Origin of the sequence: Pseudomonas sp. PvP009 (genome assembly GCF_017832995.1) — a bacterium.
GTDB classification, from domain to species: domain Bacteria; phylum Pseudomonadota; class Gammaproteobacteria; order Pseudomonadales; family Pseudomonadaceae; genus Aquipseudomonas; species Aquipseudomonas syringae.
Genome location: NZ_JAFIBG010000001.1, coordinates 2,049,878 through 2,107,423, shown reverse-complemented (window position 1 = coordinate 2,107,423; position 57,546 = coordinate 2,049,878). Strand labels below are relative to the sequence as shown.

The following is a 57,546-nucleotide window of genomic DNA, read 5'->3' as shown; positions in this document are numbered from 1 at the left end:
GGCCAAGTACTCGCCACCGACCGGTTTCGGCAGCGCCAACGTCATGGCCAGCCATTACGTCAGCGAATTGAGCGGCCTGCAACAAATCGCGCCTAACGCCAAGGTCGACTTCATCGAAGGCCTGTCGCTGGACCCAAGCACCAGTGCCTGGACCACCACCGACGCAACTGGTAATGAAGTCCAGGGCATGAAGGCCGAGTACTTCAGCAACACCAACTGGTCTGGCGATGCCGCTGTCACCCGCACCGAGAAGCACGTTGACCTGGACTGGGCCAACGACAAGAACCTGCCGTTCGAAAGCAACACGTCGACGTCCGATCCGTACACCACCAAAGGCTCGACCGCTGGCCAGTTGAATGGCGATACATCGTCCACTTCGATTCGCTACACCGGCAAGGTCACCCCGACCCAGAGCGGCGAGCAAGTGTTCAAGGTGCGTGCCGACGGCGCCGTGCGTCTGTGGGTCAACGGCAAGAAAATCATCGACAACGGTGACGGCAAGCCGCTTCCGGGCAACAGCATTCCGCCTACCATTCCAGAGTTCGCCAAGATCAACCTGGAAGCGGGCCAGTCTTACGACGTGAAGCTCGAGTACTCGCGTCGTGCCGGCTACCTGTCGACCATGGGCGGCCTGGTAGGTGTGCAGTTGAGCTCCGCCTCGCTGAACGCTCCTCAGGACCTGTCCGGCTATGACGCCGTCGTGGTTGCCGTAGGTAACAGCAACGAATACGAAGGTGAAGGTTTCGACCACAGCTTCGATCTGCCTGAGTTCCAGAACGAGCTGATCCAGAACATCGCCAAGGTCAACCCCAATACCGTGGTGACCATGTATGGCGGTACGGGTCTGAAGATGAGCGACTGGATCGAACAGGTTCCAGCAGCGCTGCACGCCTTCTACCCAGGTCAGAACGGTGGTCAGGCCCTGGCCGAGATCCTGTTCGGCAAGGTCAACCCGTCGGGCAAACTGCCGATCAGTATCGAACGCAACATCGAAGACAACCCGGCTTACGCTTCCTTCCCGAAATTCGACAATCAGAACACTCTGACCGACATGGATTACAAGGATGACCTGCTGCTGGGTTATCGCGGATACGAGAAGAAAGGCATCAAGCCGCTCTACCCGTTCGGTTACGGTATGTCGTACACCACGTTCGGCTACAGCAACATCAAGGTGACGCCAGGCGTCGCGGTCGGCAACACGCCGATCAAGGTGTCCTTCGACCTGAGCAACACCGGCAAGGTCGGTGGTTCGGAAGTCGCCCAGCTGTACGTGGGCCAGCAGAACCCGAAAGTCGAGCGTCCGATCAAGGAACTCAAAGGCTACAAGAAGGTGTTCCTCAAGCCGGGTGAAAGCAAGCGTGTGACCATCGAGCTGAATGATCGCTCGCTGGCCTACTTCGATGAGAAGAGCAAGCAGTGGGTGGTCGATGCCGACACCTTCAACATCTCGCTCGGTTCGTCGTCGCAGGACATCCGCCTGAACGCCAAGCTGGTCAACTCGTTCCGTCAGGAACTGTCGACCACCACCAGCAACCCGCTGCCACGCTCCGCTCTGAACTCGGTTCTGGTCGAGAAACCACCGGTCAAGACCGGCGGTGTATTCAAGCAGACCGTTGAGTAAGCATTAGCTGACTGAAGGGTAAACGGACAAATAAAGGCTCAGGGACGAGCCCTTACCGCTGCATCGACCTGCGCAATGTAGGTATCGAAACACTCGACCAGATCCACCTGATCGGGAAAGCGTAACCACTGAATCTGCAAGCCATCCATCATCGCCAGAAGCTGCCGGATAATCTTGTCCAGATCCACATCCGCACGTACCTCCCCGCGCTCCACCAAGGCCGAAAACTGTCCCAGCAAATGCGCGTGAATACGCTCGTAGCGCGTCTGGAACCATTCATAGGCAGGCTGGTTTTCCAGCAGACTTTCCGCATTGAGGATCGAAAACGCTCGTACCACGCCGGGTGCCGTGGCGTTGGAGCGGTTGATCGCGCGCAAGCCGCCGAGCAGACCGGTCAAGGTGTTATCGGTGCGGACTTCGGCAGCAATTCGGCCGTTGACCTCGTCGCGTCGCTCCAGCACGCCCATCAGCAGCGAGATCTTGCTCGGAAAATGGTGCAGCAATCCGGCAACGGAAATACCGACGATGGCTGCTACCTTGGCCACTGAAGCGCCGGTATAGCCTTCAAGGGAAAACACTTGCAGTGCCGCATCGAGCAGTTCTTCGCGGCGCTTTTCGCCCTTTGGCGCGCGTCGCTGTCGGGTGACTGCCGTGCCCGTTTCCGTGGGGTCATGCCGAGTCATATCAGGCTCCTTCTTGAACAGCCGCGTACCCTAACGATTCAGGCAAGCGCTGGCAACGCTATTGAGCCGGATTGTTCGACAATTTCATCTTGTACAGCAGAACCATGGCAGGGTCAGGTGCGCTCCACCGGAACACTGCCCCAACCTTCGCCCAGCATGCGCTGCATCAGCACCGTGTCTACCCAACGGCCATGCTTGAAACCGACCGATTCGAACACCCCGACCCGACGAAAGCCAAGACGCTCATGCAGGCGCAACGACGCGATATTCTGGCTGTTGCCGATAACCGCAATCATCTGCCGCCAGCCGCCCGCTTCACAGTGCTGCACCAGGGCACTCAACAGCGCCTGGCCGATCCCCTGACCGCCGAGTCCATCGCGCACGTACACAGAATCCTCGACGGTAAAGCGGTAGCCTGGACGTGGCCGATACGGCGTAACGTAGCCATAGCCGAGAATTTCTCCGCCGCGCTCAGCTACCAGATACGGCAAGCCTTTCGCAAGGACCATACGACGACGCTGCAGCAATTCGGCCAGGTCAGGCGGCTCCAGCTCGAAGCTGGAAATCCCGTGCAGCACGTGGTCAGCGTAGATCGCCTGTACAGCAGGCATGTCATCGTCGCGGGCGTCACGCAGGTCAAAGGTTGAAGTCATGTCCAGGCTCTGTACGAATGTCTGTGAATGGCCGCAATGATGACGCTCACCACAACATTAAAAAAGCTATGATTTGTCATCCACAGCATAAGAAATACTTTGTCATGCGTCGGCTGAACCTCAATCACCTGCACACATTTTCGCTGGTCATTGCCCATGGCAGTTTTTCTGCGGCGGCGGAGCGTTTGCACCTGACCCAACCCGCGGTCAGCCTGCAGGTGCGACAGCTGGAAGATCAACTGAAGCTGCAACTGATCGAACGGGTCGGCAAACGCCTCAAACCTACCTCCGCAGGCAATGTACTGCTGGAGCATATCGCGCGCATCGATGCGGTGGTCGAAGACGCCCTGCAGGCGCTGTCCAGCCATGCCAGCGGCATTGCCGGAAAAATCGCCATCGGCACTGGCGCAACAGCGTGTATTCATCTGCTGCCGCCCATGCTGCAGGCGCTGCGTCGGCGTTTCCCCGAACTGGATGTGCGCGTCAGCACCGGCAACACCGAAGGCATCCTCAAGGCGGTCGAAGAAAACCTCGTGGATCTGGCGCTGGTCACCCTGCCCGCCTCTGGTCGCAGTCTGCACATCACGCCGCTGCTTGAAGATGAGTTCGTCGCGATTTTCGCCAGCAGCCAGCGACCGATGCCGGCACACATGACCCCGGAGCGCCTCAGCGCACAGCCGTTGGTCGTATTCGAAGCCGGCAGCAGCACGCGTAAGTTGATCGATGAATGGTTCCTGCATGCCGGCATCCGCGTAAAACCGGTCATGGAACTGGGCAGCATTGAAGCGATCAAGGAAATGGTCGCTGCAGGCCTGGGCTACAGCATCGTGCCGCGGATGGCCGTTGCTGCGCTGCACCATCGCCGCGGCCTGCAAGTGCTGCCCTTGGCAACAGCGCTGACTCGCACACTGGGAATTGCCTTACGCCAGGACAAACCGGTCAGCAAAGCCCTGCGTCAGGTGCTGGATGCGCTGCAAGACCTCAAAAGGTCATAAAGGCGCGCCACGATAGAGGCTTGATTGCGCCCTTGCACTATAAAGAGCAAAGGCACTCGGCCTGGCAAATAAGGTCGACAGTTGCACAGGCGGCGAATCAGGTTGTACGATGACTGCCCACTGGTAACTGAAAAAATGATGGCTGGCCTGCTTTTAGACGCCCCATCACTGACAATCTGTAAAGCAACTCGGCAACCCATAAGGAGCGCCGGTCCGGATACCTTCCCTGCCGACCTCCAACCTCAAAACAACAGGAGATACCGATGCCTAACATTCTCGGCCAGAACTTCATCGCTGGCGGCCGCAGCGCTTTGGGCCAGAGCCTGCAAAAAAGCCTGGATGCCACCACGGGTGAAGAGCTGCCTTACAGCTTTCATCAGGCCACCGACGGCGAAATCGACGCCGCGGCACTGGCTGCCAAGGCTGCATTCCCGGAATTTCGTCAGCTGAGCCCGGCCCGTCGCGCGGATTTCCTCGACGCCATTGCTGATGAACTCGACGGGCTTGGCGATGACTTCGTCGCTATCGTCTGCCAGGAAACCGCTCTGCCCCAGGCGCGTATTCAGGGTGAGCGCGGGCGCACCAGCGGCCAGATGCGTCTGTTTTCCAAGGTCCTGCGCCGCGGTGATTTCGTCGGTGCACGTATCGACCTGGCGTTGCCGGATCGCAAGCCGTTGCCACGCGTCGACCTGCGCCAGTACCGCATCGGCGTGGGCCCGGTTGCGGTGTTCGGGGCAAGCAACTTCCCGCTGGCGTTTTCCACTGCGGGCGGTGATACCGCAGCAGCACTGGCCGCCGGTTGCCCGGTAGTATTCAAGGCGCACAGCGGTCACATGGCGACTGCCGATCTGGTGGCCAGCGCAATCATTCGCGCTGCCGAGCGTACGCAGATGCCCAAAGGCGTGTTCAACATGATCTTCGGCAACGGCGTCGGTGAAGGCTTGGTCAAGCACCCGGCCATCCAGGCGGTTGGTTTCACCGGCTCGCTGAACGGTGGCAACGCGCTGTGCAAAATGGCTGCCGAGCGTCCACAACCCATTCAGGTGTTTGCCGAGATGTCCAGTATCAATCCGGTCGTGCTGCTGCCAGGCGCCTTGCAGGCACGTGGTGAAACCGTGGCCAAGGAGCTTGCCGGCTCGGTGGTCATGGGTGCCGGTCAGTTCTGTACCAACCCCGGCGTGGTCATCGGCCTGCGCTCCCCGGCGTTCTCGACATTCATCGAGCAACTGACCGAACAGATGGGCAGTCAGGCTCCGCAGACCATGCTCAACGCGGGTGGCCTGCGCAGTTATAGCAAGGGCGTGGAACACCTGCTTTCGCATCCTGGCGTGACGCATCTGGCCGGCAAGCCTCAGGAAGGCAAGCAGGCGCAGGCGCAGTTGTTCAAGGCTGACGTGAGCCTGCTGCTGAACGGTGATCAATTGCTGCAAGAGGAAGTCTTCGGCCCGACCACGCTGCTGATCGAAGTCGCTGACGATGCGCAGTTGAAAGACGCGCTGCAAGCCTTGCGTGGTCAGCTGACTGCGACCGTGATCGGTGAACCTGCGGACTTGAGCCAGTACAGCTGGCTGCAACCGATTCTCGAAGAGAAAGTCGGCCGCATCCTGTTCAACGGCTACCCGACCGGTGTCGAGGTCTGCGAGGCGATGGTTCACGGCGGTCCATACCCGGCAACCTCGGACGCACGCGGTACCTCGGTGGGCACCCTCGCCATCGACCGCTTCCTGCGCCCCGTGTGCTATCAGAACCTGGCGGACAGCCAGTTGCCACCTGCGTTGCAGAACGCCAACCCGTTGGGCCTGCGCCGTCTGGTCAATGGCGAATGGAGTGACCAGCCCGTCGCGTAATCGCCATCGGCTAAATCCGCAACACAGCATCCGCAACACAGCAGCGCGACCTGATGAGGGTCGCGCTTTTTTTTGGAAAAAATTTCTTTTTTGTGCCCGGAGTCGCTTATAGCGGACCGCTTTTATACCCGGATGACAGCACCATAGAAGTGCAAAACATAGGCTGTTCATAAATTAACCACACAGCTGTAAGCCACGTGTAACAAGGGTTTCAAAAAGTTACCCACAGACATACCCACGATTTCCGTGGACAACTTTTCATCGAATTCGGACCTTAAAAACCCTGAGCAGTGCAAGCGTAAATTTTTGACGGGTGTCTGCAATCCCGGTGTGATGGCATCTGTAATGGCCCACGAGGCCGCCTGACATAACCTTATGCACGTTTGGCGGTTGATTCGACAGGCTGTACAGCGTGAAATAGACGATTTATCGAGGCCCCACCATGCAACAGCGTTGTAACGTGGCCGTACTCGGCCTGGGTGCTATGGGTGCTGCCACGGCGTATCAGTTGGCAAAGGCCGGAGTCGATGTGATTGGCATCGACCGCTACGCCCCTCCGCACACACAAGGCTCCAGTCACGGCGATACCCGCATCACGCGGCTGTCGGCCGGTGAAGGGCCGCAATACCTGCCACTGGTACGCAGCTCACAGCGCATCTGGCGTGAACTTGAAGCATTGAGCGGCGAGTCGCTGTTCGAGCAGTGCGGTGTGCTGGTGATGACTTCAAGCCCCGCTTACGATCCAGAGGACGTCAACGACTTCACCCATCAGACCATCGCGCTGGCCCGCGCTTATGGGGTGAGGCACGAGGTATTGGCGGCCGCAGCGATTCGCGAGCGCTTCCCTCAGTTCGCTCCTGTGCTGGATAGCGCCATCGGCTATTTCGAACCAGAGGGCGGATTCGTTCGGCCCGAGCGCTGCATCGCCGTACAGCTCAAGCTGGCAAGACAACACGGCGCACGTTTGCTGACCCACGAAACGGTCACGCAGTTGCAGGCGCATGGCGATCAGGTACAAATCACCACCGACAAGGGCTCGATCATCGCCGACAAGGTCGTGGCCAGCGCGGGCATGTGGTCGGCCGGTTTACTCGGCGCACCGTTCAGCGACCTGCTGCGGGTGTGCCGGCAAAAGCTGTTCTGGTTCGAGGTGCAGCAAGAGGCTGCCTTTGCTGCGCCGTCGCCAAGCTTCATCCTGAGTCACGGGCCGGGCGACGCCGATGTCAATTACGGCTTCCCGCCGCTGCCCGGTGAAAACAGCATGAAGGTCGCCACTGAGCAATACCTCGAGACGTCAGCGGCTGACCGGTTGGACCGCACCATTACCGCGCGGGAAGAACAGGAAATGTTCCGCACTCAGGTGCAGGGCAGGATTGCGGGACTGACGCCAAAGGTGGTCAAGTCTTCGGTGTGCGCCTATACCGTGACGCCGGACTGCCACTTCATCATCGATGAACACCCGCACCTGAAAAACGTGACGGTAGTCTCGGCCTGTTCCGGCCACGGTTTCAAGCATTCAGCCGGGCTCGGACTGGCGCTGGCGCAACGCTGTATTGATGGCGAGAGCGATGTGGATCTCTCGGCCTTTTCACTGCAACGCTTCGCCAGGCAGGCTTGATCAGCGCGCCACCACGAACGCCTCGTCGATGCGCGCCAGATCGGTGTCACGCAAGGTGCCGGCGTAGTAATGCAGCTTGATCCAGGCCATCAAATAGTCGTAACGGGCTTTCGCCAGATCGCGACGGGTACTGTAAAGCTGCTGCTCGGCGTTGAGGGCATCCAGGCTGATGCGCTCGCCACCCCGAATGCTCTGGCGGGTCGATTCGACCAATGCCTGCGCCGAGATCAGCGCCTTCTGGTAGGCGCGTAACTTGCCCACCCCTGACGCACAGGCGTTGAACTGGCGACGCAGCTCGATCAGGGTTTCGCGGGTCTTGCCCTCCAGCTCGTATTCAGCCTGCTCGCGCTTGCTGTTGGCCTGGCGCACCGAGGCGCTGGTGCCCCCTCCGGCGTACAGCGGAAGACTGAGCTCGATGCCTATCGTGTTGGTGTCGTAACGCTGATTGTAGGTGTTACCGCTGTCCGATTCGTTCTGACGGATACTTGCGTAGGCATTCACCGTCGGCAGATGCCCCGCGCGATTGCGCTCCACCTCGTATCGCGCCACTTCCAGGGACTGACGCTGCGAAGCCAGGATCGGGCTATTGGCCATGGCCAGCGCATGCCACTCGGTAAAGCTGGACGGTGCGAGGACCAACGCCTGAAAGCTGTCCCTCAAGGGCTCCAGCTGCGCAACATCGATACTCGGCTCGCCCAGCAACGCCGCCAGCTCGCGTAAGGCCGCGTCCTGCTCATCGCTGGCTTCGATCTGCTCGGCAATCGCCAGTTCGTTGCGCGACTCCGCTTCGAGAATATCGGTGCGCGTGCCCTCTCCCTGCTCGAACATCTGCCGGTTCTGCGCGAACTGGCGTTCGAACGCCTGCTGCTTGGCACGCGCGATATTGATCTGGTCCTGGGCGAAGAGTGCCTGGGTGTACAGGGTCAACACCCGCACCAGTAACTCCTGGCTCTTGCTGCGAAAGGTCTCGTCGGCAAACAGCGCCTGGGCCAGTCCCTTGCGGTAATTGGCGTACGCCTCGTAATCGATCAATGGCTGCTGAACCGTCAGGCTCGAACCAAAGCTGTTGTAGTGGCGATGATCAGTCGTGTCTTGAGTGCTGCCTTTGAGGGTCGCCTTGGAATCGTTGCGCCCCTTGTTGTAGCTGTACGACACACGAGGCAACAAGCCCGCACGACCGATCACCCGGTTTTCCAGGCCCGCGTCACGCTCCTTCAGCGCGCCCAGATAAACCGGGTCATTGCGAAGCGCCAGTTCATAGACCTGAAACGGGCCCATGGCCTGAGTCAAGGGTGCAGTACCCATCAGGATGGCCGTCAACAAAGCGGCTTTAAGGGGATGACGAAACATCCTATTCCTCCGTCAACGCGGAGCCGGCACGGTCCAGCAAAGGTTTGAACAGATAATTGAGCAGCGAGCGTTCACCCGTGCGCACGAACATTTCAGCGGGCATGCCGGGTTTGATCACCAGCCCGTTGAGTTTTTCCAGCGCCGCGTCGCCCACCGAGGTACGCAGCACGTAATACGGCTGGCCGGTTTTTTCATCCTGCATCTGGTCGGCGGAAATCAGGCTCACCTCACCGGAAACCCGCGGCGTGCGGCTTTGATTGAACGCGGTAAACAGAATGTCGACCGGCAAATGGCTGGCGACCTTGTCGATCAGTTGCACTGGCAGCCGCCCTTCAACTTCCAGACGTGTGCCTTGCGGGACGATTTCCAGCAGGGTTTCGCCGGCACGCACCACCGCGCCTTCGGTGTGCACGCCCAGATTGACGGCGATGCCATCCGCCGGCGCCAGGATGGCGCTGTGTTGCAGACTGAAACCGGCCGAGGCCAGTTGCTGCTCAAGGGTAAGTGCCTTGACCTGGGCATCGGCCCATTGGCTGCGCACCTCTTTCTGGTACTCCTCGCGCTGCTGCTGAAGGCGCAGGCGCGACTCGACGATACCTTGCTCTATACGTCCGGTTTCGCCTGCGTTTTGCGCCAGGCTCTGCTGCACCTGAGAAAGCTGACGCTGGAACTCCAGCAGGCGATTGCCGGGAATGAACCCGTTCTGCGCCAGCGGCTCCAGGTTACTCAGTTGCTTGCGTAGCGAATCAGCCTGAGCCATCAGATCCGAGCGGGCACGGCGCATGCCGGCGAGCTGCAATCCGGCACCCTCGATGCTCGCCTGCAGGCCGGACTGCTCGCGCGCCAGGGCCTGGCGTCGGCTGCTGAACAACTGCCGCTGCCCTTCAAGCACCAGCGCCAGCCGTGGGTCGGGGTCTTGCCCCTGCCCGGCCGCAATCAGTTCTGCGGGAAAACGCACCTCGTCAAGGTTGTCGCGCTCGCTCTGCCAGCGCGCCAGGCTGGCCCAGGCCATTCGGTACTGGGCTCGCAGCGATTGCACGTCGGCTTCGACCTGAGTCTGATCAAGGCGAAACAGCGGTTCGCCCTCTTTAACCCGTTGACCTTCACTGACCAGAATTTTGCTGACCACACCGCCATCCAGCGACTGCACGGCCTTGCGTTTGCCAGACACCACCACCGTCCCCTGCACGGCAATGCCCTGATCCAGAGGGGCAAGACTGGCCCACAGAAAGAAACTGCCCGCCCCTGCCAGCATGAGAATCCAGCCGGCACGAACGAAGAACTGCACGCCGCGTTCCTTGCCCGGCACAGCGTAATGAGTGTCGATAGGGCTGTTCATACGTCGGACTGCCTGTTCTGCGTGCCGTACTGACGGCTCATGGAAAGCCCGGCAGGTGCAGGGCGAGATTGCGATTGAGGGTGCGCTTGCGCTGCCTGCGCCGACGATGGCTGTCCGGACAAGGCCTGCAACACCTGAGCCGTGGCACCGAATGCCTGCATGCGACCTTCGCTCAGCACCAGCAGGCGATCGGTCTGGTTCAGCGACTGTGTACGGTGGGTGACGAGCACAACGGTGCAGCCGCGGGTCTTGAGTTCAGCAATCGCCTGAGTCAGCGCCGCTTCACCCGCAGCATCCAGATTGGAATTGGGCTCATCGAGCACCACCAGTCGCGGATCGCCATACAAGGCACGGGCCAGCGCGACGCGCTGTTTCTGACCGCCGGACAAGCCGGCGCCATCATCGCCCAGCCGCGTGTCGTAGCCTTGAGGCAGGCGCAGAATCAGTTCGTGCACGCCCGCCAGTTGCGCGGCAGCAACCACCGCGCTCGCGTCGCCCTCGCGAAAGCGCGCGATGTTTTCTGCCACGCTGCCGCCGAACAGCTCGATGTCCTGCGGCAGATAGCCAATATAGGGACCCAGCGCCTCTCGGTCCCAGCGATGCATATCGGCCCCGTCCAGACGTACCGTGCCGCCCAGCGCTGGCCAGACACCAACCAGCACGCGTGCCAGGGTCGATTTTCCGGAGCCGGATGCGCCCAGCACGCCGAGCACTTCACCGGCTTGCAACTGGAAGCTCACTTGCTGAATCGTCGGCGACGTTTTACCCGGAGGGGCAGCGCTGACCTGTTCGGCGCTGATCTGACCGCGCGGTGCCGGCAGAGGCATGCGCGGCGCGGGCTCGGCGTAGGTCTTGAGCAGCTGGTCAAGGCGCCCGTAGGCCAGGCGTGCAGAACTCCATTGTTTCCAGACGGCGATCAACTGGTCGATGGGGCTCAGAACCCGCCCCATGAGGATCGAGCCGGCGATCATCATGCCGGCGGTCATGTCTCCATTTATCACCAGCAGTGCGCCCAACCCCAGCACCAGCGACTGCAGGCACAGGCGTAAAGCTTTGCTGATTGAACTGATCACCGCTCCCGTGTCACTGGCACGGTTTTGCAGGGCCAGAAAGCGCCCATGCACATGGAACCAGCGACGCCGCAAGACCTCAAGCATGCCCATCGCCTGGATCGCCTCGGCCTGTTGCAGATGCCGGGTCGCCAATTGCGCAGACTGCTGCGAGTAGCCGCTGGCTTCGGCCAGCGGTTTGCGGGTCAGCCATTCGTTGAGGCAGGCCAGTCCGACCAGCAACACCGTCCCCACACTGGCCAGCACGCCTAGCCAGGGGTCGAAAAGGAAGATTACCGCCAGGTAGATGGGAAACCACGGGGCGTCGAAGAACGCGAACAGCGCCGGCCCGGTGAGAAACTGGCGGATGAAGGTCAGGTCACCCAGCGCCTGTCCAGCCTGACGCTGTCCGGCGTGCAGGTTGCTCTCGAACGCGGCCTGATAGACGCGCAGATTGAAATGCTTCTCCAGCTCGCTGCCGATACGGATCACCACAAAGCTGCGGATCATCTCCAGCAAGCCTATAAACGCAAAGAACCCGACCACCATCAGCGTCAGCATGGCCAGAGTGGTCTGGTTCTGTGAGGTCAGTACGCGGTCATAGACTTGCAGCATGTAAATCGATGGGGCGAGCATCAGCACGTTGATCAGGGCGGTAAAGCAACCGACACCAATCAACGCGCTCTTGTAGTCAGCCAGCGCTTTGTACAACGGCGCAGGGTTGCCTTGGGAGGACATACTCATGGTTCTTCCTTGAAAGCCGCGAGTGCGGCCGGGTGACATCCTTGGGGACATTCATTTCGGACATTTTTTCGGTGCACGGCCGGCACCCTTTATTCGGCTGCGCGCTCCAGCCTCAGCACCTGACCGCTCGGCAGGCGCGCCTCATAGCGCTGCTCTCCCATATGGTTGAAATGAATCAGTCGATTGCCCTCGTTGTCGGTCAAGGCGAGACCGTCAGGCGTCGGGAACCAACCGACTGGTGCTTCGTTCAGCCATTTGGTGGCGCAGGCGGTATCGCCGCCCAGCTGGGGCGCCTCGGTGTTCAACTGCAGTTCGCAGGCTCGATCAGCCTGTGAATGAATAAACAGATGCCACTTGCCGCTGAGTTCAGCGGGGCTTGGCAGTTTCAGACTCATGGCCATGCATGCTCCAGAAAGGCTCACCAGCAGCGCAAGAGCGGCTGGAGCGAATTGAAAAAAACGGTTGAGCTTCATAAGGACGAACGTTCCAGATCATGGGCGGGCCGATCGACTCGCCCATGATTTTTACCGGTTAAACGATGATGTCAGCAGCGACTGCCTGACCTACGGTACCGACCAGGAAATCGCCGATGCCCTGCCCGGTGAAGTCGATCGCCAGACTGCCCAGATTGCTGCTCTGGTTATAGTTGAGGATCGCCTCGCCAGCATGGCCGCTGAACGCGTTGACGAACTGCAGCGCGCTCAGCGTGGAAATGGCCGATACGTCGATCTTGTCCTGACCGCTGACGAAATCACGAATCGTATCCTGGCCCGCACGGTTGGAGTCGGAGCTGGCGCCAAACACGAAGATGTCGGCACCCGCACCACCGGTCAGGCTGTCGGCGCCGCCACCCCCATAGATGATGTCGTTGCCGGCACCACCCTTGAGGTCGTTGGCGGCAGCATTGCCGATCAACAGGTCATTGCCCGAACCGCCCACCGCGTTTTCAACCACCACACCCTTGGCGATCGAAACGTTGCCCACCATGCCACCGACATCCGAGAACGAGGCGGCATTGAGGTTGATCTTCTGGTTCTGGGTGAAGCCGGAGAAGTCGAGGGTATCCTTGCCCCCGCCATCCCACACCGAGAACACCACCTTGGAAGAGGCGGACGTGGCGCTGTAGAAATCGCGCCCGGCAGTAGAGTTGAACCCATAGACCGTATCACCGGCACGGGTGCTCATGTTCGCGCCATAGAGCTGCTGAACGGCGGTGATGTCATCCAGCAACGGTGCCGAAGAGTACGACGGAGCGCCGCCCTTGACGAAGTTCTGGTCAGTGTTGGACTCACTCCAGTAACTCATGACGCTATAGCCACGGGTGTCTTCTGCGTAAGTGGCGTCCTTGTAGCTCGGATTGCCCTCGCCCGCGTTGTAGTCACCCGGGTGAGACAGGCCCAGGGTATGGCCGATTTCATGGGTCAGGGTCTGACGGCCGTAATTGCCATTGTCCGGGGTGGTGTTGACCTTGTAGCTGTTGTCGACAAGGTACCAGGACTGGCCGTCAGTACGGCTGTTGCCACTGGGCAGGTAGGCAAAAGCTGCACCGCCCGCACTGCCGTTGCTGTAGTTGCCGAAGGTCATATGCCCGTCGCCGCCGGAAGCCGCCTGGGTAAAGCTGACCTTGGCGACGTCTGCCCAGGATTGCATCGACAATACCGCCTGTGCTTTCTGCTGCGCGTTGAACGCACTGAAAGTCCCCAGCGAATTGTCGAACCCGGCAGGCTTGGCCGTCAGGAACGTGTAGGTGAGGTTGATGGTGCCGTTGCCATCGCGATCCGTCCAGGCGGCGTCGTCGCGAAGAATATAATCAGCGGCCTGATCGACCGAATACGAGGGCTTGCCATTGATCGTGAGGTTGCCGCCACGGTCATACTGGTGCGCGAACGCATTGATCTGGTCAAAAGAGGTGCTGGTAGCAGCGGAAAGTTGAATTGCAGCATTTTCTTTGACTTTCGTCATGACACTTCCTTGTTTGCTGTTTGACAGGTTAGGTACGACAGGACTCTCCCCTGTAGCGAGAGAGTCCGGTCACTCGCCTTGTGAAGCATAAAAATCGTATTGCGTAACAAAACTGACACATCCTGAAATCTTGTGTCCAGCACTGTTCGATGATGTCAAGTGGCCCTAAATGGGCAAGCGCCTACAGGCGTTGGAGAATCGCCTGATATTATTTTTTGTGATGATGAAATAGTCGATAAACGCTTGAACAGACTGTAGCAAGCTTGATAAATATGACTGATAGGTCATGAATTTTACGGGGTCGACTGGCCGCAAATGCTCTGAGTAATGCTCCGGCTCACTCAGCCGCCAGGAACGGCACACCGTCAGCAGTGCGATGGGCCAATGCTGACATTTTTCCTCGCCGCAGAAACGCAAAAAGCCCCGACGAGTCGGGGCTTTTCTTGAAGTGCAGCGGCCTGAATATTCAGGCCTGGTAAATCAGTCGTCGCGGCTCATGATGCCGAAGATCTGCAGCAGGCTGATAAACAGGTTGTAGATCGATACGTACAGGCTGACCGTCGCCATGATGTAGTTACGCTCACCACCCTGAATGATCGCGCTGGTCTGGAACAGAATGCACACCGACGAGAACAGCACGAAGCCCGCGCTGATAGCCAGTTGCAGACCGCTGATCTGGAAGAACATGCCGGCCACTACCGCACCCAGCAGTACGAAGAAACCTGCGGTGATGAAACCACCCAGGAAGCTCATGTCCTTGCGGGTAATCAGTACGTAGGCTGACAGGCCGCCGAATACCAGAGCCGTCATCGCGAAGGCCGAGCTGACCACTTCAGCACCACCGGCCATGCCCAGGTAACGGTTTAGGATCGGACCCAGCAGGAAGCCCATGAAACCTGTCAGGGCGAAGGTCGACACCAGACCCCAGACCGAATCACGCAGCTTGTTGGTCAGGAAGAACAGACCGTAGAAGCCGATCAGCACCACGAAAATGTTCGGGTAGCCGACGCGCATCTGCTGAGCGACGAAGGCCATGACACCACTGAAAGCCAGTGTCAGGGCGAGAAGACCGTAAGTATTGCGCAGGACACGACTAACCTCGAGCTGGTCGGCCTGCATGCCGGTTTTAAGGCTGTAATCCTGTTCGCGCATGGCGAAACTCCTTGCTGTTGAAATGTTGAGTTGCAAAGATCATAACAGAGGCGCTGCAACTGGCTAGTCACAGAGTTTGACAGCTTGTTTCATTCCGGTATTATGGCGCCCGCAACGAAGTGGAGGTATGGCCGAGTGGTTTAAGGCAGCAGTCTTGAAAACTGCCGACTGTAACAGGTCCTAGAGTTCGAATCTCTATGCCTCCGCCATATTTGGCAGCGCAAAGCCCTGATTATTCAGGGCTTTGTCGTTTCTGGTCGCCACGAATTCCTCTCACCGCCCCGCCGTGCGAGCTGCAGTACGCAACCTGATATATTGATGTCCATACCGAATCAATCATCCTGGTTACGCAATGCCCATCAATTTCGACCTCAACGACCTCCAGGCATTTCGTGCCGTGGTCGAGAATGGCAGCTTCCGCAAGGCCGCTGAAACCGTACAGATCACCCAGCCTGCGCTCAGTCGGCGGATAGAAAAGCTCGAATCTGCGCTGAATGTGAAGCTGTTCGAGCGGACCACCCGCAGGGTCAGCCTGACCACGGTCGGCCGCGCATTTCTGCCTCAGGTCGAGCGTATTCTGGATGATCTGGACAGCGCGTTGATGACCATCGAAGGCGTCGGCTCCACGCGAATGGGCAGCGTGACGATTGCCTGCGTGCCTTCAGCCGCCTATTACTTCATGCCGCAGGTCATCAGCGCCTTTCACCGGTTGTTTCCGAAAATCAGAATCCGGGTCATGGACGCCAGCGCCAATGAGGTCAACAGCGCGGTTGCCCTGGGCGAAGCCGATTTCGGGGTGAGTTTCAGCGGCAATCTGGCGCCGGAGGTGGATTTCGAGCTGCTGCTGCAGGAACGCTACGTGATGGCCTGCAGGCGGGATCACCCGCTGGCAACATGCGACAGCGTCAGTTGGGAAGAGATGTACCGCCACGACTACATCGGCCTGGACATCACCTCGGGTAATCGTCTGGTGCTGGATCAGGCGCTGGCACCTTCGCGCCCGCACAAGGAAAGCATCTGCGAAACCCGCCATGTCACGACCATGATCGGACTGGTGGAAGCAGGGCTTGGCGTGGCTGCGGTGCCGTCGATCGCCATGCCGATGACCGCTCACCCGTTTCTGGTGAGCGTGCCATTGGTTGCGCCCGAGGTGATTCGCAATGTAGGGCTGATCAAGCGTCGTGGCAGGACCTTGACACCGGCAGCCCTCGAGTTGGAACAACTGGTCAGGAAAATGCCTTCACGCTCAGCGGGGAACTGAATCCAGACCGGTAGACTGCACTGTAGCCTGGGCCTTCGGGGAGGCCAGGTAATCCAGCAAGGCCTTCGCCTCTTTCGGGTGCTCGGCATTGACCGGGATGCCCGCGGCATAACGGGTAACCGACTGAACGTCTTCCGGGATCTTCGCCACGAACGTCACGCCGGGAATCGGCAGCAACTCGGCAACCTGTTGAAAGCCCACCTCGTAGTCACCCTTGGCAACCACCGAAGCAACCGGGATGCGCTCGATCATCTTACCCTTCGGCGCGAGCTCCTTCTCGATACCGAGCTTTTTGAAAAGCTCTTTTTCGATGTACACGCCACTGGCGCTGTCGGAGTAAGCCACCGACCTGGCCTTGAGCAAGGTGGCCTTGAGCTCACTGTCGGTGCCGATCGCCGGCTTGGCCGCACCCTCCTTCACCACCATTCCGATCCGCGAGTCAGCCAGTTCGACCCGCGATGCCGGGTCTACCTTGCCTTGCTTGATCAGATCATCCAGCGCATAGCCGACCATGATCACCACATCGGCGTGCTCGCCACGGGCCAGACGATTCGGGATGGCCTCGGGCGCCTTGCCCATCGATGGGCCGAGAATGGTGTCGAGCGAGTCCCCGGAAGACGCCGCGTATTGCGGTCCGAGCAGTTTGTACGCAGCCGTAAAGCCGCCGGAGGTCATAACCTTGAGCTGTTCAGCCTGCGCCGCCGCACTGACCGCGATACAGCCGAGAAAAAGCGCGGCCAATTGATGTTTGTATAACGATTTCATAATGATTTTCCTTGATTAAACAGCCAGTTGCGGGCGGGTCGAGATGTGCCGGTAGAGCACCAGTGTGGCACCCAGCGCACAGGCTGCAGCAAATGTCATCCAGTAAGCAGGTGCAGCCTTGTCGCCGGTGAGGTGGATCAACCAGGTCGAAATCGCCGGAGTGAAACCACCAAAAACCGCCGTCGCCAGGCTGTAGGCCAGCGAGAAACCGGCAACACGCACCTCTACCGGCATGATTTCGGTCAACGCCGGAATCATCGCGCCGTTATACAAGCCGTAGAGAAACGAGAACCACAACAGCACTTCCAGCATATGGCCGAAGCTGGGCGCCAGAGCGAGGAAAGACAGCGCCGGGTACGCACTGACGATGGTCAGTAGCGTCATCGCAACCAACAGCGGCTTGCGCCCGAAACGGTCGCTCAACATGCCGCCGACAGGCAGCCAGATAAAGTTGGAGACACCGACCAGCAAGGTCACCAGAAGCGCATCGGAGGTACTCAGGTTGAGTACGGTTTTGCCGAATGTCGGTGCGTAGATGGTGATCAGATAAAAGGTGGTAGTGGTCATCGCCACCATCAGCATTCCGACAATCACCACGCGCCAGTTTTGCAGCAGCGTCGCGAACACCTGCCGCATGGTCGGACGATGAGAGCGAGTGGCGAACTCCTCTGTTTCCTGCAGGCTGCGGCGCAGCAGGAAAATGAACGGAATGATCAGGCAACCGATGGCGAACGGAATTCTCCAGCCCCAATCGGCGACAGCAGCAGGTGCCATCCATTGGTTCAAGCCATAGCCCAGTGCAGCGGCGACAACGATTGCCACCTGCTGACTGCCCGACTGCCAACTGGTATAGAAGCCCTTGCGGCCGGGTGTCGCCATCTCTGCCAGATACACGGACACCCCACCCAGTTCCGCGCCGGCAGAAAAGCCTTGCAGCAAGCGGCCGACCAATACCAGGGCCGGTGCCCACAAGCCGATGCTTGCGTAACCGGGCACCAGAACAATCAGCAACGTGCCACTGGCCATGATCGACAGGGTCACAATCAAGCCTTTACGGCGGCCCACGTCATCAATGTAAGCGCCCAGAATCACGGCACCCAACGGACGCATCAGGAAGCCAGCACCGAAGACCGCGAAGGTCATCATCAGCGAAGCAAACTCACTGCTGGCCGGGAAAAAGGCGGAGGCGATCTGGGTGGCGTAAAAGCCGAACAGGAAGAAGTCGAATTGCTCGAGGAAATTACCGGAGGTGACCCGAAATACCGCGCCTGCCTTCGACCGGGAGGATTCTTTTCGTAATGGGGATGAGCCGTGCATCAGTGTTCTCCAGCGATCTTATTAGAGTGTTGTAAGCGCTTGTGATGGAGGAGTCTGCCGGACACACTTTGAAACGATAAGTGCTATGTTTTCATCGATTGATGCACGATTTACATCAATCGAAACTCAAGCGGTTGCGCCTTGATACTGGGTTTGCAGGTCAGCGCGCGCCAAACTCACACGCCTGCCCTTGAATTCTTTATCATTGCGCATGTTTTGTTGGCAGAGCCGATCATGAAATTCGCCATCTCCCTTTTTTCCGCCGCCCATGCGCCCTCCTCTCGGCGAGCCTTGCAGTTCGCCAAGGCGGTGCTGGCAGGCGGGCACGAAATTGTCCGGTTGTTCTTCTATCAGGAAGGCGTACATAGCGCGTCGGCCAACGTCGTGACGCCGCAGGACGAGCAGGATATGGCACTGCAGTGGCGTGACTTCATCGTCGAGCACAAGCTGGACGGCGTGGTGTGCATTGCCGCGGCGTTGCGTCGCGGTGTGCTCGACACGCAAGAGGCCGAGCGTTATCAGCGGCCGGCGGCAAACCTGCGCGAGCCGTGGGAATTGTCCGGGCTGGGCCAGCTGCACGATGCTGTGCAATCGGCTGATCGCCTGATCTGCTTCGGAGGGCCATGAGATGCCCAGATCACTATTGGTTGTCAGCCGTCAGTCGCCGTGGTCCGGTCCCGGTGCCCGCGAAGCGCTGGATATCGTACTGGCGGGCGGAGCATTCGATCTGTTGGTAGGCCTGCTGTTTCTGGACGACGGGGTTTTTCAGTTGTTGCCACAGCAGTCGCCCGACGCCCTGCAACAGAAAGACCTGACCGCAAACCTGAAAGCCCTGCCGATGTTCGGTGTCGAAGACCTTTACGTCTGCGGACAAAGCCTGGCCGAGCGCGGCATCTCCCCCGGAGCATTGAGCGAAGAGCTGAGCCAATTGACTACGCGCGCAGAATTGTCAGCACTTTTTGACCGGTATGACGAGGTAATCACGATCTGATGGCTACTTTGCACGTTCTCTCTCACTCGCCGTTTGCCGACACCCGGCTGGACAGTTGCCTGCGCTTGCTGGGCAACGATGATGGCGTACTGCTCTGTGGCGATGCCACCTATGCGCTGATGCCATCCAGTGCGCAGCTCAAAGCCCTTCAGTCGTCGGTCGACTCATCGCAACTGTTCGCCCTCGACGAAGACCTCAGCGCACGCAATCTGCCCCTCCCTGCCGGAGTCAGCAGCATCGACTACCCGGCGTTCGTGGAACTGTCGCTGCGCTTCGACAAGGTCAATACCTGGTTATGAAACAGTTGAACATTGACGGGCGCAGCATCGAACTGGACAAGGATGGTTTTCTGCAAGACCTCAGCGACTGGTCGCTGGACGTCGCCCACGCCTTGTCCGCCGAGGAAGGTATCGAGTTGAGTGCCGAGCACCTTGAAATCCTTGAGCTGCTGCGAGGTTTTTACGCCGAGTTCCAGCTTTCGCCCGCAACACGGCCGCTGATCAAATACACCGCGCTGAAGCTGGGTGCAGAAAAAGGCAACAGCATGCACCTCAATCGCCTGTTCAACGGCACTCCCGCCAAACTCGCCGCCAAGCTGGCGGGCCTGCCCAAACCGACCAATTGCATATGAATGATTACGCTGCGCTTGTCACTGAAACACCTGAAGAACATCCCTTTGCGACGTTCGTTCGCATTCTGGGCAAAGGCAAACGTGGCGCGCGCAACCTGACTCGCGAGGAAGCACGGGAAGCCATGGGCATGCTGCTCGATGAAAAAGTCGAGGACACCCAACTTGGCGCTTTTCTGATGCTGCTGCGTCACAAGGAAGAAAGCCCCGAGGAGCTGGCGGGGTTTACCGAAGCGGTGCGTGAACGTCTGCACGCTCCCGACATGCAGGTCGACATCGACTGGCCGACCTACGCCGGAAAAAAGCGTCACCTGCCGTGGTACCTGCTGGCAGCCAAATGCCTGGCGCAAAACGGCGTCAGGATCCTCCTGCACGGCGGGGGCGCGCATACCGCAGGGCGTCTGTACACCGAGCAGTTGCTCGATCTGCTGAAGATACCGCTGTGCCGCAACTGGTCAGCGGTCAAGACTTCGCTCGAGCAAGACCGGCTGGCGTTCATTCCGCTCGCCGATTGGGCACCGCAGTTGCAGCGCATGATCGACCTGCGCAACACGCTGGGGCTACGCTCGCCCATTCATTCGCTGGCACGCATTCTCAATCCGCTGCAGGCGCGGTGTGGCCTGCAAAGCATTTTTCACCCGGGCTATCAAAGCGTGCATCGCGATGCCAGCAGCCTGCTCGGCGACAACGCCATCGTGGTCAAGGGTGATGGCGGCGAAATCGAGATCAACCCCGACACCATCAGCCACCTGTACGGCACCACCGGCGGCCAGCCGTGGGATGAAGAATGGCCAGCGCTCTCACCGCGTCGCCATGTAAAACCGGCGACGCTCGACCCGCAGCAACTGCTGGCCTTGTGGCGAGGAGAAATCGAAGACAGTTACCCGCAACTGGCATTGATATCGACCATGGCGCTCGCCCTGCGCGGCCTGGGCGTCGATCGTGACGAGGCCTTCGCCCAGGCACAGGTATTCTGGGATCGCCGCGACATCAATCTGTAACCCTTCGGCCTTTCGACAATGAAAGGCCGTAATCCAGTCGAACCGATGCACCTGCGCTGACCTCCAAGCTCTATCACCTGGAAATGGGAGTCAGACATGGGCCTTCTGGTCGAAGGACACTGGCAAGACCAGTGGTACGAAAGCAGCAAAGATGGCGCATTTCAGCGCGAAAATGCTCAGCGACGCAGTTGGGTCACGCCCGATGGACACCCGGGACCATCCGGTGCAGGCGGGTTTGCTGCACAGGCGGGTCGCTATCACCTGTACGTGTCTCTGGCTTGCCCGTGGGCACAACGCACGCTTATTTTGCGCAAGCTCAAGGGCCTGGAAGGCCTGATCGATGTTTCGGTGGTCAGTTGGCTGATGCTGGAAGACGGCTGGACCTTTGATCAGCAGAAAGGCTCCAGCGGCGATGCGCTGGATGACCTGCAGTTCCTTCACCAGCGCTATACCGCCGACGACCCTCGATACACCGGCCGCGTCACCGTTCCGGTGCTGTGGGACAAGCAGCAGCAATGCATCGTCAGCAACGAATCTGCGGAAATCATCCGCATGTTCAATTCCGCATTCGACGAGCTGACCGGCAATACGCTGGATTTCTACCCGCAAGCGTTACGCGCGAGCATTGACGAGCTTAACGAGCAGATCTACCCGAAGGTCAACAACGGCGTGTACCGGGCTGGTTTCGCCACCTCGCAAGGCGCATATGAAGAGGCGTTCGATGATGTATTCGCTGAACTGGACGTGCTGGAAAACCTGCTCGGTGAAAAGCGTTACCTGACAGGCAAACACCTTACCGAAGCCGACATACGTCTGTTCACCACCATCGTGCGCTTCGATGCGGTGTATTACAGCCACTTCAAATGCAACCTGCGGCGCATCGCGGACTACCCCAATCTCAGCAACTGGTTACGCGAGCTGTATCAGTGGCCGGGGGTCGCAGAGACGGTGAGTTTCGAGCACATCAAAGGGCATTACTATGGGAGCCATCGCACCATCAACCCGACCGGGATCATACCGAAGGGGCCCGCACTCGATCTGCAGGCAGATCACGACCGTGAGCGACTGTCCGGTGAAGGTGTCTGGAACAACTGACGTATGGGAAGAAGTGGTGGATAGCCCGGACGGGCTACCCATCATTGGCATCAGAGAGTCGCCTGAGCGCCCTCGAACCACGCCAGCTTTTCACGCAACTTGACCACCTCACCGATAATCACCAGCGTCGGTGCATGAACATCATGCTCGGCAACCAGTTGCGGCAGGTTTGCCAGGGTCCCTGTGAACACACGCTGATTGACGGTGGTGCCCTGCTCGACCAGTGCAGCAGGCGTGTCGGCAGAGCGACCGTGCCGGATCAACTGCTCACAGATAACCGGCAAACCGATCAGCCCCATGTAAAACACCAGTGTTTGCGCAGGCGCTACCAGATCTGACCAGGGCAGATCTGTCGTACCGTTTTTCAAGTGACCCGTGATGAAACGCACCGATTGCGCATGATCACGGTGCGTCAACGGTATACCCGCATATGCTGCGCAACCGCTGGCAGCGGTGATGCCGGGCACTACCTGGAACGGTATGCCATGCGCCGCCAGTTCTTCGATTTCCTCGCCGCCACGGCCGAAGATGAACGGATCACCGCCCTTCAGACGCACCACTCGCTTGCCCTGCTTTGCCAGTGCAACCAGTTGCTGGTTGATCTGTTCCTGCGGAACGGCATGCTCCGCACGGCGCTTGCCAACGTAGACACGCTCGGCATCACGACGGCACAGGTCAAGAATCGTTGGCGCGACCAGGCGGTCATACAACACCACATCCGCTTGCTGCATCAGGCGCAAGGCCCGGAAAGTCAGCAAATCCGGATCACCTGGACCCGCACCGACCAGATAGACCTCACCGGTCTCAGAAGGCGGCTCGCCAGCAATTTTGGCGATCAGCATACGTTCGGCTTCAGCACCCTGCCCGGCCAGCTGGCGGTCGGCAATGGCGCCCTGAAAAACATCTTCCCAGAACGCTCGGCGCTGCTGCACATTCGGAAACAGGCCTTTGACCTGATTGCGAAAGCGCGCAGCCAGTCCGGCGAGCTGCCCGTAGCTGGAGGGAATCCAGGTTTCCAGCTTGGCGCGAATCAAACGCGCCAGCACCGGCGCATCGCCGCCACTGGACACGGCAATCACCAAGGGCGAGCGGTCGACGATGGCCGGAAAGATCACCGTACACAGCGCCGGGGCGTCAACCACGTTGACCGGAACGCAACGCAAGCGGGCATCGCGTGACACCTGAGCGTTGAGCGGCTCATCATCCGTCGCAGCAATGATCAGCACGCAACCATCAAGGTCGCATTCGCTGTAGCCGCGCAGGATCATTTCACCGCCGCTCTGGACAACCAGCTCGCTCAGTTGCGCCTCGATTTCCGGCGCAACCACGCGCAGCACTGCACCGGCGTCGGCAATCAGGCGTGATTTGCGCAGGGCAATTTCACCGCCACCAACCACCAGCACACGACTGCCACGCAGGTTATGGAACAGCGGCAGAAATTCCATTTAACCGATGACCTCAAGGCCGCCCATGTACGGCTTGAGCACCTCAGGCACACGAATCGAACCGTCCGCCTGCTGATAGTTCTCCAGCACTGCCACCAGTGTGCGGCCTACCGCCAGGCCCGACCCGTTGAGGGTGTGGACCAGCTCCGGCTTGCCGGTTTCAGGGTTACGCCAGCGCGCCTGCATGCGGCGCGCCTGGAAATCACCGCAGTTGGAGCAGGAAGAGATTTCGCGATATTTGTCCTGGCTCGGAATCCAGACTTCCAGGTCGTAAGTCTTCACCGCACTGAACCCCATATCGCCGGTGCACAGCGCGAGCGTGCGATAAGGCAGTTCAAGCAGTTGCAGGACGCGTTCGGCGTTGCCGGTCAGCGACTCGAGCGCGGCCATGGAGTCGTCAGGCGCAACGATCTGGACCATCTCGACCTTGTCGAACTGGTGCTGGCGAATCATGCCGCGGGTATCACGCCCGGACGCGCCCGCTTCACTGCGGAAGCAAGGGGTATGGGCAACAAACTTGAGAGGCAGCTGTTTGGCATCGAGAATTTCACCCGACACGATATTGGTCAGCGACACTTCGGCAGTCGGGATCAGGTACAGATCGGCCTCGCCTTCGCGGGAGATCTTGAACAGGTCTTCCTCGAACTTGGGTAACTGACCTGTGCCCTGCAACGCTGGTGCCTGCACCAGATACGGAGTGTAAGTCTCTTCGTAGCCGTGCTCGTTGATGTGCAGATTGATCATGAACTGTGCCAGGGCACGGTGCAGACGCGCGATCGGGCCACGCAGCAGCGCAAAGCGCGCGCCGGACAGCTTGGCTGCGGTCTCGAAATCCAGCCAGCCGAACTTCTCGCCCAGCGCAACGTGATCCTTGACCTCGAAATCGAATGACGTCGGCGTACCCCAGCGACGTACTTCGACGTTGCCTTCTTCGTCGGCACCGACCGGCACGGACTCGTGGGGCAGGTTCGGAATGCTCAGCACCAGCGCATCCAGTTCGGCCTGAATGCCATCCAGCTCGACCTTGCCTTCGCTCAGCTCATTGCCCATGCGCTCGACATCAGCCATCAACGGCGCAATATCTTCGCCGCGCTGCTTGGCCTGACCAATGGATTTGGAACGTGCATTGCGCTCGGCCTGCAGCTGTTCGGTGCGGGTCTGCACTACCTTGCGCTGGGCTTCCAGCGATTCAATGCGCGCCACATCCAGCGTGAAACCACGGGAAGCCAGGCGATCCGCTACGTCCTGAAGTTGAGTACGTAACAGTTTGGAATCGAGCATATCGTTCTCTCGTCTATCAAAGTCTGGTCAGGGACAGGCCAGCCCAGGTTGCGAGCAGCCCGCCGAATACGCTGATACCGGCATAGCCGAGGGCCAGCGGTACCTGCCCGCTTTCCAGCAGGCGCAGCGTATCCAGTGAAAAGGATGAAAAGGTCGTCAGACCGCCTACAAAGCCGACAAGCAAGCCGGCACGAATTTCGATGGGCACTTCCGGACGCAGCAGGAACAGTCCGTACAGTACACCGATGATCAGGCACCCGACGATGTTGACCGCCAGCGTCGCCGCATAAAAATAACGAGGCCAGTTGGCGCTGACCCAGGTGCCTGTCGCAAAGCGCAATAATGTACCAGCGATCCCGGCAATCGACACCGCAAGAATAGTCTGAATCATCACTTTCTCCGCTTGCGAGGGCTGGCATCGTCCAATGCGTTCAGATGCCTGAGCTTTTCACCGATCTTGAGCTCCAGACCGCGAGGCACAGGCTGGTAATACTGCCGTGGCTCCAGCTCGTCCGGAAAGTAGTCTTCGCCAGCTGCATAAGCATCGGGCTCATCATGGGCATAGCGATATTCTTCGCCATAACCTAGCTGCTTCATCAGCTTGGTAGGCGCATTGCGCAAGTGCAGCGGAACCTCCAGCGAACCGTGCTCACCTGCTTCGCGCATAGCCGCCTTGAACGCCATGTAGACCGCGTTGCTTTTTGGCGCACAGGCGAGATAGACAATAGCCTGCGCGACCGCCAGCTCTCCCTCGGGACTGCCAAGGCGCTCCTGCACATCCCAAGCGGACATGCACAACGGCAGCGCACGAGGATCGGCATTGCCGATATCTTCACTGGCCATGCGCACCACGCGGCGCGCCAGATATAGCGGATCACAACCGCCGTCGATCATCCGCGCAAACCAGTACAGGGCCGCGTCGGGATTGGAACCGCGAATCGACTTGTGCAGTGCCGATATCTGGTCGTAGAACGCCTCGCCGCCCTTGTCGAAGCGGCGTCGACTGTCACCCAACAGGCTCTGCAGCAGCCCGACATCGATTTCGCTGCCGTCTTCGGCCAGATCCGAGGCGTTCTCCAGCAAGTTGAGCATGCGCCGACCGTCGCCATCGGCGGCGGACATCAGCATCGCAAACCCCTCATCGCTCAAGGCCAGTTGCCGCTTGCCCAGCCCGCGCTCTTCGGTCAGGGCACGATTGACCAGCTTGCGCAGCGCCGCCTCGTCCAGGCTTTTGAGCACGTAGACACGCGCCCGGGACAACAAGGCGTTGTTGAGTTCGAACGAGGGGTTTTCGGTGGTCGCGCCGATAAAGATCAGCGTGCCGTCCTCGACATAAGGCAGGAAGGCATCCTGCTGTGACTTGTTGAAGCGGTGCACTTCGTCGACAAACAGGATGGTGCGCTTGCCGTACTGTCCGGCCTGCTGCCGGGCGACTTCAACGGCCTGACGGATTTCCTTGACCCCGGCGAGCACCGCCGAAACCGTCTCGAAGTGCGCGTCCGACACTTTGGCCAGCAGCTTCGCCAGGGTGGTCTTGCCCACCCCGGGCGGGCCCCAGAAAATCATCGAGTGCAGTGCGCCTTGCTCCAGCGCCTCACGCAGAGGCTTGCCGTGGGCAAGCACGTGTTCCTGGCCGACATACTCATCCAGGTTGGTAGCACGCAAACGTGCAGCCAGAGGCTGAGCTATCGGTTCGCGGCTGAACAAGTCCATGGTCAGAAATCGGCCCTTTTACTCTTGAATGACATCAGCACCCTTGGGAATCTGGAACTGAAACTTGCTGGCTGCGATCGACTCGTTGGCCTTGACCCCGGTGAACAGGATATTGGTGCGCTGACCTACGCTGTCGATCAACTGCATGTCGTTGATGATGCCGTTGCGGAACGACAGACGCAGGCTGTCGAACAGCGTGTCCTTGGTCTTGGGCTTGAGCACGAAATCGATCACGCCACCCGCCTCTTTCGCGGTGATGTCGAAGCTTTCGCTGATCTTTGATACATCACCGGACAGCAGCAAGGCTGGAGTCTGAGTCAGGCGCTGATCGAGCTTCTTGATCGTGACCTGCTCCAGATCAGGGTCCCACAGCGAGACTTTCTTGCCGTCCGAGACCATCAACTGCTCCTGTGGCGCATCGGTATGCCAGTTGAACAAGCCGGGGCGCTGCAGGGCCATTTCGCCGGTGGTTTCCTGCAACTGGGTACCGCCACCGTCCAGCGTCAGTTGCGAGAAGCGGGCGGTCAGGGTCTGGGATTTCTCCAGCAACTGGGTCAGGCGCGCCACGTCCTTGCTGTCGGCATGGGCGGGGATCATGGAGAAGGTCAGTGCAGTGGCCAACAGCATGCGGATAAGGCGCATGGGATTCCTCTTTGAAGTCGATGATGATGCGACAGCGTGGCGTGCACGCCGTCGCCGCAATACGGGGTGATAAAAATCAGTCGCGCACCGGCCCGGGGGCCAGGACTTCGCGCGAACCGTTGGTATTCATGGAGGTCACGACCCCTGCCATTTCCATCGCTTCGATCATGCGCGCTGCGCGGTTATAGCCGATCTTCAACTTGCGCTGTACGGCAGAAATCGAAGCGCGACGGCTTTCCAGCACGAACTTGACGGCCTCATCGTAAAGCGCGTCGCTTTCGCTGTCTTCACTGCCTTCGCCGCCACCGCCATCAAAGCCGCTGCCGGGCTCTTCGACACCGGCGAGAATATCGTCGTTGTAGTCCGGGGAACCTCGCAGCTTCCAGGCTTCTACCACACGATGCACTTCTTCGTCGGAAACGAACGCGCCATGCACACGAATCGGCAGGCTGGTGCCTGGCGGCATGTACAGCATGTCGCCGTGGCCCAACAGTTGTTCGGCGCCGCCCTGGTCGATGATGGTCCGCGAATCGATTTTGCTCGATACCTGGAATGCCATACGCGTTGGAATGTTGGCCTTGATCAGACCGGTGATCACATCCACCGACGGACGCTGGGTGGCGAGAATCAGGTGGATGCCCGCAGCACGTGCTTTCTGGGCGATACGCGCGATCAGCTCTTCGACCTTCTTGCCGACGATCATCATCATGTCGGCGAACTCGTCCACCACCACGACGATGGTCGGCAGTTTGCTCAGCAGCGGCGCTTCGTCATGAATACTTTCGCGCTTGTACAGCGGATCGGCAAGCGGCTCGCCGGCATCCTGAGCTTCCTTGACCTTCTGATTGAAGCCGGACAGGTTACGTACACCCATCTTCGCCATCAGCTTGTAGCGACGCTCCATCTCGGCAACGCTCCAGCGCAGGGCGTTGGCGGCGTCCTTCATGTCGGTGACCACCGGACACAACAGGTGCGGAATACCTTCGTAGATGGACAGTTCGAGCATCTTCGGGTCGATCATGATCAGCTTGGCGTCTTCCGGGCCGGACTTGAACAGGATCGACAGGATCATGGCGTTCACACCCACCGATTTACCGGAACCGGTCGTACCGGCTACCAGCAGGTGGGGCATCTTGGCCAGATCGGTAATCACCGGCTTGCCGCCGATGTCGTGGCCCAGGGCCAAGGTGACAGGCGACTTGGCGTTATCGTATTCGGGAGTCGACAACACCTCGGAGAAGCGCACAATCTGGCGATCTTCGTTGGGGATCTCGATACCGACGGTGGTCTTGCCCGGAATCACCTCGACTACACGAACGCTGGTCACGGCGAGCGAGCGCGCAAGGTCCTTGGCGAGGTTGGAAATGCGGCTGACCTTGACGCCGGCGGCGGGCTGGATCTCGTAGCGGGTAATGACCGGACCGGGGTGGATGGAGTCTACCGAGACCTCCACACCGAATTCCTTGAGCTTGATTTCCAGCAAATGACCGACGGCCGCCAGAGACTCTGGGGAATAGTTGAGCTGCTTCTTCTCTGCCGGGTCGAGGATGGAAATCGGCGGAAGCGTGCCTTCCACTGCACTGTCCACGAACAGCGGCGCCTGCTTTTCCTTCATGACGCGCTTGCTGGGCTCTACAGGCTTCGAAGGCGCTGGCGCGATGACCGCAGGCACGTGCTTTTCGCGCTCGGTCATGTGTTTGCTCAACGACGCTTCACGCTCAACCAGTCGCTCTCTGGCCTTGGCCTGCTCGCGACGATCGGGAGCCACAGGCGCCACCACATCGTTGACGCGCATGTCCACCTCACGCAACTGCGCAACCATCTGCTTGCGCTCGGCGCGGGCAGTCCACCAGCGGTTCGCAGCGCCTTGAAACAGTTCGAACAGGTCGAGGGTGATCTTGCCGGTGACATCCATCACCTTGAACCAGGACAGGTCGGTGAACACGGTCAGGCCGAACAGAAACAGGGCAATGAACAGTAAGGTGCTGCCTTGAATATTCAGCGCTTTCTTGGCCAGATCGCCGAGCACTTCGCCCAGCACACCGCCTGCCGAGCCTGGGAAGCCGGCCGAGAAATGGAAATGGATATGCGCCAGCGCAGCGCCCGCCAGGATCAGGAACACCAGACCGATCAGGCGCCAGGAAAACAGCCAGCCGCTCCATTGCCATGGCTCATGGCGATGGCGAAAGACCTGCCAGGCTTTGATCGCCAGCAACAGCGGGAAGATGTAGGCGAAATAGCCCAGAATCATGAACAGAATATCGGCACAGAACGCACCTGCACGCCCTGCGGCATTCTGCACCTGTGCCGCATTGCTGCTGGTGTGGCTCCAGCCGGGATCGCTCTGATCGTAGGTCAGCAAGGCCATCATCAGATACAGGCACAGTGCGCCAAAGGCGATCAGGGCCCCTTCCTTGAGCCGGTAGTGCAATTGCTGTCGCCAAAGCGGGACAGCGCTGGGTGCTGGGGTGGATTTCTTCAAAACGCTTTATTTCCTGCGCAATAGCGCGAACATCTCGTTGATTGACCAGAAACGGCTGTCGGACGGCACTGACTGCTCCCGCATGGACAGGGAGCGCAGACAGCGGGAAAGCCTGTCGACAGACGCTTGAATGATAACGCCCAAAACAGGCATTGTACGGTTTTACAGCCACTTGAGTCTGTACGAAAACACACCAGATCCACTTCAGACGGTTCCGCAAGACGGAACACGCTTTCACCTTCACTGACGATGTTCAATTTGAGCATGCATTGCGTTTTGTGACAAAGGCTTATGGCGTGTTTCTGTCAACGGTCTGCAACTTGAGCGGCCACGCGACCGTTGCGAGGCTCACGCCCTACCGCATGCACAAGGTACGCGCCATAATGACAACCGCTTGTGACCACGCCTGTCGCACAGAGTTGCACACACAGACAGGTGCGCCCTCCCCTTCCGCAAAGTTGTGATGCCATGCTGACCTGGTTGACCCGCAACAGCCTCGATTTTCCCCCACTGGAAAAAGCCCTCCGTGAACCCAACGGTCTACTTGCCGCAGGCGGAGACTTGTCGGCCGATCGCCTGATCAGCGCTTATCGACATGGCTGCTTTCCCTGGTTTCAGGACGGTCAGCCGATTCTCTGGTGGTCTCCCGATCCGCGCACCGTGCTGTTTCCTGAAGAACTCCATGTCTCGCGAAGCCTCGGCAAGGTTCTGCGCCAGTCGCGCTATCGGGTGACCTTCGATCAGGATTTTGCCAGCGTGATCAAGGCCTGCGCTGCGCCTCGAAGCTACGCCAACGAAACCTGGATAACCGGCTCGATGCAGGCGGCCTACGTTGAGTTGCACCGCCGTGGCCACGCGCACAGCGTCGAGGTCTGGGATCAGGATGAACTGGTCGGCGGGCTGTACGGCCTGGCAATGGGCCAGCTGTTTTTCGGCGAGTCGATGTTCAGCCGGGCAGACAACGCCTCGAAAGTCGGCTTTGCCACGCTGGTAGAGCATTTGACTGACTGGGGATTTGTGTTGATCGATTGCCAGATGCCCACTCAACATTTGCACAGCTTCGGCGCGCGCGCCATTCCTCGGCAGACGTTCGCCGATTACCTGTCCCGCCATCTGGACCAGCCGACCGACGCCAACTGGTCAGCTAGGCGAGTTTGACAGGCTGGCATACACTCATGGGTAAGGATTCACCATTAGGCGACGACCATGACAGAGCTGGCGAGGCTGAAGTTTTATGCCACTCAACCGCACACGTGCAGTTACCTGCCCGAAGAGCAGGCGACGACCCTGTTTCTGGACCCCAGCCAGCCAATGGATGTACAGGTCTATGCCGACCTGTCGGACATGGGTTTTCGCCGCAGCGGTGATCACCTCTATCGCCCGCACTGCCAGAACTGCAGCGCCTGTGTGCCCGCACGCATTCCGGTGAGCCTCTTCGTCCCCGACCGCCAGCAAAAACGCATTCTGAAACGCAATGCCGACATTCAGGTGCAAAGCGCCAAACCAGTGTTCACTCAGGAATATTTCGATCTTTATCGGCGTTATATTGAACAACGGCACGCTGACGGCGACATGTTCCCGCCAAGTCGCGAGCAATTTTCGACCTTTCTGGTCCGCGACCTGCCCTTTTCGCGCTTTTACGAATTTCGTGTCGATCAACGCCTGTTGGCAGTTGCCGTCACCGACCTGCTGCCCAACGGGCTTTCAGCGGTCTATACGTTCTACGAACCCGATGAAGAACGCCGCAGTCTGGGCCGTTACGCGATTTTGTGGCAGATCGCCGAAGCTGCCAGGCTGCAACTGCAGGCGGTGTACCTCGGCTACTGGATCAAGAACTGCAAAAAGATGAATTACAAGACCCAATATCGCCCCATCGAGCTGCTCACCAATCAAAGATGGGTCACTCTGTATTGAACCCCTTGGCTTAAACTGGTTTTTTCGGGCACAATGCACGCCGCTTTTGCCTGGCGCCACTTGCACCGGGCCACTCATTTGTATACCGAGGGCTTTACTGCATGTCGAAAGAAGACAGCTTCGAAATGGAAGGCACTGTCGTCGACACCCTGCCCAACACCATGTTTCGCGTGGAGTTGGAAAACGGGCACGTCGTAACCGCGCATATCTCCGGCAAGATGCGCAAGAATTACATCCGTATTCTGACCGGTGACAAAGTGCGCGTAGAGCTGACGCCCTATGACCTGAGCAAAGGGCGCATCACCTACCGCGCTCGCTAAACAGGCATTAACGAAAACGCCCGGCATAAGCCGGGCGTTTTTGTATGCCTGTTTTTTACAGTCGATGTCCTCGGCCTGCCCCGCATCCATCAATGATGCGGGGCGAGGCGTCGGCTATCAGGCCATTTCTGCCGTGGTTTCGAAATCGAAGGTGATCTCGCCATCCTTGATATCGATGTGCACCACGCCGCCATGTTCTGACAGTTCGCCGAACAGAATCTCTTCGGCGAGAGGCCGTTTGATCTTGTCCTGAATCAGGCGAGCCATCGGTCTGGCACCCATTGCCGCATCGTAACCACCCTGCGCCAGCCAGCTTCTCGCCGCCTCGGACACTTCGAGCAGTACGCGCTTGTCTTCCAGTTGGGCCTGAAGTTCGGTGAGGAACTTGTCGACCACGCTCTTGATGACTTCGTGGCTGAGGCGACCAAACTGAATGATGGTATCCAGACGGTTGCGGAACTCCGGCGTGAAGCTCTTCTTGATCACTTCCATCGCGTCAGACGAGTGGTCCTGATGCGTGAAACCGATCGAAGCGCGCGCAGCAGACTCGGCCCCGGCGTTGGTGGTCATGATCACGATCACATTGCGGAAATCCGCCTTGCGCCCGTTGTTGTCGGTCAGCGTACCGTGGTCCATCACCTGCAGGAGCAGATTGAAGACTTCCGGGTGAGCCTTTTCGATTTCATCGAGCAACAGCACGCAATGCGGCTGGCGGGTAATGGCCTCGGTCAGCAGACCGCCCTGGTCGAAACCGACATAGCCCGGAGGCGCACCGATAAGACGGGAAACGGTATGCCGTTCCATGTACTCGGACATGTCGAAACGGATCAACTCGACACCCAGTGCCTTGGCCAGCTGACGAGCCGCCTCGGTCTTGCCGACGCCCGTAGGACCGGCGAACAGGAACGAACCGACCGGTTTGTCAGGCGACTTGAGACCTGCGCGAGACAGCTTGATCGCCGTCGACAACGAGTCAATGGCCGCATCCTGCCCGAACACCGTGAGTTTGAGATCGCGCTCCAGGTTACGCAGCAGTTCCTTATCGGAGCTATTGACGTGTTTTGGCGGAATACGCGCGATCTTGGCAACGATGTCTTCAACCTCGGGCACATCGATACGTTTAGCGCGCTTTTCGACCGGCTGCAGACGCTGGTAGGCACCCGCTTCATCAATCACGTCAATGGCCTTGTCAGGCATATGACGGTCGTTGATGTAGCGCGATGCAAGTTCTGCGGCAGCGCGCAGGGCTTCGTCGCTGTATTCGATGCTGTGATGCTGCTCGAAACGGCTTTTCAGGCCACGCAGAATACCGATGGTGTCCTCGACCGAAGGCTCGGACACATCGACTTTCTGGAAACGACGCGCCAAGGCACGATCCTTCTCGAAAATCCCGCGAAACTCCTGGAAGGTGGTCGAACCGATGCAACGGATCTCGCCGGAGGACAGCAACGGCTTGAGCAGATTGGAAGCATCCATTACCCCGCCGGAAGCTGCGCCAGCACCGATGATCGTGTGGATTTCGTCAATGAACAGGATCGCCTGAGGACGCTTGCGCAGTTCGTTGAGCAACGCCTTGAAGCGCTTCTCGAAATCGCCGCGGTATTTCGTCCCGGCCAGCAACGCACCCAGGTCGAGCGAGTAGACGACGCTATTGGCAAGCAGGTCAGGTACCTGATTGTCGACGATGCGCTTGGCCAGACCTTCAGCGATGGCCGTTTTACCGACACCCGCTTCACCGACCAGCAAAGGGTTGTTCTTGCGACGACGAGCCAGAATCTGTGCCACCCGCTCGACTTCGCTTTCGCGGCCGACCAGTGGATCGATGCGCCCCTGACGTGCCAACTCGTTCAGATTGCTGGCATAGGCATCCAGAGGATTGCCTGAGGAAGATGCTTCACCGCCCTCGTCGTCCTGCATATCCTGTTCACCTTCAGAAGAGTGTTCGCCGTGCCCTGGCACCTTGGAGATACCGTGGGCGATGTAGTTGACGACATCGATCCGGGCCACGCTCTGCTGTTTGAGCAGAAATACGGCCTGGCTTTCCTGCTCACTGAAAATCGCGACCAGCACGTTGGCGCCGGTCACTTCGCGCTTGCCTGAGCTCTGCACGTGGAAGACTGCCCGCTGCAGCACGCGCTGGAACCCGAGCGTCGGTTGTGTCTCGCGGTCCTCGTCATGAACGGGGATCAGCGGAGTGGTGGAGTCGATGAACTCCTGCAGATCATGCTTGAGTTTATCGAGGTTTGCGCCGCAGGCACGCAGGACAGTGGCTGCAGCCTCATTATCCAATAGAGCCAGCAGGAGATGCTCGACCGTCATGAACTCATGACGCTTCGAACGTGCCTCCTTGAAGGCAAGATTGAGGGTGACTTCGAGCTCACGGTTTAACATAGCTTCACCTCATACCCAAGTGGTCGGCGTTTAACCGTCCTTCTCGATCTCACAGAGTAGCGGATGCTGGCTCTCCCTGGCGTATTGATTGACCTGCATTGCCTTGGTCTCGGCGATGTCACGGGTAAACAATCCGCAGACTGCCCGTCCCTCTGTATGGACGGCCAGCATGACTTTGGTGGCCAGCTCACGATTCAGGTTAAAAAACACCTCGAGTACTTCTACGACGAAATCCATCGGGGTGTAGTCATCGTTGAATAAAACCACCTTGTACATCGGTGGCGCCTGCAGGGCCGGCTTGGCGTCCTGCACCGCAATGCCCGCCGAGTCGTCCTCGTGCGACTGCGGATCATCCTGATTGAATGTTAGTCGAATCTTGCTGAATGCATGCATGGAAAGAAATGTTCGTTTGAGGGCGGATTGAGCAATTTAGTCGCAGTCTGGGCGGTTTTTAAATGGGCTGCCACATGACCTTGACTATCAGCTAAACGGTGTTACAAACAATAGAGCCCACATTGGGTAAAAAGGGTCCGCGCAGTCAACCAAAATTTTTTGGGTGAGCAGCGGATTGAAGTGGATGATACTCCTGACGGAGTCCTTTGCAGAGGGAGATGGTAATGATTGAAGGAAAAGTCAAGTGGTTCAACAATGCAAAAGGGTTTGGGTTCATAAACGCTGAAGGCAATGACGAGGATCTGTTCGCTCATTTCTCGGCCATCGAAATGGACGGTTACAAAACTCTAAAGGCTGGCCAGAAAGTCAGATTTGAAGTCGCCCAAGGTCCAAAAGGGCTTCATGCTGTAAAAATCAAAGGCCTGGAAGATAAAAAGCTGGATCCGGCAAAAGAAACACATCCGCTGCACCAGCAGGACCACGCTCACGCGGACGCCTGATACTCATGTTGAAAAAGTGATTGGATCTATAGCGGCAGCCATCAGAGCCAGCCGAATCAATAGAAACATGCAATGAGCTTTGCCGGACACGTAAAAAGACAGGGACATTGGTCTGTTTATATCCGTCACGCTCCACAGGGTGTCGAATTAGCGGTTATTGCACCGCGGATACCCAGACTCCAATCCAGAACGTTCCGTTCGTCTACCCCAAGTCGTCCTGAACAACGAAAATCCGCCCTCACCATCTGCCCCCCCCGCCTCAAGGCGTGCCAGCCCCCACATGCCAACCATTCCAGACAGCTGCCTGGAGGACTGCGCGTTCGACCAACGGCGGATATTCATTTTTCGATAGCTCGCATAGCATTAATGCTTGGTGCCAATGGTTTGATATACTCGCGCCGTGACCGCAGAGTCATCAAGGCCGACCCGTCCGAATTCTGACCCTCGGCCTTCCTTATGCGTCGGGCTGCTACCTGACCCGACAGCTTGACGCTCGACTGATGCACCCAACATCACCGCGAATAAACCTCGACCTGGCTCATGGCCGAACCGTGGGCAAGCGCGCTTAGAATGCGCGTATCGAGATTTTGTGCATGCTCAGCAAAAGAGAGTTAATACGAATGTCCAACCGCTCGAAGATCATCTACACCTTCACCGACGAAGCTCCGGCCCTCGCCACCTACTCCCTGCTGCCTATTATCGAAGCGTTCACGGCAACCTCTGATATCGACGTGGAAACACGCGACATTTCTCTGGCGGGCCGTGTTCTTTCCAGCTTCCCGGAATTGCTTGCCGACAAAAAAGTGCCGGATCATCTCGCCGAGCTGGGCAAACTGGCCACTACGCCAGAGGCCAATATCATCAAGCTGCCTAACATCAGCGCCTCGGTCCCGCAATTGAAGGCGACCATCAAGGAGCTTCAGAATCAGGGCTACAACATTCCTGACTACCCTGAAAACCCTGCCACTGACGCGGAAAAAGAAACCCGCGCACGCTACGACAAGACCAAGGGCAGCGCCGTGAACCCGGTTCTGCGCGAAGGCAACTCCGATCGCCGCGCCCCGCTGTCGGTCAAGAACTACGCGCGCAAGCACCCGCACAAGATGGGCGCCTGGTCAGCTGACTCCAAGGCTCACGTTGCACACATGAGCAACGGCGACTTCTACGGCAGCGAAAAAGCTGCCGAGATCGCAGCCGATAACACCGTCAAGATCGAACTCGTCGCCCAGGACGGCACCACCACCGTCCTGAAGGAAAAAACCTCCGTCAAGGCGGGCGAAGTCGTCGACTGCTCGGTCATGAGCGCCAAGGCCCTGCGCAGTTTCATTGCTGCCGAAATCGAAGACGCTCGCAAGCAGGGCGTTCTGTTTTCGGTGCACTTGAAAGCCACCATGATGAAGATCTCCGATCCGATCATGTTCGGCCAGATCGTCGACGAGTTCTACAAGGACGCGCTGACCAAGCACGCCGATACGCTCAAGCAGATCGGCTTCAGCCTGAACAACGGCATCGGCGACCTGTACGAACGCATCACTGCCCTGCCCGCTGACAAGCAGGCAGAAATCAAGGCTGACATCGAAGCGGTCTACGCCGTTCGTCCACAGCTGGCGATGGTCAATTCCGACAAGGGCATCACCAACCTGCACGTGCCGAGCGACGTCATCGTCGACGCCTCGATGCCGGCAATGATTCGTGACTCCGGCAAGATGTGGGGCACAGACGGTCAGTTGCACGATGCCAAGGCGGTCATTCCGGATCGCTGCTACGCCACCATCTATCAGGCAGTCATCGAAGACTGCAAGAAAAATGGCGCATTCGACCCGACCACCATGGGCAGCGTACCGAACGTCGGTTTGATGGCTCAGAAGGCCGAAGAGTATGGCTCCCACGACAAGACGTTCCACATTCAGACCAACGGCGTGGTTCGCGTAACCGACAGCCAGGGCAACCTGCTGATGGAACAGAACGTCGAAGCCGGCGATATCTGGCGCATGTGCCAGGCCAAGGACGCACCGATCCAGGATTGGGTGAAACTGGCCGTCAACCGTGCCCGCGCCAGCAACACCCCGGCTATCTTCTGGCTGGACTCGTCCCGCGCCCACGACAGCGTGATGATCGAGAAAGTGCGCAAGTACCTGGGCGACCATGACACGTCGGGCCTGGATATCCAGATCCTGTCACCTGTCGACGCGATGAAGCTGACCCTGGAACGCACGCGCGCAGGCAAGGACACCATTTCGGTGACCGGCAACGTTCTGCGCGACTACCTGACTGACCTGTTCCCGATCATGGAACTGGGCACCAGCGCGAAGATGCTGTCTATCGTTCCGCTGATGAACGGCGGCGGTCTGTTCGAAACCGGCGCTGGTGGTTCGGCTCCGAAACACGTGCAGCAGTTCGTCGAGGAAAACTTCCTGCGCTGGGATTCGCTGGGCGAATTCCTGGCGCTGGCAGCGTCCCTCGAGCATCTTGGCCATGCCTACAACAATCCGAAAGCGTTGGTTCTGTCCAAGACCCTCGACCAGGCCACTGGCGAGTTCCTGGACCGCAACAAGTCGCCTTCGCGCAAGGTAGGCGGTATCGACAACCGCGGCAGCCACTTCTACCTGACCCTGTTCTGGGCTCAGGCACTGGCTGCTCAGAACGACGATGCAGACCTCAAGGCGCAGTTCGCACCTCTGGCCAAGACCCTGACCGACAACGAAGAAAAAATCGTTGCCGAGCTGAACGCCGTTCAGGGCAAGCCGGTGGATATTGGTGGCTACTACTTCCCTAACCCGGAAGTCACCAGCAAGGCCATGCGCCCGAGCGCCACGCTCAACGCGGCCATCGCCGCGCTGTAAGAGGCAATCCGAGGCGGTGCATAAAAAATGCACCGTCTCACAAAAAAATCCCCGGCCTGTTGTCGGGGATTTTTTTATCCATGAAAAATTTCAGCTACCTGAGTAAGCGCGGGCGCCAGGGAGATGCTCGCTCAAGCACACCATTTATCCCTTCAGCTTTTCAGTGTGCGCGAAAGAAAGTCGCGAATGTATTCGGCGACCTCAGGCGCGTGTGTTTCCAATGCAAAGTGCCCTGCATCCAGCAGATGCACTTCAGCAGCCGGGACGTCCTTGCGATAAGCATGCGCGCCAGGCGGTATGAACGCAGGATCGTGCTTGCCCCAGACCGCCAGCAAGGGAGGCTGATATTTGCGCAAGTATTCCTGAAACGAGGGGTAAGCCGCTACGTTACTGCGGTAGTCAAGAATCAGGTCAAGCTGGATCTCCTCTGCGCCCGGCCGCGCCATATACATAATGTCGAGGTTGTAGCCATCGGGAGAAAGCTTTTCAGGATCGGCTCCCGTACCATATTGCCAGTCCCGGATGACTTGCGGTGACAACGAGGCGCGACAGGCTTCGCGATTGGCTGCCGAAGGCTCGCGCCAATAGGCTTGCCACGGGCCCCATTGATCGCTGAATCCTTCCAGGTAGGCGTTGCCGTTCTGACTGATGATTGCAGTAACCTTTTCCGGGTTCGCCGCTGCGAGCCGCAAACCTGTCGGTGCGCCATAGTCGAATAGGTATAACACGTATTTCTTCAGGCCCAGTGCCTCGGTGAAGCGCTCGATCACCTTGTAAAGGTTTTCGAATGTGTAATCGAACTGCCCGCGCGGTGGAGCCTTGGTATTACCGAATCCAGGCAGGTCGGGAGCGATCAGGCGGTACTGACTCGCCAGCAAGGGCATCAGGTCGCGAAACATGTGGCTGGAACTCGGAAAACCATGAAGCAACAGAAGCACCGGGGCGTCCTTAGCTCCGACTTCGCGATAGAACACATTGACGTCTCCTACCTGCTGAGTGTGAAACGTCACGCGGAAGGCATCATCAATGTTCATTGCATTTTCCCTGGATAGAGGTTTATTGCTTGCAGAAGCGGCGCTCACCAACGACGCCCCGAGAGCAGAAGCAGCGCCTAACGCTGACGCTTGTAAAACCTTGCGCCGACTGACACCGGATGCGGCATTTTCAGCGTCGGCTGAACCGAAATTTTTCATAGAAGAGTCTGACCGGGCTGGATGAATGAGTCGCCATCCTAATCATTGCGCACAGACTGCAGAATCACCGCAAAAATCAATTCACCATTTCAGATTATGAAATGCTGTTAGGATTTCGCATCTCTCGTGGCAAGCAGGCAGCCTATGGACCGTATTCAGGAAATGACGCTTTTTGCCGCACTTGCCGAGCAAACCAGTTTTGCCGGGGTGGCCCGCCACTTTGGCCTGTCGACCGCTACGGTAACCCGGGCTGTCGCGAGCCTGGAGAGCCGCCTGGGCATCCTTCTGGTGGTGCGCACTACTCGCAATATGCGGCTCACCGAGGCGGGCCAGCGCTTCGCCGCTGATTGCCGTCGATTGCTTGCCGACCTTGATGAGGCTGAAAGCGCGGCAGGCGGCTTGCATGCGTTGCCAGGCGGCCTGCTGACGGTCACCGCACCTCAGATGTTCGGCGCGCTGCATGTCGTGCCCGTAATGACGAGCTTTCTCGAGCGGTTTCCGGCCGTGGACATCCGTGCCATTCTGGTCGACAGGGTAGTGTCCATGCTCGATGAGGGCGTCGACGTGGCGGTCAGGATCGGCACCCTGCCCGATTCGTCTCTTACCGCAATCCCGACAGGTAGCGTGCGGCGCATGGTTTGCGCCTCCCCTGCCTACCTCGAAAAGCATGGAGCCCCGCAGCATCCCGACGATTTGCGACAGCATTCCACAGTTTCAACCACCACCGCCGAACGCTCGCCTCACTGGCTTTTCCGGATCGATGACAAGAATTATTCAGTAGACGTCGCCTCAAGACTCAGTCTGACGTCTTATCAGGCGGCGATCAGCGCTGCGTTACAGGGCTGGGGACTGACCCAGGTGCCGTACTATCAGATACGCGAGCACCTGCAGGAAGGCAGGCTCAAGTGTGTTCTGGAGACGTTCGAAATAATCCCGGAACCGGTTCACGTTGTTTACCTGGAGGGCCGTCGTCGCTCATCCAAAGTGCGAGCCTTTGTGGACTTCTGCGTCAGCGCCCTGAGGCATGATCTGCAGTTCGAGCAACAATAAGCTGTTACGGCTGACTCAATCCCCAGCAAAGAGACCATTATCATGACCTGGCAAGCCCACGTTACCGTCGCCACCATCGTCGAAGATCAAGGCCGCTTTCTGTTCGTCGAAGAAATCAAAGGCGGACGCGCCGTACTCAACCAACCCGCCGGGCACCTCGACCCGAACGAGAGCCTGCAACGCGCTGCAGTGCGTGAAACCCTGGAAGAAACCGGCTGGGACGTCGAATTGACTAGCGTGGTGGGCATCTACCTGTACACCGCACCGAGCAATGGCGTGACCTACCAGCGAATCTGCTTTGCCGCCAAGGCCCTGCGCCACCATCCGGAATATCAACTCGATGAAGGCATCGTCGGCGCAGTCTGGCTGACTCGCGATGAACTGGTAGCCCAGCAGGAGCGCTGGCGCAGCGAGCTGGTATTGCGCTGCCTGGACGACTACCTCGATGGTGAACATTTCAGTCTCGACCTGCTGCGCGACAAGGCGTGAGACTCGACGCCCTCAGCCTGATAGAATCGCGTCCTTTTACAGGTCAGCCGTTGAATCCCCATGCGTGATCCAGCCCCCTCGAACTCAGAAATGAAGCGCGTCATAGTCGGCATGTCCGGCGGCGTGGACTCTTCCGTTTCCGCCGTACTGCTCATGGAGCAGGGTTATCAGGTGGAAGGCTTGTTCATGAAGAACTGGGAAGAAGACGACGGAACGGAATACTGCACCGCCCGCGAAGACCTGGCAGATGCCCAGGCCGTGTGCGACAAGATCGGCATCAAGCTGCACACGGCCAACTTCGCGGCCGAGTACTGGGACAACGTCTTCGAGCACTTCCTTGAAGAGTACAAGGCCGGGCGCACGCCGAACCCGGACATCCTGTGTAACCGCGAAATCAAGTTCAAGGCGTTTCTCGACTACGCACTGATGCTCGGCGCCGACCTTATTGCTACAGGCCATTACGTACGCCGCCGTGATATCGATGGACGTACCGAGCTGCTCAAGGGCCTGGACCCGAACAAGGATCAGAGCTACTTCCTGCACGCCGTTGGCGGCGAGCAGATTGCCCGCACCCTGTTCCCGGTTGGCGAGCTGGAAAAACCGGAAGTGCGCGCCATTGCCGAAAAGCACGGCCTGGCCACTGCCAAGAAGAAGGATTCCACCGGAATCTGCTTCATTGGCGAACGCCGCTTCACTGATTTTCTGCGTCAGTACCTGCCCGCCCAGCCCGGCGAAATCAAGACCACCGAAGGTGAAGTCATCGGTCGTCACAGCGGCCTGATGTACCACACCATCGGCCAGCGTCAGGGTCTGGGCATCGGCGGTCTCAAGGATGCCAGCGATGATCCGTGGTACGTGCTGGTCAAGGACCTGGACAACAACGAACTGATTGTCGGTCAGGGTAACGATCACCCCTGGCTGTTTTCCCGTGCGCTGGTCTCTTCGGAAATCTATTGGGTCAACCCGATCGATCTGAGCAGCCCGCGCAGGCTCACCGCGAAGGTCCGTTATCGTCAGGGCGACCAGCCATGCACGCTGGAAAAAACCGCAGACGGTTATCGCGCCACATTCGATGACCCGCAACGCGCCGTCACTCCCGGCCAGTCTGTGGTGTTCTACGACGGCGAAATCTGTCTGGGCGGCGGCGTGATCGAAATTGCCGAACCCTGGACCAGCAAGGACAAGCGTTGATGAGCCCGACTCAGGAACAACTGATCGCTCTGGGCGGTGTATTCCAGGCCGCCGTGCTGGTCGACCGGATCGCCAAGACCGGTCAGATCAGCGAAGCGGCCCTGAGCTGCATGCTCGGCAGCCTGCTGGTGGTCGACCCCAAGGACACACTGGACGTCTTCGGCGGCGACGATCTCAACCTGCACGAAGGCTATCGCGCCATGGCCAGCGCCCTGGAGCGCGACCCGGCAACCTTGCAACGCGAGCCATTGCGCTACGCCCTGTCGATGCTCGGCCTCGAGCGTCAGCTGGCCAAGCGCGATGACCTGCTTGAAGTGATCGGCAAACGCATTCCGGTGATTCAATCACAGGTCGAGCATTTTGGCATCGCCCACGAGAACGTGATTGCCGCGACCGGCGCGCTGTATCAGGACACCCTGAGCACCTTGCGCCAGCGCATTCAGGTACAAGGCGACATGCGTAATCTGCAGCAGCCGAATAATGCCTCGAAGATTCGCGGCATTCTGCTGGCCGGTATTCGCTCTGCCCGCCTGTGGCGGCAAGTTGGCGGTCATCGCTGGCAACTGGTGTTCAGCCGCCGCAAGTTGTTGAAAGAACTTTATCCATTGCTGCACGGCTGACCCGCCGCGCGCCAATGACCTTCACCACCCCAGGCACGACGCTGTCTACGCTGGTCGGCGGACTCCGGTCCGACTGACTTTTCATGTATGATATGCGCCCTTTTCGTCGCCCGACTGTCCGAGAGCATCCCATGCAGCTTTCTTCGCTCACTGCGGTTTCCCCTGTTGATGGCCGCTACGCCGGCAAAACCCAGGCCTTGCGCCCTATTTTCAGCGAATACGGCCTGATCCGTTTCCGCGTGATGGTTGAAGTTCGCTGGCTCCAGCGTCTTGCGGCTCACCCGCAGATCACCGAGGTCCCGGCCTTCTCCGCGCAAGCCAACACCATCCTGGATACCCTGGCCGAAGACTTCTCCGTGGAGCATGCCGAGCGAGTCAAGGAAATCGAGCGCACCACCAATCATGACGTGAAGGCTGTGGAGTATCTGCTCAAGGAGCAGGCTGCCAAATTGCCAGAGCTGGAAAAGGTCAGCGAGTTCATCCACTTCGCCTGCACCAGCGAAGACATCAACAACCTGTCTCACGCATTGATGCTGCGCGAGGGCCGCGACACTGTCGTGCTGCCGCTGATGCGTCAGATCGCCGACGCTATCCGCGAGCTGGCGATTCGCTTCGCAGACGTGCCGATGCTGTCCCGTACCCACGGCCAGCCCGCCTCCCCGACCACACTGGGCAAGGAACTGGCCAACGTTGTCTACCGCCTTGAGCGTCAGATCAGCCAGATCGCGGCAGTCCCGTTGCTCGGCAAGATCAACGGCGCAGTCGGCAACTACAATGCCCACCTCTCTGCCTACGCAGACATCGACTGGGAAGCCAACGCGCGCGCCTTCATCGAAGACGAGCTGGGCCTGGGCTTCAACCCCTACACCACGCAGATCGAACCGCACGACTATATTGCCGAGCTGTTCGATGCCATTGCGCGCTTCAACACCATCCTGATCGACTTCGACCGCGACATCTGGGGCTACATCTCGCTGGGCTATTTCAAGCAGCGCACCATCGCTGGCGAAATCGGCTCCTCGACCATGCCGCACAAGGTCAACCCGATTGACTTCGAAAACTCCGAAGGCAATCTGGGCATCGCCAACGCACTGTTCCAGCACCTGGCGAGCAAGTTGCCTGTGTCTCGCTGGCAGCGTGACCTGACCGACTCCACCGTGCTGCGCAATCTGGGCGTCGGCTTTGCCCACAGCGTCATTGCCTACGAAGCCAGCCTCAAGGGCATCAGCAAGCTGGAACTGAACGAACAGCGCATTGCCGCCGATCTGGACGCATGCTGGGAAGTTCTGGCAGAGCCGATTCAGACTGTCATGCGTCGTTACAACATCGAAAACCCATACGAAAAACTGAAAGAACTGACACGCGGCAAGGGCATCGGTCCTGAAGCGTTGCAGACTTTCATCGACGGCCTGGACATGCCTGCCGAAGCCAAGGCCGAGCTCAAGAAGCTCACGCCGGCCAATTACATCGGTAACGCAGCCGCTCAGGCCAAGCGCATCTGACACGCAAAAAAATTGCACACGCCCGGCTGTGCCGGGCGTTTTCATTTCAAGGGCTTACACATGAATCCTGATATTCCTCTGCAACTTCTGGGCGGCATCAGTGCTCGCGTTTTCCTGCGTGACTACTGGCAGAAAAAACCGCTGCTGATCCGCCAGGCTCTGCCGGACTTTCAAAGCCCGATCGACGCGGACGAGCTTGCCGGCCTCGCCCTGGAAGAAGAAGTGGAGTCGCGCCTGGTCATCGAAAACGGCGAGCGCCCATGGGAGCTGCGTCGCGGCCCGTTCGCTGAAGACGAGTTCAGCAAGCTGCCCGAGCGCGACTGGACGCTGCTGGTCCAGGCCGTGGACCAATTCGTCCCGGAGGTCAGCGAGCTGCTGGAAAACTTCCGTTTTCTGCCCAGCTGGCGGATTGACGACGTGATGATCAGCTACGCAGCCCCTGGCGGCAGCGTCGGTCCGCATTTCGACAACTATGATGTATTCCTGCTTCAGGGACATGGCAAACGGCACTGGCAGATCGGCCAGATGTGCGATGCGGAAAGCCCGTTGCTGCAGCATGCCGACCTGCGCATCCTTGCCGAATTCGAGAAGACCGAAGAGTGGACGCTGGAACCGGGCGACATGCTTTATCTGCCGCCACGTCTAGCGCACTGCGGCGTCGCCGTCGACGACTGCCTTACCTACTCGGTCGGTTTCCGGGCGCCAAGCGCTGCCGAAGTCCTGACTCACTTCACCGACTTCCTCAGCCAGTTCATCCCGGATGAAGAGCGCTATACCGATGCTGACGCCCAGCCGGTCAGCGACCCTCATCAGATCCAGCATGACGCGCTCGATCGCCTGAAAACGCTGCTGGCCGAGCACATGAGTGACGAACGCCTGCTGCTGACCTGGTTCGGCCAGTTCATGACCGAGCCGCGCTACCCGGAACTGGTGACCGGCCCTGAGCTGGAAGAACAGGACCTGCTCGACAGCCTCGAGCAGGGCGCGGTGCTGATTCGTAACCCGAGCGCACGGCTGGCCTGGTCTGAAGTCGATGACGATCTGCTACTGTTTGCCAGTGGCCAGAGCCGTCTGCTGCCGGGCAGCCTGCGTGACCTGCTCAAACTGATCTGTGCCGCCGATGCGTTGCACAGCGAAAACCTTGGCCAATGGTTGGCCGATGACGAGGGGCGCAATTTGCTTTGCGAACTCGTAAAACAAGGAAGCCTGGGATTTGCCGATGAATAAAGTCACTGTAGCTGTCGCCCAATGGCAGAAGAACAACGCCGATATCCGGCGCATACGCGATTCGGTATTCATTGCCGAACAATCGGTGCCGCCGGAACTGGAGTGGGATGCCGAAGACGCAGGTGCCGTGCACTTTCTTGCGTACGAAGGTGAATATGCGGTGGGCACTGCCCGACTGCTGCCCGATGGCGAGATCGGCCGCTTGTCAGTCCTGAGAGACTGGCGTGGCCTCAAGGTCGGCGAGGCTCTGTTGGGTGCCGTGATCCATGAAGCTGAACAGCGTGGCCTCAAGCCGCTCAAGCTGAGCGCTCAGGTGCAGGCCGTCGAGTTTTATCAGCGCTTCGGCTTTTCGGTTATCAGCGACGAGTTTCTCGAAGCCGGCCTGCCACACGTTGATATGCTCCGCGAAGCGTGATCAGCGCGATTATGTAGGCGCTCACTGCGGCACTACATAATGATCGCCCTGCCCTTTTTCGCTAGACCCTCTCAAGGTCGAACCGAAAAGCGGCAGGGCTTTTTTATGCCTGACCATTCAGCTTGATTGCCTGCAGCCGACACAGTGGCACAATCATGCTTTACGCGCTTACCGCGGAGAATGAACATGTCAGTACGCAACTTGCTCAATGCAGCGCTCACCTCGATGCTGATCGTCTTCAGCGCTCACGTCTTCGCAGCGACCGAAGTCGTCCCGCTCAACTACCGCACCAGTGCCGATCTATTGCCGGTCGCCAAATCCTTTCTGGGGGACGAAGGCACCGTCAGCGCCTACGGCAATCAACTGATCGTGAATGCAGAGTCACGCAAGATCGAAGAACTTCGCGCCTTGATCTCGCAACTCGATACCGCACCGAAACGCTTGCTGATCAGCGTTGACACCAGCGACAGCGCGACGCGCAACAGCAGAGGCTCGCGAGTGATCGAGTACGGTACCGCCAGCCGTGAAGGCGGCGTGCAACAAGTACAAACCAGCGAAGGAACCCCTGCACTCATTCAGGTTGGCCAGAGCGTGCCACTGACCTCCTCATCCACGGACGCGTACGGATACTCGCGAAGCGACACCGAGTACCGCAATGTAACTCAGGGGTTTTACGTCACGGCCAGCGTGACCGGCGACACGGTTCACCTGAGCATCAGCACCAATCATGACCGCATGAGCCAGGAGCGCCCTGACGCCGTCAAAGTGCAGAGTACCGACAGCCAGGTGAGTGGCAGGCTGGGAGAATGGATCACGCTGGCGAGCAATAGCAACGAATCCGTCGCCGATCAGAACGGCCTGGCGCAGCGCTATTCCACCCAGGGTCGTGACGATATGATTTTGCGCGTAAAGGTCGAAACCCTCGAATAGCCTGTATGGGTGAAAACCCAATACTTACGGGCCTTTTGATGACTGGCCGGTCGACTTTTAACAAATATGTAGTGATTTAAAAAAAGCACTACAAAACGTTTGACGCCCCCCGGAAGTGCGAGGCATGATTGCCTCGCTCCCGCTAATCAGAGGCTTTGCAAAGAGTCTTCGAGTCGCCGCTCTCACACACCCCGCAGAGCCGATTCGTGTCCGCACCGCCCACAAGGCAGTTTGACGAGGTTGCGACTGGAACGAAGTTGTCCCGAGGGACGGAAGCGTAAACGGTAACCCGGCAAGGCCGACGGTGATGCACAACGCCACTGCAGGCCCGACTGTCCACCTGACAGCCTCATGTCCGGACGCCGGCTCTCCCCTCGAGCACATCGTTCACCTGTCGCGACCCACGTAACGTGCGGCTTCAAGCAAAGCCCCGGATCAGCGAGCAGCCATCTACCGTGCCTTCGATAAACGAGGCGTTTTGGCGGAGCAGGACTTTCCAACGAGACCTACTTCTAGAGGTTTATCACCATGGCACTGACACGCGAACAACAAATAGCGGCTCTCGAGAAAGACTGGGCTGAAAATCCGCGCTGGAAAAACGTGACCCGTACTTACTCCGCTGCAGATGTGGTCCGCCTGCGCGGCTCGGTTCAACCCGAACACACCTTTGCACGACTGGGTGCAGACAAGCTGTGGAATCTGGTGACCCAGGGTGCCAAACCGTCCTTTCGACCGGACAAGGATTTCGTCAATTGCATGGGTGCCCTCACTGGCGGCCAGGCCGTGCAGCAGGTCAAGGCCGGTATTCAGGCCATCTACCTGTCCGGTTGGCAGGTCGCTGCCGACAACAACTCTGCCGAGTCCATGTACCCGGATCAGTCGCTGTACCCGGTCGACTCGGTGCCGACCGTGGTCAAGCGCATCAACAACTCGTTCCGCCGTGCCGACCAGATCCAGTGGAAAGCCGGCAAGGCGCCGGGCGACGAAGGCTATATCGACTACTTCGCACCGATCGTGGCAGACGCGGAAGCCGGATTCGGCGGTGTACTCAATGCCTATGAGCTGATGAAAAGCATGATCGAAGCCGGTGCCGCCGGGGTGCACTTCGAAGATCAACTGGCTTCAGTGAAGAAATGTGGCCACATGGGCGGCAAGGTGCTGGTCCCGACTCAGGAAGCCATACAGAAACTGGTCGCAGCACGCCTGGCCGCCGACGTGGCCGGTGTACCGACCATCATACTGGCCCGGACTGACGCCAACGCTGCCGACTTGCTGACATCCGATTGCGATCCGTACGACAAGCCATTCGTGACCGGCGAACGGACTCATGAGGGGTTCTATAAAGTTCGTGCCGGCCTCGATCAGGCCATCTCACGTGGCCTCGCGTACGCGCCCTACGCCGATCTGATCTGGTGCGAAACAGCCAGACCGGATCTGGACGAGGCACGCCGCTTCGCCGAAGCGATCAAAAAGGAATACCCGGACCAGTTGCTGTCCTACAACTGCTCGCCGTCCTTCAACTGGAAGAAAAACCTCGACGACGCAACCATTGCCAAATTTCAGCGCGAGCTGTCGGCCATGGGTTACAAGCACCAGTTCATCACCCTGGCAGGCATTCACAACATGTGGCACAGCATGTTCAATCTGGCACACGACTACGCCCGCAATGACATGACCGCCTACGTGAAGCTGCAGGAACAGGAGTTCGCCGACGCTGCCAAGGGCTACACCTTCGTGGCCCACCAGCAGGAAGTGGGTACCGGCTATTTCGATGACATGACGACCGTGATCCAGGGCGGCGTATCGTCGGTAACCGCACTGACCGGCTCCACCGAAGAAGAGCAATTCCACTGATACACCGCGCAACGCGTTGAAAAGACAGGCCGCCCGTAAGGGCGGTCTGTGTTTTGTGTCAGAAGGTGCCGGTATTGATTTCGGACAATATGCAGTTGCCGAGCGAATGCTACAAAAGGCGCACTTTATAAGCAGTACCGTTACCCACTATGCGACGACTACCGCACGCTGAACTATCAAGGCTCCTTCAAATGATATTAATTATCATTCAAATTGCCTTTCCTTACATTTCGTGCACAAGAAACATAATTAATGAAATCCCCGCTGACGCCCGTCTGGCAGGCCCTGCAGCCTCCGTGAAAGGCCGTGGGCAATTAATTCCGTAAATAAATTTGATGTAGAAAATTTACTTGCCAAGTGTTTGCACATAAAATCAATCCGTTGACCGCACTGCGACATTTCGTCACTGCCTCGACTCTTTATCAAGCACAGAGACCTTTGCTCTCTAACAAGGACTGACAGCATGCCCGAATCGACAGGTCTGATTGCCCATAACTGGGGCTTCGCCATTTTCCTTTTGGGTGTTGTCGGCCTTTGCGCCTTCATGCTCGGTCTGTCCAGCCTGCTCGGAAGCAAGGCCTGGGGCCGCAGCAAGAACGAACCTTTCGAATCCGGCATGCTGCCTACCGGCAGTGCGCGCCTGCGTCTCTCCGCAAAATTCTATCTGGTCGCGATGCTTTTCGTGATCTTTGACATTGAAGCCCTCTTTCTCTTTGCCTGGTCTGTGTCCGTCCGCGAAAGCGGCTGGACCGGATTCGTCGAAGCTCTCGTTTTCATAGCAATTCTGTTGGCAGGTCTTGTCTACCTATGGCGGGTTGGCGCTCTTGACTGGGCTCCTGAAGGTCGCCGTAATCGGCAAGCGAAGCTGAAACAATGAGGCTTTGGCGATGCAATATAATCTCACCAGGATCGACCCGGACGCTCCTAACGAGCAGTACCCCATCGGCAAACGGGAAACCGTTTCCGATCCGTTAGAAGATCAAGTCCACAAAAACATCTACATGGGCAAGCTGGAAGACGTGCTGAACGGTGCGGTCAACTGGGGACGTAAAAACTCCCTGTGGCCCTACAACTTCGGCCTGTCGTGCTGCTATGTGGAAATGACCACCGCCTTCACGGCACCCCACGACATCGCGCGCTTTGGCGCTGAGGTCATCCGGGCGTCGCCACGGCAGGCGGATTTCATGGTTATTGCCGGTACCTGCTTCATCAAGATGGCGCCGATCATCCAGCGTCTCTACGAGCAAATGCTCGAACCCAAGTGGGTCATTTCCATGGGTTCGTGTGCCAACTCCGGTGGCATGTACGACATCTACTCAGTGGTCCAGGGGGTGGACAAATTCCTTCCCGTGGATGTCTACGTGCCCGGCTGCCCGCCCCGCCCCGAGGCGTTTCTGCAAGGCTTGATGCTGTTGCAGGAATCCATCGGCAAGGAGCGTCGCCCTCTTTCCTGGGTCGTTGGCGATCAAGGCGTGTATCGCGCCGAGATGCCGTCGCAAAAGGAACAGCGCCGCGAACAGCGTATTCAGGTGACCAACCTGCGCAGCCCCGACGAAGTCTGATCCAGCCCGTTCTTCTTATAAAAAAGACAAGAACCGGGGTTGATTCTGTACGTTGACCGAAGTGATTGAGACCTATGACTGCAGACAACGCTCTGTACATCCCGCCTTACAAGGCTGACGACCAAGATGTCGTCGTTGAACTGAATAACCGTTTTGGAGCCGAGGCTTTCACCGCCCAGCCGACTCGCACCGGCATGCCCGTGCTGTGGGTCGAGCGCGCCAGACTGTTTGAAATTCTGACGTTCCTGCGCAACGTGCCCAAGCCCTACTCCATGCTGTATGACCTGCATGGCGTGGACGAGCGACTGCGCACAAACCGTCGTGGTCTGCCCGGCGCAGACTTCACCGTGTTCTATCACCTGCTGTCGATCGAGCGAAACAGCGACGTGATGATCAAGGTAGCGCTTTCCGAAAGCGATCTGAGCGTACCGACGATTACCAGCATCTGGCCCAACGCCAACTGGTACGAGCGTGAAGTCTGGGACATGTTCGGCATCGACTTCCCAGGCCACCCGCACCTGAGCCGCATCATGATGCCGCCGACCTGGGAAGGCCACCCGCTGCGCAAGGACTTCCCTGCCCGTGCAACGGAATTTGACCCGTACAGCCTGACCCTCGCCAAACAGCAACTGGAAGAGGAAGCAGCACGCTTCCGTCCGGAAGACTGGGGCATGAAACGCTCTGGCGCCAACGAGGACTACATGTTCCTCAACCTGGGGCCGAACCACCCTTCTGCTCACGGTGCGTTCCGTATCATTCTGCAACTGGACGGCGAAGAAATCGTCGACTGCGTTCCGGACATCGGCTACCACCATCGTGGTGCCGAGAAAATGGCCGAGCGCCAGTCCTGGCACAGCTTCATTCCCTACACCGACCGTATCGATTACCTGGGCGGGGTGATGAACAACCTGCCTTATGTGCTCTCGGTCGAGAAGCTGGCAGGCATCAAGGTGCCGGAGAAGGTCGACGTGATCCGCATCATGATGGCCGAGTTCTTCCGAATCACCAGTCATCTGCTGTTCCTGGGTACCTACATTCAGGACGTGGGCGCCATGACACCGGTGTTCTTCACGTTCACCGACCGCCAGAAAGCCTACACCGTGATCGAAGCGATTACCGGCTTCCGTCTGCACCCTGCCTGGTACCGCATCGGCGGGGTCGCTCACGACCTGCCGCGTGGCTGGGAAAAACTGGTCAAGGACTTCGTCGACTGGCTGCCAAAGCGCCTCGACGAATACACCAAGGCTGCGCTGCAGAACAGCATCCTAAAGGGTCGTACCGTCGGCGTTGCCGCGTACAACACCAAGGAAGCCCTCGAATGGGGCGTCACCGGTGCAGGCCTGCGCTCCACCGGTTGCGACTTCGACCTGCGCAAGGCTCGCCCTTACTCGGGTTACGAGAACTTCGAATTCGAAGTGCCGCTGGCTGCCAATGGCGATGCCTATGACCGCTGCATGGTCCGCGTCGAAGAGATGCGCCAGAGCATCAAGATCATCGACCAGTGCATGCGCAACATGCCGGAAGGCCCGTACAAGGCGGATCACCCGCTGACCACGCCGCCGCCGAAAGAGCGCACCCTGCAGCACATCGAAACCCTGATCACGCACTTCCTGCAGGTTTCGTGGGGCCCGGTCATGCCGGCCAACGAATCCTTCCAGATGATCGAAGCGACCAAGGGTATCAACAGCTATTACCTGACGAGCGACGGCGGCACCATGAGCTACCGTACCCGGATCCGCACCCCGAGTTACCCGCACCTGCAGCAGATCCCTTCGGTGATCAAAGGCAGCATGGTCGCGGACTTGATCGCGTACCTGGGTAGTATCGATTTCGTTATGGCCGACGTGGACCGCTAAGCATGAATAGCCCGCTAATCCAGACAGACCGTTTCGCCCTGAGCGAAACCGAGCGCTCGGCCATCGAGCATGAGATGCATCACTACGAGGACCCGCGCGCGGCGTCCATCGAAGCCCTGAAAATTGTTCAGAAGGAACGCGGCTGGGTGCCCGACGGCGCCATTTACGCGATCGGCGACCTGCTGGGCATCCCCGCCAGCGACGTCGAAGGCGTTGCTACCTTCTACAGCCAGATCTTCCGCCAGCCGGTCGGGCGTCACATCATTCGCGTCTGCAACAGCATGGTGTGCTTCATCGGCGGCCACGAAAACGTGGTCGACGAGATCAAGAGCTCACTGGGCATCGGCTTGGGTCAGACCACCGCCGACGGTCGTTTCACACTGCTGCCGGTCTGCTGCCTCGGCAACTGTGACAAGGCGCCGGCCGTGATGGTCGACGACGACACTTTCGGCGATGTACAGCCTGCTGGCGTTGCCAAGATGCTGGAGGGTTACCTATGACCATCACTTCCTTCGGCCCTGCCAACCGCATTACGCGCACGGCAGAAACCCATCCGCTGACCTGGCGTCTGCGCGACGACGGCGAGCCGGTCTGGCTCGACGAGTACCAGACCAAGGACGGCTATGCCGCAGCGCGCAAGGCGCTGACGCAACAGGCGCCTGACGATATCGTCCAGTCGGTCAAGGATTCCGGCCTCAAGGGCCGCGGTGGCGCAGGCTTCCCCACCGGTGTGAAGTGGGGCCTGATGCCCAAAGACGAGTCCATGAACATCCGCTACCTGCTGTGCAACGCGGACGAGATGGAGCCCAATACCTGGAAAGACCGCATGCTGATGGAGCAACTGCCCCATCTGCTGGTCGAGGGCATGCTGATCAGTGCCCGCGCGTTGAAAGCCTATCGCGGCTATATCTTCCTGCGCGGCGAATACGTCACTGCGGCCAAGCACCTCAATCGCGCAGTGGCGGAAGCCAAGGCTGCCGGTTTGCTGGGCAAGAACATTCTCGGCACCGGCTTCGACTTCGAACTGTTCGTGCACACCGGTGCAGGTCGCTACATCTGCGGCGAAGAAACCGCACTGATCAACTCGCTGGAAGGCCGCCGCGCCAACCCGCGCTCCAAGCCGCCCTTCCCTGCTGCAGTGGGCGTTTGGGGCAAGCCGACCTGTGTGAACAACGTCGAAACCCTGTGCAACGTGCCTGCCATCGTCAACAACGGCAACGACTGGTACAAGTCGCTGGCCCGCGAAGGCAGTGAAGACCACGGCACCAAACTGATGGGTTTCTCCGGCAAGGTCAAAAACCCCGGTTTGTGGGAGCTGCCTTTCGGCGTACAGGCTCGCGAACTGTTCGAAGACTACGCCGGCGGCATGCGCGATGGCTTCAAGCTCAAGTGCTGGCAACCCGGAGGCGCCGGTACGGGTTTCCTGCTGCCGGAGCATCTGGACGCCCAGATGTATGCAGGCGGTATCGCCAAGGTCGGCACCCGGATGGGTACTGGACTGGCGATGGCGGTCGACGATTCGGTCAACATGGTCTCGCTGCTGCGCAACATGGAAGAGTTTTTCGCCCAGGAGTCCTGTGGCTTCTGCACGCCATGCCGCGACGGTTTGCCATGGAGCGTAAAAATGCTTCGCGCCATCGAGAACGGTCAGGGTCAGCCGGGGGATATCGAAACCCTGCTGGGTCTGGTCAATTTCCTCGGCCCTGGCAAGACCTTCTGTGCCCATGCACCGGGCGCCGTTGAACCCTTGGGCAGTGCGATCAAGTATTTCCGTTCCGAGTTCGAAGCCGGTATCGCGCCAGCCAGTGCAACCACGCTCGTTCCGGGCAAAAGTCCGACAGTGGTCGGCGCATAACAAGACACAACGGTCGGCGGCTGTTCGGGCTGCCGTCCTCGTACCTGCTGACGCCCTCCGGGCTGAACGATACGGGTACTACCGAGATTCCATTAGCCACGCCCGCTGACAACGGGCCAACGAAGACCTTTGAACCATGGCTACTATTCACGTAGACGGCAAAGCGCTCGAAGTCGATGGTGCAGACAACCTGTTACAGGCATGTCTGTCGCTTGGCCTCGATATTCCTTATTTCTGCTGGCACCCCGCCCTTGGCAGCGTTGGCGCCTGTCGCCAGTGCGCGGTCAAGCAGTACACGGACGAGAACGACACCCGCGGTCGTATCGTCATGTCCTGCATGACGCCAGCCACCGACAACACCTGGATTTCCATCGAAGACGATGAGTCCAAGGCTTTCCGGGCCAGTGTCGTCGAATGGCTGATGACCAACCACCCGCATGACTGCCCGGTCTGCGAGGAAGGCGGTCACTGCCACCTGCAGGACATGACGGTGATGACCGGCCACAACGAGCGCCGTTATCGCTTCACCAAGCGTACCCACCAGAATCAGGAGCTGGGGCCGTTCATCGCGCACGAGATGAACCGCTGCATCGCCTGTTATCGCTGTGTGCGCTTTTATAAAGACTACGCAGGCGGCACCGACCTAGGCGTCTACGGCGCCCATGACAACGTGTACTTCGGTCGCGTTGAAGACGGCACGCTGGAAAGCGAGTTCTCCGGCAACCTCACCGAGGTCTGCCCGACCGGTGTGTTCACGGACAAGACCCACTCCGAGCGCTACAACCGCAAGTGGGACATGCAGTTCTCTCCAAGCATCTGCCACGGCTGTTCCAGCGGCTGCAACATCAGCCCGGGTGAACGCTACGGTGAATTGCGCCGCATCGAAAACCGTTACAACGGCTCGGTCAACCAGTACTTCCTCTGCGACCGCGGACGTTTCGGCTACGGCTACGTCAACCGCAAGGATCGCCCGCGTCAGCCATTGCTCGTCGACGGTCAGGTCAAACTGAGCCTGGACGAGGCGCTGGATAAGGCGGCGGACCTGCTGCGCGGCCGTAACATCGTCGGTATCGGCTCTCCTCGCGCCAGCCTTGAAAGCAACTACGCGCTGCGTGAGCTGGTGGGTGCCGAGCATTTCTACAGCGGTATCGAAGCCGGTGAACTGGAGCGTATCAGGCTGATCCTCAAGGTCCTGAACGACAGCCCGCTGCCGATCCCGACCCTGCGCGACATCGAAGATCACGATGCCATCTTCGTCCTCGGCGAAGACCTGACCCAGACAGCGGCGCGCATGGCCCTGGGCTTGCGCCAGGCCGTCAAAGGCAAGGCTGAAGACATGGCAGCGGCGATGAAAGTCCAGCCGTGGCTCGACGCGGCCGTGAAGAACATCGGTCAGCACGAGCTCAATCCGCTGTTCATCGCCAGCCTCGCCGAGACCCGTCTCGATGACGTCGCAGAAGAATGCGTACATGCAGCGCCCGATGATCTGGCGCGTATCGGTTTTGCCGTAGCCCATGCCCTGGACGCCAGCGCACCTGCCGTCGAAGGTCTGGACAGCGAGGCGCTGGAACTGGCGCAACGCATTGCCGATGCACTGCTGGCTGCCAAACGACCGCTGATCATTTCCGGCAGTTCACTGGGTTCGACAGCGCTGATCGAAGCTGCTGCCAACATCGCCAAGGCCTTGAAACTGCGCGACAAGCAGGGTTCGATCAGCCTGATCGTGCCTGAAGCCAACAGCATGGGCCTGGCGATGTTCGGCGGCGAGTCCGTAGATGCCGCGCTGCAAGCCGTGATCTCCGGCAAGGCCGACGCTATCGTGGTGCTGGAAAACGATTTGTATCGTCGTGTGGACGCCAGGATCGTCGACGCCGCGCTGAGCGCTGCGAAGGTCGTGATCGTCGCTGACCATCAGAAAACCCCGACCAGCGACCGCGCCCACCTGATCCTGCCAGCTGCCAGCTTCGCTGAAGGCGACGGCACACTGGTCAGCCAGGAAGGCCGCGCCCAGCGCTTCTTCCAGGTCTTCGATCCGACCTATCTGGATGCCAGCATTCTGATCCACGAAGGCTGGCGCTGGTTGCATGCCCTGCGTGCCACCTTGCTGAACAAGCCGGTTGACTGGACGCAACTCGACCACGTCACCGAAGCCTGCGCCGGCAGCACGCCGCAACTGGCGGGTATCGTCAACGCCGCGCCGTCTGCGTCGTTCCGCATCAAGGGCCTGAAACTGGCTCGCGAACCGCTGCGTTATAGCGGTCGTACCGCGATGCGAGCCAACATCAGCGTGCATGAGCCGCGCACCTCGCAAGACATCGACACCGCGTTCTCGTTCTCCATGGAAGGCTACTCGGGCTCGGCCGAGCCTCGTCAGCAGGTGCCATTCGCCTGGTCGCCGGGCTGGAACTCGCCACAGGCCTGGAACAAGTTTCAGGATGAAGTCGGCGGTCACTTGCGTGCCGGCGACCCGGGCACCCGCCTGATCGAAAGCCAGGGCGATGGTCTGTCGTGGTTCTCCAGCGTGCCACGCGCGTTCTCTCCAGAGCGCGGCACCTGGCAGGTCGTACCGTTCTTCCACCTGTTCGGCAGCGACGAAACCTCGTCTCTGGCCGCGCCGGTTCAGGAACGCATCCCGCAGGCCTATGTCGCAGTGGCCAAGTCCGAAGCCGATCGTCTCGGCGTCAACGACGGTGCCCTGCTCTCCTTGAGCATCGGCGGCGAAACGCTGACCTTGCCGTTGCGCATCAGCGAAGAACTGGGCGCCGGCCTTGTGGCATTGCCGGCAGGACTGCCTGGCATTCCGCCAGCACTCTTTGGCAAATCCGTTGACGGTCTGCAGGAGGCAGCGCAATGACCTGGTTTACCCCTGATGTGATCGACGCAATCATTGCAGTGGTCAAGGCCATCGTGGTGCTGCTGGGCGTCGTGGTTGGCGGTGCCTTGTTGAGCTTCGTCGAACGTCGTTTGCTGGGCTGGTGGCAGGACCGTTATGGTCCGAACCGCGTGGGTCCGTTCGGCATGTTCCAGATCGCAGCTGACATGCTGAAGATGTTCTTCAAGGAAGACTGGACCCCACCGTTCGCTGACAAGGTGATCTTCACCCTGGCGCCGGTGGTTGCCATGAGCGCCTTGCTGATCGCCTTTGCGGTCATCCCGATCACCCCGACCTGGGGCGTCGCGGACCTGAACATCGGTCTGTTGTTCTTCTTCGCCATGGCCGGTCTGTCCGTGTATGCGGTGCTGTTCGCCGGCTGGTCGAGCAACAACAAGTTCGCCCTGCTGGGCAGCCTGCGTGCTTCGGCACAAACCGTCTCCTACGAAGTGTTCATGGGCCTTGCGCTGATGGGCATCGTGGTTCAGGTCGGCTCGTTCAACATGCGCGACATCGTTGAATATCAGGCGCAGAACCTGTGGTTCATCATTCCGCAGTTCTTCGGCTTCTGTACGTTCTTCATCGCAGGCGTGGCGGTGACTCACCGCCACCCGTTCGACCAACCGGAAGCCGAGCAGGAACTGGCTGACGGCTACCACATTGAATATGCCGGCATGAAATGGGGCATGTTCTTTGTGGGCGAATACATCGGGATCATCTTGATCTCGGCGCTGCTGGTGACGCTGTTCTTCGGCGGCTGGCACGGCCCGTTCGACATTCTGCCATCGCTGGCATTCTTCTGGTTCGCCTTGAAAACCGCGTTTTTCATCATGCTGTTCATTCTGCTGCGCGCCTCCATCCCGCGCCCGCGTTATGACCAGGTCATGGATTTCAGCTGGAAGTTCTGTCTGCCGCTGACCCTGATCAATTTGCTG

General features: G+C 59.0%; 51 protein-coding genes and 1 tRNA gene (2 of these 52 only partly in view). 33 read left to right on the top strand and 19 right to left on the bottom strand.

The genetic code is table 11. The features are described from left to right. Positions 1 to 1,621: the 3' portion of a glycoside hydrolase family 3 C-terminal domain-containing protein gene (locus tag JOE29_RS09380; RefSeq protein ID WP_210079419.1), read on the top strand. Its footprint begins 1,121 nt before the window's first position; the window shows 1,621 of its 2,742 coding nt (coding positions 1,122-2,742); the start codon falls outside the window, past its left edge; it ends in the stop codon at positions 1,619 to 1,621. A gap of 38 nt (positions 1,622 to 1,659) precedes the next feature. Here JOE29_RS09380 and JOE29_RS09375 read toward each other — a convergent pair whose 3' ends face one another. Continuing rightward, on the bottom strand, positions 1,660 to 2,304 hold the full coding sequence (locus JOE29_RS09375; RefSeq protein ID WP_003343422.1) for a TetR/AcrR family transcriptional regulator: 645 nt from the start codon (positions 2,302 to 2,304) through the stop codon (positions 1,660 to 1,662). Between the two features lie 113 nt (positions 2,305 to 2,417). Next, positions 2,418 to 2,957: a GNAT family N-acetyltransferase gene (locus JOE29_RS09370; RefSeq protein ID WP_003343424.1), complete on the bottom strand. Its 540-nt coding sequence runs from the start codon at positions 2,955 to 2,957 to the stop codon at positions 2,418 to 2,420. A gap of 104 nt (positions 2,958 to 3,061) precedes the next feature. On the opposite strand from JOE29_RS09370, the gene JOE29_RS09365 reads away from it, so the two are divergent. The 3 genes from JOE29_RS09365 (at position 3,062) to solA (ending at position 7,417) form a co-directional block, all read left to right on the top strand. Then, complete coding sequence (locus tag JOE29_RS09365; protein WP_044313419.1) at positions 3,062 to 3,952, top strand: LysR family transcriptional regulator; 891 nt, start codon at positions 3,062 to 3,064, stop codon at positions 3,950 to 3,952. A gap of 263 nt (positions 3,953 to 4,215) precedes the next feature. After that, positions 4,216 to 5,799, top strand: a complete 1,584-nt coding sequence (locus tag JOE29_RS09360; RefSeq protein WP_210079418.1) for an aldehyde dehydrogenase (NADP(+)) — start codon at positions 4,216 to 4,218, stop codon at positions 5,797 to 5,799. Positions 5,800 to 6,241: 442 nt separating this feature from the next. Beyond that, positions 6,242 to 7,417: an N-methyl-L-tryptophan oxidase gene (solA, locus tag JOE29_RS09355; RefSeq protein WP_058445154.1), complete on the top strand. Its 1,176-nt coding sequence runs from the start codon at positions 6,242 to 6,244 to the stop codon at positions 7,415 to 7,417. Here the strand turns inward: solA and JOE29_RS09350 are convergent, their stop codons facing one another. The 6 genes from JOE29_RS09350 to JOE29_RS09325 form a co-directional block, all read right to left on the bottom strand. Further along, the gene (locus tag JOE29_RS09350; protein ID WP_210079417.1) at positions 7,418 to 8,767 is read right to left on the bottom strand and encodes a TolC family outer membrane protein; all 1,350 of its coding nucleotides are present in this window, start codon (positions 8,765 to 8,767) and stop codon (positions 7,418 to 7,420) included. Position 8,768: 1 nt separating this feature from the next. Then, complete coding sequence (locus tag JOE29_RS09345) at positions 8,769 to 10,106, bottom strand: HlyD family type I secretion periplasmic adaptor subunit (protein ID WP_024648648.1); 1,338 nt, start codon at positions 10,104 to 10,106, stop codon at positions 8,769 to 8,771. Further along, positions 10,103 to 11,899 (bottom strand): type I secretion system permease/ATPase, encoded by a 1,797-nt coding sequence (locus JOE29_RS09340; RefSeq protein WP_044313375.1) that lies wholly within the window; start codon positions 11,897 to 11,899, stop codon positions 10,103 to 10,105. The genes JOE29_RS09345 and JOE29_RS09340 overlap by 4 nt, the downstream gene beginning before the upstream one ends. 89 nt (positions 11,900 to 11,988) lie before the next feature. After that, the gene (locus tag JOE29_RS09335) at positions 11,989 to 12,372 is read right to left on the bottom strand and encodes a protease inhibitor Inh/omp19 family protein (RefSeq protein WP_003395728.1); all 384 of its coding nucleotides are present in this window, start codon (positions 12,370 to 12,372) and stop codon (positions 11,989 to 11,991) included. A gap of 58 nt (positions 12,373 to 12,430) precedes the next feature. Further along, complete coding sequence (locus tag JOE29_RS09330) at positions 12,431 to 13,861, bottom strand: serralysin family metalloprotease (RefSeq protein ID WP_003411605.1); 1,431 nt, start codon at positions 13,859 to 13,861, stop codon at positions 12,431 to 12,433. 480 nt (positions 13,862 to 14,341) lie between these two features. Then, positions 14,342 to 15,013: a Bax inhibitor-1/YccA family protein gene (locus tag JOE29_RS09325; protein WP_003317937.1), complete on the bottom strand. Its 672-nt coding sequence runs from the start codon at positions 15,011 to 15,013 to the stop codon at positions 14,342 to 14,344. Positions 15,014 to 15,134: 121 nt separating this feature from the next. Between JOE29_RS09325 and JOE29_RS09320 the strand changes: the two genes are divergently transcribed. Then, positions 15,135 to 15,222: transfer RNA gene (locus JOE29_RS09320), tRNA-Ser, on the top strand. Between the two features lie 143 nt (positions 15,223 to 15,365). Continuing rightward, a complete protein-coding gene (locus tag JOE29_RS09315) occupies positions 15,366 to 16,274 on the top strand; it encodes a LysR family transcriptional regulator (RefSeq protein ID WP_003343442.1) in 909 nt (302 codons plus the stop codon). Here the strand turns inward: JOE29_RS09315 and JOE29_RS09310 are convergent. Together JOE29_RS09310 and JOE29_RS09305 are read right to left on the bottom strand one after the other, a co-directional pair. Next, positions 16,260 to 17,039: a substrate-binding domain-containing protein gene (locus JOE29_RS09310; protein ID WP_011268261.1), complete on the bottom strand. Its 780-nt coding sequence runs from the start codon at positions 17,037 to 17,039 to the stop codon at positions 16,260 to 16,262. The genes JOE29_RS09315 and JOE29_RS09310 overlap by 15 nt on opposite strands. 15 nt (positions 17,040 to 17,054) lie before the next feature. After that, positions 17,055 to 18,356 (bottom strand): MFS transporter, encoded by a 1,302-nt coding sequence (locus tag JOE29_RS09305; protein ID WP_210079416.1) that lies wholly within the window; start codon positions 18,354 to 18,356, stop codon positions 17,055 to 17,057. Positions 18,357 to 18,590: 234 nt separating this feature from the next. Between JOE29_RS09305 and tusD the strand changes: the two genes are divergently transcribed. The 6 genes from tusD to JOE29_RS09275 all read left to right on the top strand — a co-directional run bounded on the left by tusD (position 18,591) and on the right by JOE29_RS09275 (position 22,071). Next, positions 18,591 to 18,983, top strand: a complete 393-nt coding sequence (tusD, locus tag JOE29_RS09300) for a sulfurtransferase complex subunit TusD (RefSeq protein ID WP_003426150.1) — start codon at positions 18,591 to 18,593, stop codon at positions 18,981 to 18,983. A gap of 1 nt (position 18,984) precedes the next feature. Beyond that, on the top strand, positions 18,985 to 19,347 hold the full coding sequence (gene tusC / locus JOE29_RS09295; RefSeq protein ID WP_024961192.1) for a sulfurtransferase complex subunit TusC: 363 nt from the start codon (positions 18,985 to 18,987) through the stop codon (positions 19,345 to 19,347). Next, a complete protein-coding gene (gene tusB, locus JOE29_RS09290; RefSeq protein WP_003395712.1) occupies positions 19,347 to 19,646 on the top strand; it encodes a sulfurtransferase complex subunit TusB in 300 nt (99 codons plus the stop codon). The genes tusC and tusB overlap by 1 nt, the downstream gene beginning before the upstream one ends. Then, positions 19,643 to 19,978, top strand: a complete 336-nt coding sequence (locus JOE29_RS09285; protein WP_003317943.1) for a TusE/DsrC/DsvC family sulfur relay protein — start codon at positions 19,643 to 19,645, stop codon at positions 19,976 to 19,978. The genes tusB and JOE29_RS09285 overlap by 4 nt, the downstream gene beginning before the upstream one ends. After that, positions 19,975 to 20,976 carry a glycosyl transferase family protein gene (locus JOE29_RS09280; RefSeq protein ID WP_003395709.1) on the top strand — a complete coding sequence of 334 codons (1,002 nt, stop codon included), beginning with the start codon at positions 19,975 to 19,977 and terminating at the stop codon, positions 20,974 to 20,976. Before JOE29_RS09285 ends, JOE29_RS09280 begins: the two co-directional genes overlap by 4 nt. 96 nt (positions 20,977 to 21,072) lie before the next feature. Then, the gene (locus tag JOE29_RS09275; RefSeq protein ID WP_074997785.1) at positions 21,073 to 22,071 is read left to right on the top strand and encodes a glutathione S-transferase family protein; all 999 of its coding nucleotides are present in this window, start codon (positions 21,073 to 21,075) and stop codon (positions 22,069 to 22,071) included. Between the two features lie 50 nt (positions 22,072 to 22,121). On the opposite strand, the gene cysG is transcribed toward JOE29_RS09275, so the two are convergent. The 6 genes from cysG to ftsK form a co-directional block, all read right to left on the bottom strand. Next, positions 22,122 to 23,516: a siroheme synthase CysG gene (gene cysG / locus JOE29_RS09270; protein ID WP_003426143.1), complete on the bottom strand. Its 1,395-nt coding sequence runs from the start codon at positions 23,514 to 23,516 to the stop codon at positions 22,122 to 22,124. Continuing rightward, complete coding sequence (gene serS, locus JOE29_RS09265) at positions 23,517 to 24,797, bottom strand: serine--tRNA ligase (protein ID WP_003317946.1); 1,281 nt, start codon at positions 24,795 to 24,797, stop codon at positions 23,517 to 23,519. It lies immediately after the preceding gene. Positions 24,798 to 24,813: 16 nt separating this feature from the next. Further along, positions 24,814 to 25,188, bottom strand: a complete 375-nt coding sequence (crcB, locus tag JOE29_RS09260; RefSeq protein WP_003317947.1) for a fluoride efflux transporter CrcB — start codon at positions 25,186 to 25,188, stop codon at positions 24,814 to 24,816. Beyond that, on the bottom strand, positions 25,188 to 26,510 hold the full coding sequence (locus tag JOE29_RS09255) for a replication-associated recombination protein A (RefSeq protein ID WP_003411647.1): 1,323 nt from the start codon (positions 26,508 to 26,510) through the stop codon (positions 25,188 to 25,190). Before JOE29_RS09255 ends, crcB begins: the two co-directional genes overlap by 1 nt. 18 nt (positions 26,511 to 26,528) lie before the next feature. Next, positions 26,529 to 27,152, bottom strand: a complete 624-nt coding sequence (lolA, locus tag JOE29_RS09250) for an outer membrane lipoprotein chaperone LolA (protein ID WP_003371767.1) — start codon at positions 27,150 to 27,152, stop codon at positions 26,529 to 26,531. A 76-nt stretch (positions 27,153 to 27,228) separates the two neighbouring features. Then, a complete protein-coding gene (ftsK, locus tag JOE29_RS09245; protein WP_003343466.1) occupies positions 27,229 to 29,634 on the bottom strand; it encodes a DNA translocase FtsK in 2,406 nt (801 codons plus the stop codon). Positions 29,635 to 30,102: 468 nt separating this feature from the next. On the opposite strand from ftsK, the gene aat reads away from it, so the two are divergent. The 3 genes from aat to infA all read left to right on the top strand — a co-directional run bounded on the left by aat (position 30,103) and on the right by infA (position 31,868). Further along, complete coding sequence (aat, locus tag JOE29_RS09240; RefSeq protein WP_024648659.1) at positions 30,103 to 30,792, top strand: leucyl/phenylalanyl-tRNA--protein transferase; 690 nt, start codon at positions 30,103 to 30,105, stop codon at positions 30,790 to 30,792. Between the two features lie 48 nt (positions 30,793 to 30,840). Further along, positions 30,841 to 31,548 carry an arginyltransferase gene (locus JOE29_RS09235; protein ID WP_003317953.1) on the top strand — a complete coding sequence of 236 codons (708 nt, stop codon included), beginning with the start codon at positions 30,841 to 30,843 and terminating at the stop codon, positions 31,546 to 31,548. Positions 31,549 to 31,649: 101 nt separating this feature from the next. Further along, a complete protein-coding gene (gene infA, locus JOE29_RS09230; protein ID WP_002553999.1) occupies positions 31,650 to 31,868 on the top strand; it encodes a translation initiation factor IF-1 in 219 nt (72 codons plus the stop codon). A 117-nt stretch (positions 31,869 to 31,985) separates the two neighbouring features. On the opposite strand, the gene clpA is transcribed toward infA, so the two are convergent. Further along, positions 31,986 to 34,259 (bottom strand): ATP-dependent Clp protease ATP-binding subunit ClpA, encoded by a 2,274-nt coding sequence (gene clpA / locus JOE29_RS09225; protein WP_003317954.1) that lies wholly within the window; start codon positions 34,257 to 34,259, stop codon positions 31,986 to 31,988. Positions 34,260 to 34,289: 30 nt separating this feature from the next. Then, entirely contained in the window at positions 34,290 to 34,652 is a 363-nt protein-coding gene (gene clpS / locus JOE29_RS09220; RefSeq protein WP_003317955.1) for an ATP-dependent Clp protease adapter ClpS, read from the bottom strand. Between the two features lie 224 nt (positions 34,653 to 34,876). Here clpS and cspD point away from each other — a divergent pair, with 224 nt between their 5' ends. Further along, complete coding sequence (gene cspD / locus JOE29_RS09215; RefSeq protein ID WP_003317956.1) at positions 34,877 to 35,152, top strand: cold shock domain-containing protein CspD; 276 nt, start codon at positions 34,877 to 34,879, stop codon at positions 35,150 to 35,152. Positions 35,153 to 35,772: 620 nt separating this feature from the next. Further along, complete coding sequence (locus JOE29_RS09210) at positions 35,773 to 37,995, top strand: NADP-dependent isocitrate dehydrogenase (protein ID WP_003395699.1); 2,223 nt, start codon at positions 35,773 to 35,775, stop codon at positions 37,993 to 37,995. 152 nt (positions 37,996 to 38,147) lie between these two features. Here JOE29_RS09210 and JOE29_RS09205 read toward each other — a convergent pair whose 3' ends face one another. Then, on the bottom strand, positions 38,148 to 39,029 hold the full coding sequence (locus JOE29_RS09205) for an alpha/beta hydrolase (protein WP_210080007.1): 882 nt from the start codon (positions 39,027 to 39,029) through the stop codon (positions 38,148 to 38,150). 303 nt (positions 39,030 to 39,332) lie between these two features. Between JOE29_RS09205 and JOE29_RS09200 the strand changes: the two genes are divergently transcribed. The 16 genes from JOE29_RS09200 to nuoH form a co-directional block, all read left to right on the top strand. Next, on the top strand, positions 39,333 to 40,238 hold the full coding sequence (locus JOE29_RS09200) for a LysR family transcriptional regulator (RefSeq protein ID WP_017278765.1): 906 nt from the start codon (positions 39,333 to 39,335) through the stop codon (positions 40,236 to 40,238). Between the two features lie 42 nt (positions 40,239 to 40,280). Then, positions 40,281 to 40,727 (top strand): NUDIX hydrolase, encoded by a 447-nt coding sequence (locus tag JOE29_RS09195; protein WP_003317959.1) that lies wholly within the window; start codon positions 40,281 to 40,283, stop codon positions 40,725 to 40,727. Between the two features lie 60 nt (positions 40,728 to 40,787). Next, the gene (gene mnmA, locus JOE29_RS09190) at positions 40,788 to 41,918 is read left to right on the top strand and encodes a tRNA 2-thiouridine(34) synthase MnmA (RefSeq protein WP_024649772.1); all 1,131 of its coding nucleotides are present in this window, start codon (positions 40,788 to 40,790) and stop codon (positions 41,916 to 41,918) included. Further along, positions 41,918 to 42,538 carry a high frequency lysogenization protein HflD gene (gene hflD, locus JOE29_RS09185; RefSeq protein WP_003417603.1) on the top strand — a complete coding sequence of 207 codons (621 nt, stop codon included), beginning with the start codon at positions 41,918 to 41,920 and terminating at the stop codon, positions 42,536 to 42,538. The genes mnmA and hflD overlap by 1 nt, the downstream gene beginning before the upstream one ends. 131 nt (positions 42,539 to 42,669) lie before the next feature. Next, positions 42,670 to 44,040 (top strand): adenylosuccinate lyase, encoded by a 1,371-nt coding sequence (purB, locus tag JOE29_RS09180; RefSeq protein ID WP_044313369.1) that lies wholly within the window; start codon positions 42,670 to 42,672, stop codon positions 44,038 to 44,040. Between the two features lie 60 nt (positions 44,041 to 44,100). After that, on the top strand, positions 44,101 to 45,267 hold the full coding sequence (locus JOE29_RS09175; RefSeq protein WP_003395693.1) for a cupin domain-containing protein: 1,167 nt from the start codon (positions 44,101 to 44,103) through the stop codon (positions 45,265 to 45,267). After that, positions 45,260 to 45,682 (top strand): GNAT family N-acetyltransferase, encoded by a 423-nt coding sequence (locus tag JOE29_RS09170; protein WP_003317965.1) that lies wholly within the window; start codon positions 45,260 to 45,262, stop codon positions 45,680 to 45,682. The genes JOE29_RS09175 and JOE29_RS09170 overlap by 8 nt, the downstream gene beginning before the upstream one ends. Positions 45,683 to 45,868: 186 nt before the next feature. Next, positions 45,869 to 46,612 (top strand): secretin N-terminal domain-containing protein, encoded by a 744-nt coding sequence (locus tag JOE29_RS09165; protein ID WP_210079415.1) that lies wholly within the window; start codon positions 45,869 to 45,871, stop codon positions 46,610 to 46,612. A 528-nt stretch (positions 46,613 to 47,140) separates the two neighbouring features. Beyond that, positions 47,141 to 48,466 (top strand): isocitrate lyase, encoded by a 1,326-nt coding sequence (gene aceA / locus JOE29_RS09160; RefSeq protein WP_016568452.1) that lies wholly within the window; start codon positions 47,141 to 47,143, stop codon positions 48,464 to 48,466. A gap of 463 nt (positions 48,467 to 48,929) precedes the next feature. Continuing rightward, positions 48,930 to 49,343, top strand: a complete 414-nt coding sequence (locus JOE29_RS09155) for an NADH-quinone oxidoreductase subunit A (RefSeq protein ID WP_002554011.1) — start codon at positions 48,930 to 48,932, stop codon at positions 49,341 to 49,343. Positions 49,344 to 49,353: 10 nt separating this feature from the next. Continuing rightward, positions 49,354 to 50,028: an NADH-quinone oxidoreductase subunit B gene (locus tag JOE29_RS09150; RefSeq protein WP_002554012.1), complete on the top strand. Its 675-nt coding sequence runs from the start codon at positions 49,354 to 49,356 to the stop codon at positions 50,026 to 50,028. 74 nt (positions 50,029 to 50,102) lie between these two features. Next, entirely contained in the window at positions 50,103 to 51,884 is a 1,782-nt protein-coding gene (nuoC, locus tag JOE29_RS09145; RefSeq protein WP_002554013.1) for an NADH-quinone oxidoreductase subunit C/D, read from the top strand. Between the two features lie 2 nt (positions 51,885 to 51,886). Beyond that, complete coding sequence (gene nuoE, locus JOE29_RS09140; RefSeq protein ID WP_002554014.1) at positions 51,887 to 52,384, top strand: NADH-quinone oxidoreductase subunit NuoE; 498 nt, start codon at positions 51,887 to 51,889, stop codon at positions 52,382 to 52,384. Next, positions 52,381 to 53,739: an NADH-quinone oxidoreductase subunit NuoF gene (nuoF, locus tag JOE29_RS09135; protein WP_003395689.1), complete on the top strand. Its 1,359-nt coding sequence runs from the start codon at positions 52,381 to 52,383 to the stop codon at positions 53,737 to 53,739. Before nuoE ends, nuoF begins: the two co-directional genes overlap by 4 nt. Positions 53,740 to 53,875: 136 nt before the next feature. Then, entirely contained in the window at positions 53,876 to 56,593 is a 2,718-nt protein-coding gene (nuoG, locus tag JOE29_RS09130) for an NADH-quinone oxidoreductase subunit NuoG (RefSeq protein WP_044313368.1), read from the top strand. Continuing rightward, positions 56,590 to 57,546 carry the 5' portion of an NADH-quinone oxidoreductase subunit NuoH gene (gene nuoH, locus JOE29_RS09125; RefSeq protein WP_003317976.1) on the top strand. The gene runs 51 nt beyond the window's last position, so the window shows 957 of its 1,008 coding nt (coding positions 1-957); it begins with the start codon at positions 56,590 to 56,592; its stop codon lies off the right edge, out of view. The genes nuoG and nuoH overlap by 4 nt, the downstream gene beginning before the upstream one ends.

Excerpts from the sequence above, each read along its gene's own strand:
- JOE29_RS09375 (WP_003343422.1), bottom strand. The coding sequence starts at position 2,304 with ATGACTCGGCATGACCCCACGGAAACGGGCACGGCAGTCACCCGACAG.
- JOE29_RS09370 (WP_003343424.1), bottom strand. The coding sequence starts at position 2,957 with ATGACTTCAACCTTTGACCTGCGTGACGCCCGCGACGATGACATGCCT.
- JOE29_RS09365 (WP_044313419.1), top strand. The coding sequence starts at position 3,062 with ATGCGTCGGCTGAACCTCAATCACCTGCACACATTTTCGCTGGTCATT.
- JOE29_RS09360 (WP_210079418.1), top strand. The coding sequence starts at position 4,216 with ATGCCTAACATTCTCGGCCAGAACTTCATCGCTGGCGGCCGCAGCGCT.
- solA (WP_058445154.1), top strand. The coding sequence starts at position 6,242 with ATGCAACAGCGTTGTAACGTGGCCGTACTCGGCCTGGGTGCTATGGGT.
- JOE29_RS09350 (WP_210079417.1), bottom strand. The coding sequence starts at position 8,767 with ATGTTTCGTCATCCCCTTAAAGCCGCTTTGTTGACGGCCATCCTGATG.
- JOE29_RS09345 (WP_024648648.1), bottom strand. The coding sequence starts at position 10,106 with ATGAACAGCCCTATCGACACTCATTACGCTGTGCCGGGCAAGGAACGC.
- JOE29_RS09340 (WP_044313375.1), bottom strand. The coding sequence starts at position 11,899 with ATGAGTATGTCCTCCCAAGGCAACCCTGCGCCGTTGTACAAAGCGCTG.
- JOE29_RS09335 (WP_003395728.1), bottom strand. The coding sequence starts at position 12,372 with ATGAAGCTCAACCGTTTTTTTCAATTCGCTCCAGCCGCTCTTGCGCTG.
- JOE29_RS09330 (WP_003411605.1), bottom strand. The coding sequence starts at position 13,861 with ATGACGAAAGTCAAAGAAAATGCTGCAATTCAACTTTCCGCTGCTACC.
- JOE29_RS09325 (WP_003317937.1), bottom strand. The coding sequence starts at position 15,013 with ATGCGCGAACAGGATTACAGCCTTAAAACCGGCATGCAGGCCGACCAG.
- JOE29_RS09315 (WP_003343442.1), top strand. The coding sequence starts at position 15,366 with ATGCCCATCAATTTCGACCTCAACGACCTCCAGGCATTTCGTGCCGTG.
- JOE29_RS09310 (WP_011268261.1), bottom strand. The coding sequence starts at position 17,039 with ATGAAATCGTTATACAAACATCAATTGGCCGCGCTTTTTCTCGGCTGT.
- JOE29_RS09305 (WP_210079416.1), bottom strand. The coding sequence starts at position 18,356 with ATGCACGGCTCATCCCCATTACGAAAAGAATCCTCCCGGTCGAAGGCA.
- tusD (WP_003426150.1), top strand. The coding sequence starts at position 18,591 with ATGAAATTCGCCATCTCCCTTTTTTCCGCCGCCCATGCGCCCTCCTCT.
- tusC (WP_024961192.1), top strand. The coding sequence starts at position 18,985 with ATGCCCAGATCACTATTGGTTGTCAGCCGTCAGTCGCCGTGGTCCGGT.
- tusB (WP_003395712.1), top strand. The coding sequence starts at position 19,347 with ATGGCTACTTTGCACGTTCTCTCTCACTCGCCGTTTGCCGACACCCGG.
- JOE29_RS09285 (WP_003317943.1), top strand. The coding sequence starts at position 19,643 with ATGAAACAGTTGAACATTGACGGGCGCAGCATCGAACTGGACAAGGAT.
- JOE29_RS09280 (WP_003395709.1), top strand. The coding sequence starts at position 19,975 with ATGAATGATTACGCTGCGCTTGTCACTGAAACACCTGAAGAACATCCC.
- JOE29_RS09275 (WP_074997785.1), top strand. The coding sequence starts at position 21,073 with ATGGGCCTTCTGGTCGAAGGACACTGGCAAGACCAGTGGTACGAAAGC.
- cysG (WP_003426143.1), bottom strand. The coding sequence starts at position 23,516 with ATGGAATTTCTGCCGCTGTTCCATAACCTGCGTGGCAGTCGTGTGCTG.
- serS (WP_003317946.1), bottom strand. The coding sequence starts at position 24,797 with ATGCTCGATTCCAAACTGTTACGTACTCAACTTCAGGACGTAGCGGAT.
- crcB (WP_003317947.1), bottom strand. The coding sequence starts at position 25,188 with ATGATTCAGACTATTCTTGCGGTGTCGATTGCCGGGATCGCTGGTACA.
- JOE29_RS09255 (WP_003411647.1), bottom strand. The coding sequence starts at position 26,510 with ATGGACTTGTTCAGCCGCGAACCGATAGCTCAGCCTCTGGCTGCACGT.
- lolA (WP_003371767.1), bottom strand. The coding sequence starts at position 27,152 with ATGCGCCTTATCCGCATGCTGTTGGCCACTGCACTGACCTTCTCCATG.
- aat (WP_024648659.1), top strand. The coding sequence starts at position 30,103 with ATGCTGACCTGGTTGACCCGCAACAGCCTCGATTTTCCCCCACTGGAA.
- JOE29_RS09235 (WP_003317953.1), top strand. The coding sequence starts at position 30,841 with ATGACAGAGCTGGCGAGGCTGAAGTTTTATGCCACTCAACCGCACACG.
- infA (WP_002553999.1), top strand. The coding sequence starts at position 31,650 with ATGTCGAAAGAAGACAGCTTCGAAATGGAAGGCACTGTCGTCGACACC.
- clpA (WP_003317954.1), bottom strand. The coding sequence starts at position 34,259 with ATGTTAAACCGTGAGCTCGAAGTCACCCTCAATCTTGCCTTCAAGGAG.
- clpS (WP_003317955.1), bottom strand. The coding sequence starts at position 34,652 with ATGCATGCATTCAGCAAGATTCGACTAACATTCAATCAGGATGATCCG.
- cspD (WP_003317956.1), top strand. The coding sequence starts at position 34,877 with ATGATTGAAGGAAAAGTCAAGTGGTTCAACAATGCAAAAGGGTTTGGG.
- JOE29_RS09210 (WP_003395699.1), top strand. The coding sequence starts at position 35,773 with ATGTCCAACCGCTCGAAGATCATCTACACCTTCACCGACGAAGCTCCG.
- JOE29_RS09205 (WP_210080007.1), bottom strand. The coding sequence starts at position 39,029 with ATGAACATTGATGATGCCTTCCGCGTGACGTTTCACACTCAGCAGGTA.
- JOE29_RS09200 (WP_017278765.1), top strand. The coding sequence starts at position 39,333 with ATGGACCGTATTCAGGAAATGACGCTTTTTGCCGCACTTGCCGAGCAA.
- JOE29_RS09195 (WP_003317959.1), top strand. The coding sequence starts at position 40,281 with ATGACCTGGCAAGCCCACGTTACCGTCGCCACCATCGTCGAAGATCAA.
- mnmA (WP_024649772.1), top strand. The coding sequence starts at position 40,788 with ATGCGTGATCCAGCCCCCTCGAACTCAGAAATGAAGCGCGTCATAGTC.
- hflD (WP_003417603.1), top strand. The coding sequence starts at position 41,918 with ATGAGCCCGACTCAGGAACAACTGATCGCTCTGGGCGGTGTATTCCAG.
- purB (WP_044313369.1), top strand. The coding sequence starts at position 42,670 with ATGCAGCTTTCTTCGCTCACTGCGGTTTCCCCTGTTGATGGCCGCTAC.
- JOE29_RS09175 (WP_003395693.1), top strand. The coding sequence starts at position 44,101 with ATGAATCCTGATATTCCTCTGCAACTTCTGGGCGGCATCAGTGCTCGC.
- JOE29_RS09170 (WP_003317965.1), top strand. The coding sequence starts at position 45,260 with ATGAATAAAGTCACTGTAGCTGTCGCCCAATGGCAGAAGAACAACGCC.
- JOE29_RS09165 (WP_210079415.1), top strand. The coding sequence starts at position 45,869 with ATGTCAGTACGCAACTTGCTCAATGCAGCGCTCACCTCGATGCTGATC.
- aceA (WP_016568452.1), top strand. The coding sequence starts at position 47,141 with ATGGCACTGACACGCGAACAACAAATAGCGGCTCTCGAGAAAGACTGG.
- JOE29_RS09155 (WP_002554011.1), top strand. The coding sequence starts at position 48,930 with ATGCCCGAATCGACAGGTCTGATTGCCCATAACTGGGGCTTCGCCATT.
- JOE29_RS09150 (WP_002554012.1), top strand. The coding sequence starts at position 49,354 with ATGCAATATAATCTCACCAGGATCGACCCGGACGCTCCTAACGAGCAG.
- nuoC (WP_002554013.1), top strand. The coding sequence starts at position 50,103 with ATGACTGCAGACAACGCTCTGTACATCCCGCCTTACAAGGCTGACGAC.
- nuoE (WP_002554014.1), top strand. The coding sequence starts at position 51,887 with ATGAATAGCCCGCTAATCCAGACAGACCGTTTCGCCCTGAGCGAAACC.
- nuoF (WP_003395689.1), top strand. The coding sequence starts at position 52,381 with ATGACCATCACTTCCTTCGGCCCTGCCAACCGCATTACGCGCACGGCA.
- nuoG (WP_044313368.1), top strand. The coding sequence starts at position 53,876 with ATGGCTACTATTCACGTAGACGGCAAAGCGCTCGAAGTCGATGGTGCA.